The following is a 55,298-nucleotide window of genomic DNA, read 5'->3' on the forward strand; positions in this document are numbered from 1 at the left end:
AGCGCAAAAGCTACTATAATTACTTCCCATGGGATATCTTGTTCAATCTTCACTTATTCCTTATCGCATAAGAAAGTTTACTTTCTGTGCTTTGCTTTACAATATCTCGATAGTTCTCTAACATCTCCTCTATCCCCTTCTCATCTGGAGAATAGTGTTTTTCACGACCATCAAAGGCTTTAGTCTGTTCCTTATGCGCTTTTCTTAATACATCCATCGAACGATCTGATAAATGATAATCTAAGTTTTTTATTAACTTGTTTAACCGATTGTCCTTCTTCTCTATATTCTGGAGAAGACGTAATACCTCTCTCCCCATATCAATTTTTTCTAATTGTTCTACAGCGAAGATAAACTGCACTCGATTGAAATCTTCTCCGAATTGTTGCATTTGATGTAAATCCGCTTCGGTAAAGTAACCTTGCTCGTCTAATATTTTATTCTGTAAATCTCTCATCCCATATACAATATTAGGTATATCTCTCCTAGTTTGAACAACACGATGAACACTTTCAATATAATTATGAACAAGTTCTTTATCAGAAGCCTCCATTAAAAGAGCTTCTTTATAGTCTTCTAAATCACGCAAAAGATCCTCATATGCTGTATAGGATTTCTGCATTTCAGGAATCATCACTGCAATCCCACCATGTACGATTGAATTGTATCGATTAAAAATTTGATAAAACTTTATAGCTTCTTCTTTACTTACCTCCTCTCCCTCACTCGTCAAAATTAACGTGCCATTAATTTTATTTAACCGGATATATTGTACGATAATGTACAATTTTCCGTTATCTTGAAAGGCATAATTCCACATATCTGCTTTTTCCAAGAACTGTTTATGATTTTTGATTTTCTCTGTAACGGTTTTTGAAGCTTCCATTTGTAACATAAAAATCTCCTTTATCGAGTTTTAAAGTATGTAATTGCACTTTCTAAATTAATACACTTCGCTATAAATATGGTTATATATACCACTATTATAAAGCTATAAAACTATTTTTGTTCAGTATTAAAGAATTATTTCACATTTCTATTTAGTACCATTTGTTTTCAATTTGGTCAATTTCACCAATTTTTTGTCGAAGGACAGGAGAAAACTTCCTATACTAAAAAAGAGATCTCTCAATAGTTCGGGAACTATTGAGAAGCCTCAAATAGAAGTCCAGCCTCTAAAACCCTACTTATTAAAGATTTAATGACAATCATCAATTTCTAAAACACTTTGATACAATTCTTTATAACATTATGCTTTCATTTAGAAACCCATTATAAGGACCGTTTGCGACAAACACACACGATAAGTGGACTATCTGCTTGAAAGGAGCTTTTATCAAAATTACCAAATACTTGTTCTAACGTAAACCCATTGTAATAAAGGAAACTTTCTAGCTCTTGTGGGAAAAAATATCGAAGGACAAATGGCTCTTCCACTTCAACTGCATCAGATTCATCTTCTTTCCATAGACGATTAGTAAAAGTATAGTACTCCAAGTGATTTTTGTGATCATACGAACGTTTATATGTACTTTTCACGTTATTACCGTCTTTATCTACATACGTACCAGCATCTTTAACTATTTCATTATCCTCTGCTAACCTAGAAAGAATTGGATTTCTTGTTTCAAATGTAAACACACCGTCATCCTCAAGATGGTTATATACGGTTCGAAGTAAACCCTCTTGTGATTCTCTATCCAAGAAATGTTGAAATGAGTTACCTGTAGTAAATATCATCTTATACCTACGTTGTAGCTCAAGTTGTCTTACATCAGCCTGAATCCACCTTACCGCTACTCCCGCATTTAAAGCTTTCTTTTTTGCCGCTTCTAATGTTTCTGGAATGATATCAACACCTGTCATTTCATATCCCTGTTTAGCCAGCGGAATCGTTAGCCTACCTGTTCCACATGCAATATCTAAAATAGGCCCACCAGACCGTTGAGCAAGGTCTACGAAAAATCTCTCTTCTATTTCTTTTAGCTTGTTTAGAGAATCATATGCAACCGTATCCCGATACCCCTCTAAATTATCAAAATCTATCATATTACACCTCCATGAGTAGAAAACTAATCGTTCTAGATTTTAAGCTTCTGGAGCAGCCTTCCAAACAGGCGAAACAAGCTTATTAATTTCAGTATATATGCCACAAAAATTAAAGACAATGAAGCAACTGTATTTTTTCTTAATTTTCAATCAATAGTTATTGAGCCTGTTCTTCGAAATAATTTCCATGTTTAGAAAATTATTAAAACAAACCTATTTCTTCATTATATAGAAACATGCAATCATATTGCTCCTATTATACATACGATACAGAAGTACAATTTTCGGGCTATAGGAGGGTGTCACAGTGACCAAACATCAACATTTGCCAGATCATTCTAAGAGTAAAAATAAAAGACCAAATTTCCTCGTTATCCTTGTTGATGAGGAACGATTTCCAGTAGTTTATGAAAACGAAAATCTAAAAGAATGGCGTAAAAATCATTTGAAGACACAGCAGCTTCTACAAGAAAAGGGGATGACATTCTTAAATCATTATATTGGAAGTACAGCTTGTTCACCTAGTAGAACAACACTTTACACAGGACAGTATCCGTCTCTCCACGGGGTTACTCAGACAACAGGGGCAGCGAAAGGATCGTTTGATCCAGATGTATACTGGCTTGATCCGAATACAGTCCCTACATTAGGTGACTATTTTCGGTGTGCAGGTTATCGAACTTTTTGGAAAGGGAAATGGCATGCTTCTGATGCAGATCTGATTGTCCCTGGAAGTCATAATGCAATGTTGAGCTTTAACCCAGCAACTGGAGTCCCTGATCCTAAAAAGCAACGACTTTATTTAAATGCCAACCGGCTAGATTCCTATGGCTTTGATGGCTGGGTTGGTCCTGAACCACATGGATCAAACCCGCGAAATTCAGCATCATCTGCGGCGATTGGGGTAAATGGCCGTGATGTAGTTTATTCTGAAGAGGTTGTTCGATTAATTCACTCCCTAGAAGACGAAGTTCATACAAATAATCACAAGCCCTGGCTCATTGTCTCATCCTTTGTAAACCCGCACGATATTACCCTATTTGGGCTATTCACACAACTACTGCCAACATTTAATTTTTCTGTAGATCCTTCTGTTCCTTTTATACCACCAGCCCCTACAGCAAATGAAAACCTTCTAACGAAGCCCTCAGCCCAAATTAGTTATAGGGACGTTTATCAAAGGGCATTACAACCTACATTAGATACACTTTTTTACAGGCAACTATACTATTCTCTTCATAAGCAGGTTGATAATGAAATGTATAAGGTATTTACCGCTCTTAAGCAGTCTATTTTCTCTGAAGATACAATTGTGGTATTTACTGCAGACCATGGTAGTCTAGTTGGGGCCCATGGAGGGTTGTTTCAAAAATGGCATAATGCCTATGAGGAAGCACTTCATGTTCCTCTCATTATACACAGTCCTAATTTCCTCACTGACTGTAAAGAAACGGATATGCTAACAAGTCATGTGGACATTGTTCCCACCTTATTAGGACTTGCAGACATTGATGTTCAAGAAGTCCAAGAGAAACTGAAAAAAGATCATACAGAGGTCCATCCCCTCGTAGGTCGTGACCTATCATCGTTAATAAACGGAAATCCTGAATTTACTCGAGGTGATGAGGCTCTATATTTTATGACAGATGATGAATTTTCAAAAGGCTTAAATCAAAACACTTTAACTGGGCAACCATATGAAGCGGTTAAACAGCCTAATCATTTGGAAACCGTAATCGTCAAACTCCCAACAGGTGATGCTAATTCAAAGGAAATTTGGAAGTTCACTCGTTATTTCGATAACCCACAATTTTGGAGTGATCCAGGTATTGAAGACGTTGAAATGATCCAGAAAAAAGCCACCGATGTTTCAGAGGATCTTCAGGCCGCTATTTGTATCACAACCACCAAAACTCAGCCAGTCCCAGATCAATTCGAGTTATATAATATAACCAAAGATCCAATAGAAGAAATAAACCTTGCACACCCTACACATGAAACACCTGAATCAAAAGTGATTCAGAACCTTTTAACAAGAATTCTTCAAGAACAACGGAGACAAAAAAGACTTACTCCTTCAAGTGGGGGATAACATAGAAATGAAAAAGGCTCCTCAGCAGTTTTGTTAACTACTTGAGAAGCCTTTTCTCCATTTGTAAATCCGCCTCATTCAAACGACATCATTTTTTAGCCTCTGTCCAAGCTTGAGGATTCTTTTTATTCGGCATTACTATTTCCTCCCTTATAGCTGTTACGTCAGTTCATAAAAAAACACCTACACTCTCATGTAGATGTAAATTATTTTATCGGAATTATTATTTATTTTTCCAATAAGCATTTTCCCGCTTATGTTTTATACCGTCAACCCAAACGGTAGATTTCTCTTCATCAACTTCAAATACTAGCATAACTTGATAAAGTCCTAGCCTGACCCAATATCCTTCCAACACTCCATTAGGTATTTTCTTTGCTGTAAGAGTTGGTGCATAGGATAATCGACTAAACGAATCCAAATAAATTCTTTCTTTTACATCCGAAGGGTAGGCAAGAATATTGCTCAATTCGTTTAGCGCAGTTTTCGACCAAAAAACACTATATTCCTTGTCCATGCTTAAACGTCCTCAAAACTTTTCCGAAGATACTCAAGCCCCTGTTCTTTGCTGTATATACGTTCATTCTTGCGGTCCTCACGACTTTTTTGAACCTGACGAATAAGGTCCTCATCTTCTGCAAGATATTCAACTTCCATCTCATTTAATGTTTCTTTTTCCCGCTTTATGTTTAAAAATCCAATAAAATCATATACCTCAAGAGCATCTTGTTCAGAGATTTGGTCAATTATTCGCTTCAATTCTTCACGATTTACACTCAAAACAGCTCACCACCTTATGGTATTACTTCTTCCGATTATATCATATCAGTTACATAACCTAACAATCATACATATGCCCAATATGATACACTAACACACTCAAAATGGGGTAGGGTTAATCACAATACGTACTAGTTTAATGTGCTTCAGCTAATGATAAAATCATCTGGTAAAAGGAAAATGTTGACCTTTGAGTTATATGGAAAGGCGAGACACTTTGAAGAAATTACAACAAGGAACATCTATCGTCAAATCACTGAATATGAAGATATTAAAAAAGAGCCTTCTCAAAAGTTTGGAAAACTAATGAGAAGGCTCTAATTTTTCGTTTTGTATGGGCTTAGGCACCTTTTCGGCACCTAAAATGATGATTTAATCTCTAAACCCTTGATAGACAAGAGGTTTAAGGGCTAAATTACATCATGCCGCCCATAATCTATTAATCTGTAATATCTTTTACTAAGGTTCATATAATCGCGGTAAATCAAGGTTTCCACCAGGCTCACTTGTAACATCTTTAACGTAAATTTATGTTTTTTCCTTGCTTGCGTTACCCTTCCGTTACCCCTAAGCATTACCTTTGCACTCTAACTCTCCATCTAAGTTTGTGTTAGAAAATAATATTCCTCAACCAATAAAAAAAGACCCCATGATTATAGGGCTTTTAGTTTAGTTGAGATTGCAAATTTTCATTAGCCATTTCACTTTGCATTTCCTTTGTCTTCTTCATTTCTTCACTAACTTTAACTATAATTTGTTCACCTACATAGTCAATAAACTGTAACTTTATTTGACTGTTCCAGTCCTTATCTTTTTCAGCTTTTTCAAAGCTCTTAATAATACCAGGGATAATTTGTTTATATAAAATTAGTGTTAACAAGATTTTCTCTTTATGAATTTCCTCGAAGGAGATCTCCCCCTCATATTCAATCAAACGAACGTTCCCTTGATGAGCTAGCTCAAACAAAAAGTTTTCATTTTCATTAAATTTAATACTTAATCGTAAAGATTTTAGAGTATCGTCTCCAAAAATAAATGCTAAGGTTCCCAATAATGCGTGAATACGTTCACCTTCTCCAGACATTGAGTGCTCATTATCTTTATGCCCACCACTATATCCGGTAAAAGATTTAATTTCCATATTCGGATTCTCAGATAGAATTTTATCACCTGTTAAAAACTTGCTTAACAACCAATAGTATGTGCTATCTGTGATATGAAACACAGGAGGAAGTAAGGTAGTGGTTCCCCAAATATCTTCTCTTAGTAAATCCTTTAATATAAACTTTAATTTGTATTGACTTTTAGTCATATTCATATAGACAGCGATATAAACGTTATTGTCATGTTCAAAGAACAAAACATCCGATTCAGCTTTGTTAATTCTATCTGATCTATCTAACCATTGATCGTTTGGACTTTTGACAGTTGTTTTTGCTCTTTCTACATAGGCAGTTAAATAAATATATTTGAAGTTAATTTCTTCATTGTATTTTATTGTATTGACACCGATAGTTTCTTCTCTGCTACCTGGTTGCCACCGTTTACGTAGAGTCTCCCCTGAAGGCCATTCTCCTCTTTCAGGTCTTGCATCAAGATTCGAGTTTTCAAATACCTTTTTAGATGCTTCTTCAATGGTAGTAATGCTATCTAACCTTACCAAAATAACAGGAAACTCCATTTCTTAACTTCCTTTCTGTAACATTATTCTGCAATGTTTTAATTCCGATTTAACTAATAAAGGAATAATCCAGTTAAAGCAGCCTCGAATTAATTTATACCTGGAGTTAACGCCTAATTTAAGACCAATAGATCCATTTCGTTTGAAATTAGAATTAGCCATAACAGAAAGTTTCCCATCAATTGAAGTACTCGGATCACTTTCAGGTAACATGTCCAAAAAATTAAAATCAATTCCACCAGGTCTTAGTTTTAGTAGCTCTGATCCGCCCTTTATTTGAGGCTCTATAGAGAGCCAGTTAGGATCCCAAATAACACTTACCCTTACACCTATAAATTCAAAAAACCATTTCCCATATATGATTTCAATTTCCCCTTTAAGGTTTATATGAGTAGGGCTTTGCATTCCAGCCATTTCTTCATTAAATGGGATTGCGATAAATTGTTGACTGCTCATACGGTCACTAACTTCAATTTTAATTTGAGCCGGTTTCTTGAAGAATTTAGAACAAATAATCATTAGAAGGTTGTATAGAAAAGTAAGAAGAGCCACATCAATGGCCCCATATATGGCAGGTGGAATATTTTTATCTGCTACTTTCGCTGCGAGGTCAACAGTCAGTATCTCATCTAATTTAGCAAACACACTAGAAAATGGTCTAAAATCAAAAAACCATACCAATACTAATATTGCCGGGACAGAAATTGCTTTTATGATCCATATAATGAAATTGATAACACTACTCAAATATATCAGCCCGCTTCAATAACTTAACACCTCTCCAGCTACTTCAAATGAATCTTCGTCTGCAAATACAATCCCATTATTTTTAAATTTAATCCTTTTGTTTTGGACCGTAAAACTGACCGATTCTATTTCAGCACCAAACTCATCTTCGAGTCGTATAATTTCATCATAAATCAATTCTTTATACAACTTTTTATCTGTTTGGGCCTTTGAGATTCTAAATATATATTCGTTTAACTGTTTTATCTCATCATCCGGGAGCTCCATATTTAAATCAATGTTGGACCTAAAACCTTTAGAGCCAATCTTCTCAATCATATCTACAAAATGTTGGGAAGTAATAATAAGTTGTTGTGTAAGTGTAAATGGGACTTTTTGCATAATATATTTTAACTGATTATTTTCATAATCATACTTAATGCCAACGATGTTAGTTTTGTCAAATCCGACTATATTGTTTGGGCCAAAGATGTTATTAAGCGACATTAAGCTTTCTGTGTTAAATATCTTAAACATTTTAAGTTGTTGCCCCATCATACTTATCACCTCTCTTCCCAAATTTCAAGGATTTTTCATTATTATTTTAACCTATTTTCTTATTTATATTATCACTTAATATTTTTATCCACAATTATTTTTAACAAACATGGGTATTATATAAATTATGATTAATGTACAAATTGACGAGGAAGAAGTAAAAAGACTTTATTTGGAAAAACTTGATGAAAAAATGAAGGAGGTCGACAAAGAATTAGTTTTTGGGATTCAAAGGAATTAACAAGAAGAACATGTATGAGTTGGAATACAATACAGAAAACATTTTTCTACGACCCCCGTTTTCCCAAGTACAAAGTAGGTGGTAAATGGTACTTTCCAGCTGACAAAGCTAGAATGTTTTTACTTGAATGGTTAAGTGAACAATGGTGACCTTCTAAATAACAGTTATGTAAAAAGTTTCCCTACTGATCCATTGTGTCATAATAGTAAAACCCCCTGCTTTTAATACAACAGAGGGTTAATATTCTAATTTAAATACTGCACTATTTCCTTTAGTACATTCTTTCTTCTTCCCCTAACATACTCCAATAAGAAATCTAAGTAAACAACCTGGATTAACTTTTCAACATTCCATTCATGCTTAGGGAAGAAGTAAGACAAATCCTCCAGTAAAACTTCTGCTCTTAATGCCTCTTCCTTATCTAATTCCACCGTTACAACAGTTGTGCTTCTAACTGGTACAATTGGATGATTATTAATGAAAGGTAACTCTTGTTTTCGAACTGTGATCCGATTATAAATGGACCCGACATTCGAATCATTTCTTCTTACTTCATCGAGAAAATCGAAATATATATGTTCAATTAAATCGCTTTGTTTGAATTGAATGTCGTGGTCACTGAGATGAACAATGTCATCACACAAGACGTCTGCTCGGACATACATATCGTTCGGCACAGGAATATCAAATCGGTATCTTTCTCCACTTAGGAAGTTGAAGATTTTCAGCAATACACTTCTTTTTTCTGGTAAATCATATTCTTTGTTTAGTAAATCATATTTACTGTATTTAACCGCCGGCATTATGACCCCTCCTTATAATCCTAATTCGTTTAGCAATATTCTGTGTGCTGCTCGCTTCACACTCCTGAGACCCCATTCAACTTTTAGCTTTAATAATTCTTCGTGGACGGCTTTAGGCACTTTTGTGGATACATAGATTCCTGTATCTGAATACTCTTTTGGTGTAGCGTGAATGATAAAATCTCTATCTACAGATTTGGTAAAGACATCTGCTAGATAACTATGAATCTCTCCTCTATGACCTTCAGAAAAACTTAGTTTAGCAATCTCCAGTTTTTGCTCAGACGTCACAGGTACTTTAACCTGGTTCTTTTTATCCGATCGAATTGTTCGCTTATTAGAATCTTCAACCTTAATTGTTTTGTATTTATTAAACATTGGAGTTAACAAACTCACTCTTCCCCCTCCTCTTTCATGTTTTTAGTATCTTGTTATCCTAGTGACAGAATTCCAAAATTCCAGAATTCCACTTTAAAAGTTGGGGAAGGAGACCTTAATTCCGCCTTCATTTTTAATTTTAAAATTAGACTTAATCCCTTGATACTCTAAGGTGGATGGAGGGACGTCTATTTCTATTACAGGCATCTTTTGCCCCTCGAATTTCATTTCAGTACTCTCTTCCTCTTTCAATGGTTTGTATAGATCAGGTAAAGGTATTTCTAGAAATAAATCTGCATCATGCAAAGAACTTTCTTTTCTACTTCGATTCATATTCTCGGTGACGTCAACCTCTCCGTACTTTGCATTTGTATCTAACCAGTAACGATGATCCTCCTCCTTCCATTCCCAATTTGGGCTAGGTAGTTCTTTCCCTTGTTTTAAATGCGGAGAGATCAATTCTCTGAACTCAGAAGTAAACGCAGCTGAATATAATGCAGCTCTTATAATTTGACCGCGATCTAATGCAGAGACGTCAAAAACATCTTCCACATAATCTTTAAAGTGTCTGTGGTACCTTACAGTCGGTCGATACGTCACTTGACGTCACCTCCTCGATTAACACTCTTAATAACTGCTCACCTTCAGACGTCAAATATACGTCTTTACGGTTTAATAAGTCGTTCGCTAACTCTTTAGTCATGGTTTTCATGTAAAAGCCCCCTTGATTGTTTTTAACGTCTGATGACGTCTTTAATTAAGCTTATTGGACAAGGCTTGTCCTTTATTCCCACTTTTTTTATATTCAATTGAATTTTTTTGGGATTGTTGGTCAAGAATGATACTACGAAAAAAATTTAAGAGGTGATAAATTATGTGGGGAATCGGTAAACGTCGGAGTGCTTTAGGGAAATGGCTTGATAAGAATGGCCTGGAACAACAAGAGTTAGCCAAGACAGCTAAAGTTAGTAAAAACACCGTATCTAAAGCCTGTAGTGAAGTTGATTACGTACCAAGTCCAGGTGTGATGAAAAAGATACTGAAGGCTATTAGACAGGTCGATCCTAACGCTAAGATGAATGATTTTTGGGATATGTAATTTTGGAGAAAAGGTTGGAGAAAAATACGGACAATTAATGGATAATTATTATCCGACTATAATCCATGTTTTTCTCCATTTTCATGTTGTTAAAAGTTCTGTTACATCAAGGGGTTTTCTTATATTGTCACTTACTTTTTTATGTGGCCACTTTTTTGTTATTAATTTGTATGTCATAACATCCTTAAAGTAGCTCCTCAGAATGGATGCACTTTCACGAGTGCCCATTTACACACCGCCTGGTGGGATTGGTTGTTTTACGTTGCTGAAGCAATAGCCTGAAGGATCACCATAATCTAACCCACCACTTCCACCGAAAAGATCTACTCATTCTTTTATAAAAGTAATTCATGCTCATGCACCAACTCCGTGTAAACCTCCAGAAACTTTATAAATCTAGCGGCCAAAAACTCTCCTAGAATCCATTTATCGGTTCGTCCCCCCATTTTCTCCCTGGTTTATTTAAGTTTAGATTTGGTTTACAATGGATACAGAAACATATAATAAAAAACAGTAAACGTGTGCAAGACGTTTACTGTTCATAGGGTTATCCCTTTTTAGTAGGTCTGGAGAACATGTAGGCTAATGTAAGGATTGCGCAAGTAGCCAAGACAGTTGTTGGATCCATTGTTCTTCACCTCCTAGGCACCTGTTGTGAGCAGGTGCTTTTTTAATTATACCAAGAAACTCCCTCATAAAAGTACCAACAAAACGACACGTTATTTTGTAGAGGTATTTTGTTATTAAGGGATGGTTTGGTTACAATGAACCATTTTTTAATAACATGAAGATCCTTCAAGTGGGATGAAACACATTATAATACATAGTTAGAAAAAGTTTCAGTACACCTACAAACTATTTAGGGTCTTTTCGTATAAATAAGTTCCACTTTTTTTGTTTTTTGGTATTTTTTAGTATGGTTTTATACGATTTTTTTAAAAGCCAGAAAGCTCCCTTGGTTCCTGTTTAGAAATGTGTTCTGGTTTAGAACGAAACAAAAATGTTCCTATTTGGAATGTTTTGTTAATATATTCAAATATTAAGTCATCATGACAATAGAGCTTATAAGGTAAATATTAAAATCGAGGATTTCCCATACTGAATGACCTTAACAAAATTTTCTATGTGAAAACGTCTTTATTGACATTTTGGAGGCGATATATTCTAAAGAGGACAGTTTTTTCCATAGCGTCTCATTGTTATGGATCATAAACGATACTAAATGGAATTTCATCTGTTAATTTTTTTCGAATTAAAGGTTCTGGCATGTAGATTTTCCCCACGATGACCACCTTTCTATTAGCTGCTTGAAAAATTTTACTTATACTTATCTTTTCTTAATATAGCCCCTTTTTCCCCCTTTTAAATCAGTTCCCTGATAAAGTAAATACGACTTTCCTCAGCTTAAAACTTTAAAATAATCATGAAAGCAATAAGGCAAATTGATCCTAATGCGGAAGTAGACGATTTTTTCGATATGTAGATAATAATTGACCGTAATAAAAAAATATCCTATATTAATTATTAAGAGTACTAACTCAACAAGCTATAAAAAAGAAAATATTAAGGGAAAAACCCCTCTTGAAACAGGAAGAACCTGTGCATTTATTACATGCAACAGGTCCGCCTATTTTGAGAGGGTTTTTTTGTTTAAGGAGGAACGAGAATTATGAAAAATTCAGAAAAGAAAATGGAGCTGATTTATGTGTATTACAAATTATTTGAGGTTGTATATTTATTGCAGGAAGAAGAAATGTACAAGAAGGAAGAAGCGATCAAGGATATTTTAAAAGTACTTGCTCATATAGAAGCTCTAGACAAGATCTCATTTAATTCCCTTCTAGCAGAGTATAAAAATATCAAACACTAATCATACACACTTCCCGTACATAGGTGATGTATCGGACATAAACCACCTATTTTTGTTGAAATACAAGATCTTGAAAGCTCCTCTATGTATGAACGTATTAACGCGACTAATTAGCTTTAATTACAATAATAAAATGAAGGGAATTCTTCTATCGTGATACTTTGGAAAAACAATCAAACCTCAGATAAACAAAAGCAAGTAATGCTCTTAATCTATAAGTATCGTGGCTTATTCAACGAACACTTAAGGCAACTTATATTTGGCCATCTTAACTCTGATCAAGCTGGTCAGAAAGCGAATATTTCTTGATATACTTCTGGATTGCGAAAAATGAAACTTATTGAATTCTTTTAGAGGATTAAATATACCTATCCCCCAAAAAAAGAACCGAGTGTTCATTGATATAGATAAGAAGGAGAATCAAAAGAAGCAAGAAGAACTAGAATTAAGAAAAAGAAAAGAAGCTGAGAGAGAAATACTACTCCAGAAGCAAGAGCATGAAAAGAAAGCACAACAACAAAGGATTCAATTAGAAGAGGAACTTAGGGTGAGGGAAGCTGAGCAATTAAGGAAAAACAATGTTTATTTTGGATAGATAAGACCAATACAGCGCCTGTAGATTCGAGACCTTCGTTAATTACAGGCGCTTAAAATCAGCTAATTCATTTCCAATTAATCACTGTGAACTGTCTACATTTTACACAGTCCAAATTTTCTTTTGACTGTAATACCTTTTGCTTTTTATTGCATGTGGGGCATGAAATCATTTGATACCCTTGAACACTTAGTATCAATCCCATTGAAGCAATCATCAATGGTAGACCAAATAAAATACCGATAATAGTAATGCATAGAATAGCACCAATAAGGATACCCGTCCCACCAACAATTAATCCTAAAAATTTACCTACAGAACCTAAAGCACTTTTCTTTTTTTCAACATCAAGCGATACATATTTTTCTCGTGCTTCATTCATACAAATCCCCCCTAGTTAAATATATTCACCTATTTAGTACTTTTTCCCTTTTTTTGAGGGGATTTAATATTACCTGTTTCCTACAATAACCATGCCGGATTCAACAAAACAAAATTGACACTCTACCAACATTATTTGTTCCAACGATAAGTGATTGCTCTTACATCATGTAATAATCAATCCTTTAACTTTTGATAGAGTCACCCTAAAAATTAATTAATATCAACGGAATAAGTTTCTCCTGTGCTTTCTAAACTCTAATTCTTCTTCTGTATATACAATGGTCTGTCTAACAAGTTCTCTGCCATCTAAAGGAATTGAAATATTAAATTCGTATATTCCTCCTTTATTTGCATTCAGTGCTCCAGTAATACCTTGTGCTTTCTCTCTGGAAGATAGAGGCGTTACTTTAACAGAAGAACCTGACTTTTCTAGCAACTCAGGTCCCGCTTCCCCTACAATCGCTTTTCCTTTACCAGTTACATTACCGCCCTTTGCAAGCATAGGGATAGTAGGAATGTTAATACCCTTACCACCAAGTCCTGGTACCCAGTCAGGGAAACTTAGTTTATTTAAACCCTTAATCAATCCATTTACCATAGAGATAACTGCATTTATAGGAGCCTTTGCAGCTAATATTATTCCGTTAAAAATACCTTTAAAAATATCAACTAACCCTTGCCAAGCTTTACTCCAGTTACCAGTAAATACTCCATTAATAAAAGAGATGATTCCATTTAGTACGGGCTTAAGTACTTTTTCCCAAACTTGCCCCATCCCTCTAAAAGCATCTGAAAGCACACTTCCCAACGCGGTAAAAATAACCTTCCAAGCCGGTAGTAATATATTTTGAATGTACCAAACAATAAGTTTAAATAAAGGTTCCAAAATTTCATGATAAACTCGTTTCATAATTCCAAAAGAATCACTCACAATTTTTGAAAGCATCTTAAAAGCTTGGTCAAAAGAAGGCTTTAGAGATTGTACAACTATGCTAATCATTTGATCTATTATTGGTTTGAAGTGTTTGTTCCAAAATGCTTTTATTTCATCACCAAAAAGCACAAACGCCGCTACTATTCCTATTATTGCTGCAACCGCCAGAGCAATTGGAGCAACCAAGGCAATGAAACTAATACCCAGCACTGTGAGTGCTGCCGTGATTTGTCCGAATAATACTATACCTATTCCTAGGGCTAAGAGTATCGGCCCTATCGCAGCTAGTAAAGCAGCTATAACAACAATAATTATTTTTGTACTTTCATCGAGTGCCGCAAATTTACCCACTAGATTCGTAATAGATTCAGCAAACGCTCTTAACGGACCGGTCATAATGTCGGAAAATTGGATAGCTAAACCTTCCAATGCGGATTTAAGCATAACCAACGCTCCTGCGAAATTGTCTAACATAGTGTTAGCCATATTCTCTGCAGTCCCATCAGCATTCTTTAGTTTATCCGTATAATCTTGTAAGGTTTCTGATCCGGATTCTAATAAGATAGCCCAATGTTTGTATGCTTGAGCTCCAAATAAAGTAGATAAAGTTGAGGATTTTTGTTGCTTAGTCATACCTTCAGTGCCTTTTTCTATCTCGGCCATGACTTCAGGTAGGCTTTTCATATTACCTTTAGCGTCAAAAAACTCCATACCTAATCGTTTCATTTCTTTATTCATTGCTTTCGTGGGTTTTGCTAAACGTCCTAATGAAGTGGCGAACGCTTGTCCAGCCATAGATCCTTTAACACCACTGTCTGCTAATTTCATGACCGCCGCTGCAGATTCTTCAAATTGCCAACCCAAAGCATTTGCAACGGGAGCAAGATATGTCATTGCTTCTCCCATTTGTGAGACATTTGTGTTAGCGTTTGCCTGTGCATAAGCAAATACATCGGCTGCATGTCCAGCTTTATCGGCAGAGATACCAAACGCACTCATAACGTCTGATGTAATATCTGCTGCGGTACCAAGATCTAGTGCACCAGCTGCAGCTAGATTTAACATACCTGGCATAGCTGATAAAATGTCGTTTGTTTTCCATCCAGCGAGTGCTAAGTATTCCATACCCTCTGCCGCTTGCGTTGCAGTAAAAGCAGTAGTAGCTCCCAAATCTTGTGCTTGCTTTCGAAGACTATCGAAATTATCTCCAGTCGCACCAGATATCGCCTGCACTTTGGACATTTGTTTGTCGAAATCCATACCTACCTTAACCGCAACACCACCAAGCGCAACTAGAGGGAGTGTTAATCCTGTAGTTAAGTTTTTTCCGGCACTTTTTAATTTATCTCCTACTCGATTTACATCCCCTGTTAGTTTCTTCATCTGTTTATCGTAATCTTTAAGGTTTGCGCCTATTTTTACTATAAGAGCCATTTAAGTACCTCCCTTTGAGGTAAAAAAAAGAGCTGTTAAGCGAAGGTATTTTCGCCGAACAACTCTTCTCGTTCTCCTAATATTTCTATATTTGTTTTATCATTTTTCTCATCAAACAACGGGATGACTTTTGAGTTTTTCTTGCGATTAGCATTAATGATTGCGTTAAATATTACATTTCTCTGCATTTCGTAATTGTTTCTTAAATGCGAATTATATACTTCCATCATCGCACTATATTCTCTATAGGTTAAATTCCCTACTTCCATAGGGGATAGGCCGAAACATATAACTCCCTCAGCTATAATTTCTTCATAAATTAAATCTTTTTTTTATTATGCTGTTGATTAAAATTTTGAGAGGTTTGTTGGACTAACCCCTTACTAATTGCTGCGCCAATCTGTTCCGAGAAATATTCCATCCCTTTATCCTGTATAATTTCCTCCATTATATCCCCTGCTTTTTCCATGGGAACTTGATTACCTCCATGTTTCAATCCCACAAATAACAGTGTTCTAAAAGTAGACATACCTGCACGTTCACCTAGCTGAGTGATAGGAACCCCGAGTATTTCTTCTGCTTCACAATGTGCATTTATTGAAAATCTCAGATTGTACATGTTTTTGTTAGTTTTAATGATCGTTTGACTCATTTAACATTTCATCTCCAGTCATTTTCATAATATAGGCAGTACAAATGACATCCCCTCCTCGTTAAAAGGGGGTGTGTTAGGGTGTTTTAACCAATGGTCCATCACCAGTTAAAGATAAAGAATAAGTAACTAAGTCATCGTAAGGCATATCAATAGGAAAATCGGTTAATATTGCTCTCCCTTGATATTTGGTCCCACTAGGCATAGTAATTCTGACATCTATTTTTTCAGAATTTAACCATTTTTCTTCAAGATCTTCATATACTTCATCAGAAGCAACTAAAACTCCATCCGCATCCATCGACCATTCCTTTAGACCAACTTCATTCTCTTTCCACTCAGAATCCTTTGAAGTTGAATCCATTGTTTCCACTGAACGATTTAAAGTTGCACTTCTTTGACCCGCAAGTATTTTTGAAGTATCATTCGAATCTACAATTTCCAACTTACATTTAATTCCCTTCATTTTCGACATATCATAATCCCTCCAAGTCTACTAATATTTCGTACATGAGCGTTCCGTGGAACAGACCATTTTCTTGCTCTAATACTTCACGGTCTTTTACCTCTTGCGAAATCAAAAAAGCACCCTCTACAGATAACTCCTCTGTCAAAGATGCTTCAACTAAATTCATAATATCGATAGTTTCTTCTTTTCCTTGATAAGTACTCCAAATATCTAAGGTAATCTCAAGTTTCTCACCTTCAGTGGTTTTCGTTTTATTGGCCATAGAATAGATGCGCCCCAGAACAATAAAAGGAAACCCTGTCGATTCAGGTACATAATCAAAAATCCCTGTTACGCGTTTTTGTAAATCTTCATTTTCTTCCAAGCGTTGAAAAATTGCTTCCTGTGCTTTATATAGTGCGGTCACGATCTACCAAACTCCTTACCTTTTGATTATATCTGGATTCATTAGATTTCTCCGCTGGATCCATGAAAGGATTACTAGGCATTTTCCCCCTGTTCGCACCTTTCTTATTACTCCGCCTAACCGTCCCATACTCAACAAGGTGCCTATGAGCTCCTTTCGGCCTACGCGGAGCAACCGTTGCTGATAAACCTTGCTCAAAGTACTTAGGACGGATAGAACGTTTAAGGTCTCCGCTTTTCCCTACCTTTTTGGGCTTGTTTGATACTGGAGCTCTTGCTTTTGCATCTTTTGAGACCGCTTGTGCTGTCTCTTTAACTGTTGCAATTAAATCTTTCTTTAATTGCATATCGAACATATTAATAGCCCTTATTGTAGCTCCTACACCTTCGAAAGTTACAGTAATATTTTTGGACAATTTATCACACCCGTTCTAGACAATATAATTCTAAGAATCTATTACCTTCATCGCGATTAAAGACATACTGAATCTCAAATTTTCTCTCTTGATAAAAAACCATTTGAGACCTTTTTATCCCGCTCCTAAAACGAATGGTTACTTTGTGTGAAACCTCAGCTTCCATCTGCTGAGCTTGCCAAAACTCGCGACCAGAAAGTGTATTAATGTTTGCCCAGGTACTTAAAATAACTTCTTCCTCTGATGGCTTAAATCCACCACCACGGTTACGGATTTGATTATTTTCTTTGATTGTAATTCTCTTGTTTAATTTCCCGCTATTCATTAGCTGTCACCATAACAAAACTCTATTTGAAGGAGAATAGATTCTATCGATTGCGAAATTTTATTAACGGGTCTATCAGAAACAATCCCTCTATTTTCATAGAAATGACTTACTAGTAAACTAACAGCTAGCTTTTCCAACTCTTTCTTATACACAACTTTATAACCTGTTGCATTGAAAATGTATTCTTCAGCTAGAAGGATCAAGGAAGAGATCAAACGATCATCTTCTTCAAAATCCACTCGAATAAAACCTTTTACGTAGTTAAGTAACTCTGATTTATCCAAGTTTTATCATCCTTTTTATTCTTGTTTAGGAAGCTTAGCGAGCACTATTTTAGCTGCATCTTTATCAACTAATCTGCCGTCAAATCGGAAAACACCCTTTACTTCTGTTTTGTCGTGTCTCCAAGCCTCTCCACCAATTTTAGTAGATTCCACACTTAGCTGCTTTCTATCAAACATTGTATACAGAAGTTTCAAATCACCAATAATAAATGGGGTTTTTTCTTCATCTCCATCAGTTACATTTGCTAGGAATTTAGTTGGTACTTTAATCAGTTCCTTATCGAAAAGAGAATAGCCTGACTCTTTGGTTTTATCCTTCTGCAAGAATGGGGTACCGTCCTCTGGATATCGAAGTTTGTCGAAAAAGTCAAATCCAAAAGCATTCGTAAAAATCGCGATATTGTCACTATCTAAATCTTCCAAGTCGACGTTAAGTACTGTTTTAAATTGTTGAGTTTTTTCAAACCAATCTGAGGTGAAATCCATCTCCATTTTCGAATCTTCTAATTCTGGTGATTTCATAATTCCTTGTGCAGATTTAGTCCCCGTTCCGTTAAACACTTGATAGTTGTATGTGTTGAGCTCATTCTTAGCCATCCATTTGATGATGAATCCTAGAATATTCTCTGGTGTATCTTCTAACAATTCATTTGTTAAAGGGATAAATCCAGCATACTTACGAATTACATACTCTAGCTCATCGAATTCTGGTTCGTGTAGCGCTTGTATTGCTGCTCCTTCATCTACAGAAGCAAATCCAACAGCTTTAGGTTGATTAGCTTCAATCGGACGAGATCCTTTATGCGTGCCTACTGTTTCCAAGTTAATGTATTTACGGATATCAAAAGATTTTCTTTGCAGTTCAATAATTCGAGTTTGAACATCTTTTGGTACAATTAAGCCACCTTTTTCAGGAGTTCCTTCTTCCATCAAGTTTTTGAACTCTTCTTCTGAAGCAACACCAACGATAGCTCTTGCAAATACTAACGATAAATCAGAAGCAGCCTTCTTAGCAGCCGGTTCATTAGGTACCGCATTTTTCGTATCTTCATAGATTACTGAAGCTAAATCGAGTTCTTTTTGGAGATTATTAATTTCATCCACAAGCGCTTGTGCCTCATCTATCTTTTTCTCATCAAGCAACTTTTTCGCTTGAACCTTTTTAGTCTTAATCTTGTTTAACAAATCGCGTAATTCTTTTGGCATATTCATTTTCCTCCTAATTTGGCCACAAAAAAAGAAACTAGATAATTGCTAGTTCCAATTCAAGGGCTTTTATTTTATTTATTGTCGCATCACTCTGTATTTTTTCTTTTGGTGTTTTGCTTGATTTAAAATTGATTGGCGTATTCTTATATTCTTTAAAATAGTCAGATGCACAAGCAACTGCTTTATTTTCTTCGCCAACTTCAACCCTAAAGTATTGAGCAGCCTCTGTTCCATTGAGCCATGTTTCTTTTTGTACCAGCTGCCTGACGGTCTCTATATCCACACCATCAATTAAGTTAGCTTCATAGACTTTCATAATTCCTTCCTCGATAGCATCCAAATCATCTGCCATTTTACGCAGATCAAAAGCATTTCCCGCTAATCCTGCCCATGGCTTATGCACCATAAGAAATGCATTAGAAGGAATAATTACTTTATCTGCCGCGAAAGGTATTACGGACGAGATAGAAGCTCCCACTCCGTCGATATAGGCTGTTTTATAGCCATCGTGTCTTTTCAACATATTATAGATAGCAAGTCCAGCAAAAACGCTTCCCCCACCACTATTAATGTAAATGTTAAGGTCCATTCCTTTTACTCCATCAAGAAAATTCCTTATAGACTCAGGGTATTGATCAGTATCATCCCATGCTCCCCACCACGAAGAAACTATGTCTCCGTAAAAGTAAAGATCCGCCGAGTTCTCGGTTTGATTCTTAATCTTCAGCCACTTCATCTTCATTCTCACCACCTTTCGAGTTTGTTTTCACACCGTATTGTTTCCCAACATCCTTAAGTTTGATAAAAGTTCCATTAACTATAAGTTCATCTCCCCCTTCTTTTTGAGGTAAACCAAGCATCCGTCGCGACTCGTTCGGTGATTTGAGACCACTTCCAACAGCTTTCGCCAATCCTTCCATTTGTGTTTTAAAGTCCGCTCGAAGAATAACGTTTGTGTTGTAATTAAGCCGATGTCCTGATTCGATTTCTTCTTCGGATATTAACTTGAAACTTGTCTCTTCCTCATATGGCTTGATGATAGCTAATAAGGTATTGATATAGAAATCATGCTGTTGCATCTCGACATTGGCATAATTACCTTTGTCGTAGTTATTAATCATAGAAGGTTTGATACCGAATGCTCCTGCGATTTGCAATGCTGTGTACTTGCTAATTTCTAAGAACTGCGCATCGGCCATACTGATATTTAGTGGTTGTAGTGAAAACCCGAATGGAAGAGGAATGATTTTTCCAGCATTTTTTGTACCGCTAGCAAAATCCTCTATTCTAGCAGCCATTTTCCTACCTGCTTTTAAATCAAGATCCCCGGTATAATGAACAACCGCTTTACCCATTAATCCGTTTTTATAGTAATTGTTCAGATAAGAACCATTGTGTTGTGCATTTTCAATCGACACTTTTAATATATCTTTGATTGCAAGACCCATAATCCCATCTAAACTTACAGAAGTTTTGAAATGCATAATTTCATCATGTCGAAACTTATACATCTTACTAGATTTAGCATCCGTATATATATACCAGATTGCGTTTTTTGTTTTAAATATACCAGCATTGTCTATCCATACCTGGACTTGCTCTGTTGGTAATATCCAAAGGTCTTTGACTCCATTCAAATCGGAGTTTATATACACATAACTATTACCGTAATGATTTCTATTAATTTCAACCGTTCCCCAGAAAGTACTAGGTGTCATATAAGGATTGGGCCTTATTTTTAACAATTTAATCAACGGATGATTATGCACTTGTCTTGTTCCCATTTCAGTATCTTGATACATTTTAAGTGGTAGTTTAGATACACTTTCAGAAAGTAATCTTAGACAAGTGAAATAAGTTACCTCACTAAGTTTATTGCTTGGAATTTTCGAATCGATTCCCAACAACCTGAGAAATTCAGTTGAATCTAGTGAAACGCTACTTTTAGGACTAAACTTGTTAAAAAAATCTCGTATTTTCAATTTTCCACCTCCTTTATCACCATCCTAATTTCTCCAAATACTCATCCGTAACATATTGGTTAACATCTAACTCTTCTTGTATGGCCATTTTCCACGCATCTATAATTGCATCGACTGGATCAATTCTTTTTTGTTTCAGATCCTTGTCGAGTTTGATTTCTCCAAAAGAATTTGATACTGTTTTTGCATTCGCAACCGACCAAGTTAACAACTCATTCTTTTCATCATATTCAACGTTCCCAGCTTCCACTTCTAATCTGAAATCTACTGTAGCGTCATTTAAGTTGCGCGCTGATTGTACAATCGAAAGTGTATCGCACCCTATGTCTTCGAGGTCATATAAAAAAGCCGAGGCGTTATGAGGGTCATAACATATCAGCTGCAGGTCTAAATCATATTCTTCAATTATTTGTTTTAAGTATGAAATAATGTACTTATAATCGGTCTTAATGCCACCAAGGGTTTCCGTTACTGTTAAAAGTTTTTCTCGTATCCATATGTTATACGGGGCATCATCTGTTTTCATGTGTTCCACTACTCTGTTTTTAGGAATGAATGAGTGCGAGTGTACAAAGTACTTCCTAACTCCATCCACTACATAGGGAAATACCAACGCTAAACTTGTTAAATCTCCCCCGCTTGATAAATCGAGACCAGCATAGCAAATTCTCCCTCTCATATCTTCAAGAGTTCTCTTTGACTTACAAGCCTTCCAATGCTCCATATTCATATATTGATTCTCTGAAAATTGAACCCATATATTTAGACGTTTAGTCATGAAGTCTAGTAGTTCTTCGCCGCCCATTTCCTTAGCTTTTCGAGCAATATCTTCCATCGCTCTTATACCTTCAGGAGTCTTACATGTCAGAGGATTTGCTTTTATCCAGTTAGCAGGATCCCATATATCATCCTCTTTATCTAATTGTGCTATAAATACAAACTGGGTTTCATTCTGAATTACACCTTCTAGCACCTTTATACAGTACTCATATAACTGGCAACACGGACTATTCAAATCAAAGCCTGCTGTTGTAATTACAGAAATCAATGACTCTTTTAATTTCCCTGTACCACCCTCAAGTTGTTTATACATCTGATTAGTTTTATGGGCATGATACTCATCTACAATTCCAAGCAATGGTCGAAAACCATCAATCGATTTACTATCTCGACCTAAAGCCATAATTATGGAATTAGTTATTAAACATTCTATAGTACTGTTGTACTCTTTTATCTTAAATAGCTCGTCCAGGTCCGGATCAGCTCGAATAAACTTAATCATTTCTTTTAAGACTATTTTTGCTTGTTCTTGTTTTGTAGCAGTACAATAAATTTGACCATAATTATAGCCATCGAAATTACCATAGAAAGTTCCTAAGATACCGTTCTTCAATGACTTACCATTCTGACGACCTAATTGAATATAACTATTTCTAAATCGACGATAACCCGTTTCTTTATGGACCCATCCGTGTAAAGAACCCAAAACAAAAGCCTGGAATGGCTCCAGGGCTAATTGTTCTTTCTCATCACCTTCAACTAATTCTAGTGTTTCAGCATAATCAATAATGATATCTGCTTTTTCTTCATCAAACCTATAAACATATGGGGCTACTTTAGAACGTTCTATATCATCAAGGTGACGTTGTGCAGATAATCTTTCGTATTTACCAACTGTTATTCTTCCCTCTACGACATCTAAGGCATATTGGGTTACTCTATGCATGCGCTACTCACCTAGCAAACTTACTAAATTTATTCTTAGGCTTATCATCTTCCTTTTTCGGTATAACTAACTTTAATCGAGAGGTAATTGTCAGCCCAAGATCACTAGCAGCTGCTCGACACTCAGTAAAAAGTAGATTCTTAGACTTCATAAGTTTAGGATAATCTTCGTTAGCAACTACTTTTTTCGCCCCATCTTCAAAAGTCGCGATTTCTGTAGCTTTAATCTTCTTCAAGTCTTTAACAAGACGAATGTACATATCTCTCGAGTCAATGTAACGCGCAAGAGCGTCTACATCTAGATTACTAAATATCTCTAAACGGATTAATTCAGAAGATATTTCTTCAAAGTCTTTTTTTTGTTTAGCAGTTAAGTATGAAGGCGGAACTATCTTGTCTGTAAAACCCTTTACCTTTTCTTCGTGCTCTTGTCTTCTTTTAATTTCTTCCTTGGTTAGATGGTTTGACTTGCCTTTCCCTTGAATGACTGCTAGTGGTTCTTTATTTCTCCCGGCCAACTATAACACCCCCTTCAAAAAAATTTCAAAAACGGATTTTTTGCGCAAAAGACTGGGACAAGCGGTTTGGTGAATTGTGTCAAAAGTTCACACAACTCCCCCCTCCTGTCAGGATGCGACATTTTTCAACAATGCCTGTAGTTCCCTTTCCATCTCCTTCTTATTGCTCGGTCCTTTGTCGTACTCTTTATGAATGAACTTATGACAGTTTGCACACACAGAGATCAAGTTAGTATCTATTAATCCAAGTTTAGGATAGTCCTTTAATTCTTTGATATGGTGTACTATCTGCATAGGTTTGAACTTCTTCTTGCTTAAGCATAGTCTACAAAGACGGTGATCTCTTCCTCTTATTCTTTCACGAACAACTGACCACGCTTTGCTATTGTAGAAAGAAGAGGAGTCCTTATCACGTCTATACTTGTCATATAGCTTGTGACGCTCACCCTTCTTCTCTTCGCACTTTTCACACCTTGCAATACCCATAGAAATCCTTTTGCCACACCTACAAAGTTTTAATAAGGCCATACTTATTTACTTCTCTTGTGAGCAAAATGAGCGATACACAGAATAGGCAGCGTAACAAATAAAGTTAAAAACAATCCTACTTCAATCATAATTGATTTCCTTTACCTTCATCGGCCATTCAGATACTCTGTTAAACGCGTCTGCCATAGCGTAACTTAGCTCTTTAATTTCTTCTCCTTGCTCCGTAGCGATCTTCTTAAGCATTTGTATATCTTCTTCACTTAGATTCTTTTGAACCATCGCTCTCCATCTCCCCCTCGTTAATAACTTCTTCTTTTAAGGTGCGTATTCTGTTTCTGATTTCTTCTCTAAATACCTTTAGCTCTTTCCAAGTAGCATCGTACTCGTCTATACTTCTGGTTGTTCCGATGACTCCTAAGGATTCAAACATCCTCTTTGCTCTTTGTTGCATGGTTCTTATCTTTTCATCAGTAACAAAAGAAGTGTAGTGATGATTGCAATGAGGGCAAACGAAGTAGGTCTCAACGACACCTTTTTTGTGCTGCTTTTCCAAGGGAAATATCTCAAACTCTTCTTCACAATAATCGCAACGGACCATTTGCTTAATCAAACTGATTCCCTTCTGTCACTTTGAAAGTCATCGCCTAACAACAGTACCGCTTCCACTTGCTCAGGAGTTAAATCAAAACAGTATTTTTTGTTTTCTTTGATTATTCTTTCGCGAACATACCAAGCTCTTTCGCTAGGGTTGTGATTGATTGGTTTAAACCGCTTAGGTATCACAGGACCTTCACACCTCGAACACCTTACTCCATCTAATTCAGGTTGTTTATTAAAGACTGTCACTGTTCTGCAATTGTCATCGGTGCATTCATACATTAATTTCAATTTCTTTTCCTCCTTACAAGGATAGTTGTAAACCACATTACGGTAAAAATATGAAAGAACAACCATGTCTTTGAGTTGGTATTTAGAGTATTAACAATTGCTATTATTAAAAGAAAAGTGGGAAGTGATATTTTTAAAGATGAACAAACAATCTCTTTCATTTCTTGTTTCAAATCAATAGGTTTATATTCCATATTCCTTCACTCCCATAAGAAAAAGACACCCCTTAAGAGATGTCTTTTAGTCTTTAATATAGATTTAAACTTTCCTCGATTTCCGCGATTGGAAAATAGCTGCCGACCTCATTTGTTTCCTTTTCAGATATGTCTATACTAATTTCTCCGATTCCCTCAAACTCAACCGTTAATGTTTCCCAACCTTCCAGCGTCAATAAATAATCGGATACCGAACTATATCTAGTTACCGCGAAATCTTTTGGAGCAAATAGATCTTGGTCTTCCAACTTAATAACGGCATTAATTTCACCGTTTTCAAAAGTTAAGTCTTTTAATTCGTCGTCTTCCCCTAAACCTTCAAATGAAATTCCTTCTTTTATCTCTTCGATAGTTAGATCTTCAATATATGATGAATCACTTTCTTCAGCATTATCTTCAGGTTCAGCTTCTTCTTCACCTGGTGCGTTTGTTTCGGGTACTTCTGTTACTTCAATAGCTTCTACCTCTATCTTTTCGTCTTGATCCACGTCGGTATTGCATGCTGCTAAACCTATCACTGTGATTAATGATAAAAACATTAAATAATATTTTTTCATAATTCCATTCCCCCATTTTATGTATACATGTTTGTTATGATTTGCAACCGAAAAGGTTTCAAAGTAAAAATACCCCCGAAAGGATATTTGAATTAACTATTAATCTTCAAAAAGTACGCTTCCTGCATATTCGGAAGTCCGTTAGTCACAAAAAAATATAAGCCTATAAAAGCTGTTGATATTATTATTAGTTGCAGAGCTTTCCATTTTAACTTGAAAATAAAACCACCAATTATCAGCATAAGCAACACAGGTAACCCTATATACATGAAAACAGTTTGAAAAACTGTGAGTGCCATAGCATTCATCATGTTGGAAATATCATTCATAATCTCTTCTGGCATAAAAACAACTCCCTTCTACCCAATTATGAGCAAAAGGAACTACTTACACAACATCTTATCGTTCGTCAATTTATGACAACAATATAATCCTAATCATCGTCTTCTAACAGCTCCGTTTACTCTTTTGTAGGTGTCTCGATTCGTTCCCATAAGCTCTTTAATTTCCCATTCCTTTAACTTAGGCTTCTTAACTTGTTTTTTTATGTTATCTATTTGCTTTGGGGCAAGATGGTCCATTATTTTCATAACATCACCTTCTACGCGCAACAGAAAGAGGTATCTGGACAATTCCAGATACCTCTTTTCTATGCAAGATTTTTATTATCTTTTTTATAAACTATTACCTTACCAGGAAGCCTTTCTGGGTATTTCATTTTATAGTACTTCACTACTCTATTTTGAATCGACCCATCAAATGTAGCTTTCAAATAAGCTGCTGTAGGGTGATCTAAAAGTTGTTGTATCATATATGAACTAGTATTCGATAACCTTGCTATATCATTTTTTGTTAGGTCAGGAAAATATTTAACAATATACTTTATTATCCCATAGTCATCTGGTCCTAATGCTCTGTGATTTATAACTTTTTTTTCTTTTCTCTCCTCTTCACTTGGAAAAGAGAGATAGTCCAAGATAATGGAATTGTTATACAAATATCTTTTTATAAGAAGATTTCCCTGTTTTTGAATTTTTCTAGCACCCATCATAGAAATTTGATGTTCTTTCGCTATTTCTTCGAGGCTCTTTTCGGTCAAGAGGTAGTCAGTTACCATATTTATTTTGTTGGATGGCCACTCAAATAAAGACTCTCTGATCCATTTTTGGATATCACATTCGTTAAGATGCATAGCGTTACCTTGAATAACATCTTCTAAAGTACCGCCATCGTTATCACCATAAATTGTTAGTGGACTCTGTAGACTGATTTCTGAATTCGCCTTGTTCTTTTTTACGTATTGATGAAGAATAGCCTTTCTTATATACGAATAGGCTATAGATTCTATTTCGATGTTTGGGTTAGTCTCGAAATAAACAATTGCTTTTGCTAACCCAAGAAAACCACCGCCTTGTATATTATCAAAATCTTTATCCAAGAAGTGGTATCTATGCGCTACTCTTTTGACCATATCCCTATACTTCAATACAAGATTGGTTTTTTCATCTTCACTTAATCTCTGGGCTTCATTCATTTTAACCCACCATTTTTTCCTCGTTTAAAATTCTTATAGCCATCTGCTGCTTTATTTTTCCGTTCTTGATTTAAGTATTCTCCCTTTTTTAGTATCGGAGTAGTTGCTGCTTCTTTAGGAGACCAGCCCATTCGAATTCTACCCTTATAAGTAGTTGGTTTGATTCCGTTTTGAATAGCTAAATCAAACCACACTTTGTCCTCTCCTCTATAACCACTTGAATCGACTAGTTCCGCTGTAGCAGCTTCTATTAGAGACCAACCTCTTTTCGCTCGATGTCTGTATGTGCAGGTAGATATTCCGTTCTCTTTTGCGATTTTAAGATAATAAAAATAATCCTCTGACCTTTCAAACGACGAACCTTTTGTCGGTACGGTAATCGCTTCTTGGACAGACCATCCATAATTGTAAACGCGCGCTCTTACTGTTCGCTCCTTAATTCCGTTTTTTAAAGCTTCCTCTATATGAAGAAGAGTAAGCTTAAACATATTTGAAGGATCCTTATAGATGCGTTTATTTGTAATCTCTCTGTATTCAGATTGAGCTTTGTTACCTAAGTCAGATACTTCTTTTCTTGACATTATGGGAGTAATGGCAGCTTCTTCTGGAGACCAAAATAAATTATCTACCCTATCATAAAACACAGAATTACTTACTCCATTTTTATTAGCTACCTTTCGCCAATCATTATCATGCCGCTTTTGAAATGGTTGTTTAGTTGCAGCTTTCCTCGGGCCCCAGCCATATCTTAGTCTACTTTTAAATGTTCTCACGTTTATTTTGTTCTTTTTAGCCATCTCCAAGTATTTTTCCACTAAGACCACCCCTCTTTTAAACAAAAAAGCACTTATCGGACTCTATTACGAGTCAATAAGTGCTTGCATTTTTATTTTTTGTAAGACCTTTTGAGGATTCGAACCTCATTGAGAAAATTCCACAATGCAACCATACAAGGTCATAAAATCAGTTTTTCTACTCATTAGCATACCAACTAAACTAGCGGAAAAGACGTCAAAAGCACTCCACAGAATGGTCGGAAATCTTAAAAATCACGGCGGTTGGAAATTCCGTTTGTTAAAGTTGGTACACATAATGAGAAAGAAAATCCAGTCCTCCTAACCCTTCGGTTGGACAGGGTGTTTGGCATGGCACTTTGTGGAGCGCCTTCCAGCGTTTTAACAATAAGGTTCAACCACAAATCACCTTATGGGTTTTATACTCTCTAATCTGTTTCCTTAACACTTGCTCCCTGTAAGGAACAGGTGGCGAAAGGCATAATAGCCCGCCCCTATAAGCAAGTGAACATTTCGAAAGTATTGTATGCACCTCTCGCCAGCCTCTTCGTGCACTTGACGTCTCCTGTATTCAGACGCACCCCCAGTATGTATATGCGAGTAAGGATTTGCACCTTACATAAGCAAGGCAGTATTAAGACAGGCTTACCTTACTCTTGTGCCCCTTTCCTTACATCAGACATTAGCGTCTACCTATTCCGCCACCGCATGATCTAGCAAAAGCAGCTCGATTTTTTCGTTACTGCTTAGGTTTTGTTCTTACATTTTGTTACGTTATAAACGACGGCACCGCTTTTACGTAGGGATTAGTGTATGGGTGACACGTCCGAGATAACCTCGAACCCTATGCTAGGATTATACAACTTCCCTTTAACAACCTTCAAAATCTGTCATTAGTGTCCATTTTGTCAGAAGTGTCAACCAAATTTATTTACCACCGTACGATAATCGTTACCTTTCAAAAATCCAACAAGTTCAATTATATTTGATGGTGAGGAATTTAAATGGTGTAAGTAATCTTCCGCAAAACTAATTTTATCCGATCCGTAATCCATCTCATGCACGAAAGCCCCAACCATTAAAGTGTTGTTATACTTCTCTAGTTGAGTTAATTGGTGCAACTTCTCAATGTCTTTATGAATTTGTTTTATAAAGGAAAAATCATTTATAACGTTCAATCTTTCAATCCTTGCCTGAATATATTTAAATTCCACCATTACTATAACCTTATTACTCCAATATTTTAAAGGTAAAAAATCAGTCTGTTGCGGATCAACAACCGTCAAATCTATTCTGTTATGCTTGTCTCCATTCTTAATATCAAAATTCGATAGCGGTAACTCAGTAACAATCCTTAAGTTATTTTCCAATAAAAATTCATCTGATAATCTTTCCCTCAAATGTTTATAAAAAGCACATTTAAGGGTATCTTCATTTGAAATCATTCGTTTATCCAAATCATCTTTTATGTTGTTATTCCAGATGTACTCTATCGCTTCTTGAATCAATTTCCTTAGAACCATATGAGCTCCTCCTTTAGTGGTTTCGCATCATTAATTTATATCGTCGCCATATAATTCCCATGCTATCTTTTTAACTAGAAGTCTTTTAATCTCGTTTAATCTTTGTCTAGAAACACCTACATGACTTGCAATCATATTCATTCTTTCGCCATCTAATATGCACTCTAATACTGTAGATTCTTTTTGATCTGTTAACTTAGCAGCCGCTATATCAATCTTTTTGATCTTTTCTTGAAGAGCTTTTAATCGCTTGTACTGTCTATCATATTTCTCTTCACTTACAGACATTGTAGATGGTTTAGTGCCTTGGGCCTTGGGCAAGGTTGCTTCAACGCCATATTGAGCCACCAAGGAACTCTGCGGAATAAAACCTTTAAGAGCCTTGTCTAACTCCTTTTGTAACCTATCAATCTCACGCATCATCCAATGATAACTGCGTAGATCTTCTTCAGTCTTTTGAACAACTTCAATTGCGGGTTCTAAAACAGTGAAGGCTAGTTGACCTTCCTGATTTATAAAACTAGCTTCCGCTTCGGAAGTGCTGCGACGATTCCATTCCTTACATGTATTTATCTCACCTATGCTTCTGTTATGGATTCTGCAGATACTTTTTGTCCCCCATAAGCTACCTGGACAATTACCACATACATTTTCTATTAGTATGTCTCTTGGAATCTCATTCATATGAGATTCATCTCTTTAAACTTTGATTGAGTGTTTTTATTTACTAACCGTATTTTTATTTCCTTTTCTCCTGTTAAATTATGTGAAACCCACTCTTCTTTTGGTATACCTACGGTTTTGGCGGAAACTGAAACCTCTAATACATCTACATCATTATTAGGCAATACTTTGACAATCTCACTAATCATTTTATTTTTAGCAACCATTTACTCCACCACCTTAAATTTAATAATTTATAAAAAAATAATAGGCATAATTTCGCATGCTTTGGCAAATACTATTAATATCCGACAATATCGGATATATAAAACTATAAAACTACAAATGGGGATGATCTAGATGACAAAAATCATTGCTGCAAGAGTCAGAGAACAAGGTGTTAGTTTTGCTGTTGTTAGAGTAGAAAGCTGGGTTATTAACAGTCAACTTGAATCTAACAAACTTATTTCACAATGTAGGCCATTATTTGATGGAGTGCCTGTTGTATTACTAGGTAAAGACTCATTTGGAAGATTTAAGTATTATGGGAGAAACGATATAGTAAGGTTTCTATCAAATATTGATCCCTCTCGACTTCCGTTTCGAGAATACTTTATCAACTAGTACGGAGTAGAATTAGGCGGCTTTTAAAGTCGCCTAATTCTATTATTCATTAACTACTTCCGCATCTACACCATCAACGACTAAGAAGTCTGCTAAGATTTCAAAATCATTGCTCGCTACAACCATGTCCCAAGCTAGGCCTTCATATCCATAATCTTCTTCAAGAACCTTTACTGCTCTGTCGAAATTTGTGAATTCATATTCACCGAAATTTATAACTAAAGTTTGTATCAAATCAATAACCCCCAATTTCATTGTTTCTTCGAAATGTGCAGTTACATTTGTCTATCAAATGAATAATTTCTAAATCCACCATCTTCTAAATAGATAGTTATACTTGTAGTTTCAACACCTTTGGTATCGTCAACATACACATCAACTTCGACTTTTTCTATATCTTCATGGAGATAAGTAACTTGGTCGACTAATTCACTCATATTATTTCTCCTTTTCCTCCTTAGGCATTTTTGCTTTCGCTTCTTTGCACTCATTACATAAAGCTGTATATATAGCGTGAAAATAGAACCTTTTACAATTGTTGCAGGATTTGAATATTGCCATATTTGACCTCCTGTGTTCAATAAAATCTTTCGTGTTTTTCTCCTGTAATTTTCTCTAATTCATTAAATGCAAATTCTTTGTGTGTAAATCCTAATCTTCTTGCAGACCAGAGGTTTAAGCTTATTAATTCATTTCTTTCACCGACTACTTTTGTGTACATATCCAAGTATGATTGGTGGAGTGCCTGAAAGTGTTTTACTTCCTTTCTCAGCTCTTCAATTATTTTGTTTTTAATTCTCAATTGGTCTACCGCGTGATCAAAATCATCTTTCAACAATTGATATTTAGTTGATTTCATTTACTAACTCCCCCTGCTCGAACCATCTTCTATGCTAATCTTAATTTTATATTTCAACGCGTTAATCTCTTCTTTCGTGCTCTCGAAAGCGTTCGTCCAGCGCTTCATATTCCCGTACGATTCTGCTTCCTCTTCGCGTAAGTCAATGATTGCTAATTCTGCTTCGGCTGCTTTATTTTTAGCAGCTCGTATATACGCTTCCGCATACACTCGTTTTCTGCTTGCATACACTCTCTTATAACGTTCCGAAAACTCGGCAGACAATTTCCCAATGAATACGAGCATTTTCGATAAGATTTCGATACGAGCCATTTCCATATCGTCTGGAGGAAGAACTTCTAATTGCTTTTGATACTTGATGATTTCGAGTAAGTGAATATCCGTCCAATCCTTCTTCAAACTACTTACCTAACTTTCTCTTGTGCTTTTGCCATTTCTTCCTTTGACTCTTTTTCTTACGAAAGAATTTCTGCCTAGCAATCTTCTTACTAGCTTTTAATTCCTTATCTATTAATACAGAGTTATGATATAAAGGTTTTATGTTATTCCAAATTGCACATACTCTGTCTCTTATAGAGTAAAATAGCTTAAAAAATTCACCTGCTACAAAGGAAAATCTATCTTCTAAATCAGCAAGGCTTTTTTGGAGTCCGCCACTAGCAGCAAAAAGTTCGTAATCAATCGCTTGCTCTGCAGTCATAACAGATACTTCAATCCTGTTAATCACTCTTTTCTCAAATTCATCTAACGAAATCACTGGAAGCCCTTCTGATTCACGATATATATTTAATTCCTTGTGTGCCTGATGGATCTTGTTCCAAACGCTAATTGTACGTTGCTGCATCTTATCTAGTTTAAACACTTAATATGACCACCTTCCCTATGAAATTGGCTTTTTGATTCTCCAGTAAGCAATTAAAGGAAACAATTTAAATTCAATAACCATTCCTAATAGATCACTGTCGTGGACTTCAAATCCTATACTACAATTTCCCCATCTTAATCCGTAAACAAAGTTCTTCTTTGCGATCCTCAATTGTGTTCACTCCTCTACAGACTTTCTTTGCTTTTCATACTCTTCAACTGTTATCCCTATAGCACGAGCCATAGCTTTTGATTTGCGGTAGTTTCCCGCTCTGTTATAGATACACTCCATATTTCCGATAATGCGCCACCATGTGCGTCCCTTGTCGTCTAGCTTGTATGCAATTGCATCACTTTGGAATTCCTCTGGAGTAATATTAGAGGTAGCCCATATCGGTTTGTCTGCTCGTTCTCGACCGTTAAAGATTTGAAAAATCCAATCTTTCTCTTCGTCCGTCAATCGTTGGCTACTCATGAAGTCATCCCATACAAGAAGATCCGCTCTTAAGCAAGCATCCATAATCTCGTGAAAGGATTCTTCATTTCTAAAATTCTTGGTAGCTGCTAATCTACTAAGCAAGTCTTTTTCCGTTAGAAAAATAACGGAGTAACCTTTAACGATCAGCTCATTTCCTCCAGCTGCTGTTAAGTGACTCTTTCCGTTTCCTGTCTCTCCAAAGATGAACACTCCTAATCTTCCTCTTTCCTCGAAGTTCTCTATCGCTTTTTTTATTTCTTTGTAGGAGTTTTCAGCACCGTCACGTAGGATGTAGTTGGAAAAAGTCATGTTTCTTATGTCCTCTAAAGCGCTGCTTAGTTTTAAAGCCTTCTCGATTTTATGTTGCTTTAATCTTCTCTCTTGCTCTTTGTTAAAGTCCTCTCTTTCTTTTATGACACAGGGACAAGCAACAGGTACCCACCTTGTACCTTTTCCGAAGGGATGCTGTATTTGGATTCGCTCTATTTCGTTTCCGCATTTTTCACAATGAACTGGCTCTAGTTTATTTGAAGAGTTGGACATTCCCATCCCCTTCATCACGCTTTCTAACGCTTCCTTCATTCTTTGGATCCTCCTTTGGATAAATTGGTTTTTTCGGTAATTGCTTCCGTTTCGCTTGTATTTGGATCACCAATTGATCGAACTTCTCCCTAAGCTTTGAAACTGATAAAATATTGGCCTTCCAGAAAGAATCTTTTTGGCACCAATCAATCACATAAATTATTTGTTCTTCCGTACGTTTATCTCTCTCCATCGTTAACCGGATATCATCAGCCCATTTTTGTAAATCTGGTTTTTTATGGTTAGGGTTATTTTTTAATATCTGGTTATATAATCGTTCTGCTAATTTAAAGTGGGTGGAGGTAGCGTCGTAAATCTTTTTACGACTATTCTTTTCTTTTATTTTCTTTACTTTACTTTCCTTTACTTTACTTTGGGGATTAATGTTAGCATTTTCCCCCTCTTTAGCAGAGTTAATGTCTACATTAATTCCTTCTAAGAACAAGTTTTTGTATTCCATAACCTGAGTTTCCGATAACAATAAATACTCGTTTTTTATCTTCGTTTCTTGCCTTCTAGAGGTAGCTTCCAAATACCTAATTTGAATGCCTTTCGATGTAAGGATATTATATTTTTCGTAAATATCCTTAGAAAACAAATCCCATTTTATGCAATCATTAACTACATCATTAATTACATTAATGTCTACATTAACTACCTTTGAAAAGAGTAGGCGTTCCCTCTCTGTCCATGAATAATAGTAGCTGTTTTTATAAATTTTCATCATGAGCTTAACAACTATACCGAAACCCTCTAGACCGTGTTGGGCTTCAATTAGCGCTACTTTATCATCTTGATCTATATCTACATCCAAAGGGAAATAGTCTAACCCTTCTTTTTGTGGTCTGGCCATATCACCCACCTCCACCTTTACATTCCATTCTCGTAATGTTTATCTTTGATTCTAGGAGTTTTCATTGGTTAAAAAAGCTTATAAGAGTGCCAGGAAAGAAGAGCGCTAAAAACAGCATTCAAAGAACCTAGAAGGATAATAAGCTTGTCCGATTGCATAATTCCATGTTAAAATCTTTCTAATACAAATCAATTCTCTATCTGCAGTTATGTGTTGGCGCACTTCAGCTGCTTTTTTCTATTTTTGGACCAAAATATCTTTGATACTGCCTCCGTTGAAAATCTATAGCGAGAGCAAGTTGCAAACAATATTGTTGATCTAGAGTCCTACCTGCGACTTCTAATTGACCTATCCTATACCCTAAAGCTTCTACAAAGCAGAGCATTTCTCCACCGTCTACAAATGGTGTGTTGTTGCTCAAAAGCTTGTTATAAGCTAGCTTAATATAAGGAATTTTTCCTTCCTGTAAAACTTCAAGCGCTTGAAGATATCTTCTTAAAACATCAACAATGATCCCACGTTGACCAACAGTGATATTTAATTTATGCATGTCTCCCATACCCCTCTTTCTTGTAATGGTCTTAAAATCTTATATCTTGTCTTATCAGCAACTGTTCTCTCTGTGGTAAGAGATTTGGTTTTTAATGATGTTTCATGACACCTTTTAAGACTACTCATATTCGTAGTAAAGTTAACAAGGAAGAGTGTGATATCCCAATTAACGTACTCCCGTAGGAATCCCGCGACATTATCACCAATAACCTCGTGCTCTCCGATACCTTTTATATATTTTTTTGTGTGGTAATAATCTTTAATTCCAAAACGATCGCCGTCATATTCTTTGGTGATTGGAAAAATGGTCTGGAATTCAGCTGGTGTGAGCTTGCTTATTACACGCTCTATATTCTTTATCAGTTTCAACCTTGTAACTAAAGAACGGTACTCCTTAACCTCGATTCTCTCTGCATTAATCATCTTTATTCCTGTAAAAACTACACGTTTTAAACTATCAATATCGTAACTATCATTTACTTCAACATGCTGAATCGCTTGGTGAATTGAATGTATAAACAGTCTGCTATATATAGCTAAAAGTTGTTCTTCATCCTCTTTTAATATTGGCTTAATTTGCTTCACTGTGTTTCACCTCTTTCTCTCTATCTACAACCGCTAGAATATTACGTTTTTGAAGGGTTTCATGAATAAACAACCTTCCTTTTTGAGTCCACTTTGTGTTTAAACGCGCTTCTCCAGAGTCATCAATAAATGTTTCAGATTTTGTATAGCCTTTATCATGAAACTGACTATAAAGAAACCACTGCTTACTTTGTTTATATTGAATACCTTCCTTGTGTAAAATTTTATTTAACCCTTGTGCGGACATCCCATAATCCTTTGCAATTTGTGTGACGGTTAATAGTTTTTTAGACTTTAAGATAGTATCGAAATAAGTTAACTTCGGCTGTGCTTCTGCTACTTGTTGCTCGAGCATTTTATTTTGGATTGAAAGGCGATTCTTTTCAACTTTCTCTGCTTTTAATTTTTCTAACAAACCAATAGTGAAGTCAGGATTTGCTATTGCTAGTTCTAGTACACTATCAGTTAGATATGCGCCATGCTTTTGAACAGATGGCATAACATCATCAAATATCCATTTTTCATATTGTTTAGCCTTTGTTTGAATTTCCGTATTTTTACTTTGTTTGGATGCTGCAACAATCAACCTTGTGACATTTCCTATAGAAATGAATTTTTTTAATTGCCTGCGTCCTAAAGTATCGATGACTGTATAACTTATACACCCATCTTCATCACAATGATTTTTCACAGCATGCTCAGGTTGTTTATACTCCAAAGCGCTTGCAACATCTGTTGCTCCAAAAAATTCCTTACCATTCTCGATTACTACTGGAAGTTCACCGAACATCTTGTGGTTAAATGTTTTTATTCCACTCGTTCCTCCCACTCCTGTTTGAACCCCTACTCCGTGGACCGCGCTACTCATTTTCCAGCTCCTCACCTAACATTTGGTTAAGACTTGCTGCAAGTGCTTTAATTTCTTCTATTGCAAGATAAACTTCAACAACATTTTTCCCTTTCTGTACTTCTTCACCGGCTTCATTCCTATCGATAATAAATTCAGTTACTCTTACCAATGCACCAGATCCGATATTATCTGTTTCTATTGCTACCGAAACATTTTCAAAATTAAGTTCAGTGTTCTTAAAAATCATCATCCCTATTCCCCTCCATTTTTAGTTCTTAAATTCTATAATCTGATTTAATCTAGCGTTAGCAATCTCATGCATTTTCACAAAGCTAGGATCGTCAGATAAATGGAACTCCTCGCTAATCATAAATGTCACTAATCTTTTTAAGCCCTTTCTAGTCATGGTATTTATACATTCTGCGAACAACTCAATGTAGGATTTGTCTGGAGTCATTACAATTCCTCGTTTTTCAAATGAATCACCCATAATCATAATAAGCGCCTCGGAGCTCCAGTCTGCACTAGGACTCTCTGCTATAACTAAACTCATAGTCTACCATTCCTCCTTTTTCCCAATTGTTGCTTCTAACTTTCATCACTGCTAACCTATTAGCTAATTTTGTTATATCAGAAGCGTTCATGCTCAATTCCCTTACTATTCGACAACATTTACGGCCTATTAACACATGAAATTACTAACCTCTTTTTATTCCGACGGCATTTCCTTTTTTATGAGTTTATTCCCCAGCCGGGTTCGACATCATAGACCAAAAAAAAGTTGAGGTTTTCACCTCACGTTACTGATTGATATTAATAGTTTCTTCTGTAATTTGATTGAGTTTATCCGTATGCTTATGTTCACAACCCCTGTTGCAAAAATAGCTGTGTGGATAAATCTCTTTACCGCAATTCAAACAGGTTATTCTTTCGATCACGAACTATAACCTTCAGCTGCAATCCATTCATGTAGTTCCTGCTTTAATGACATGATTTGAATATGCTGATCTTCGTTACAGCCCCACGAATTTGACACTACTGATGTGTAACCAGCAATCGCCTCCGGAAGAGTTTTAAAAGAATCTATACCTGGAACTTTTAATTGATTTCCTTCTAACTTAAGAATTTCTAAGAATTTTTCTTTTTCTTCTCGGAAAGCTTCTACATACTTCACTTTTAATTTAGCTACGTCACCTTTATATGGGCGGAACTTAAATGATCCTCTACCTGTTTCAGTGTTAAAATCACAAGTTTTTGATATCACGACTATATTGCCTTTAGGAGTTGAGTAGACCGTGCTCCCAGTGGAGGAATGGCCAAGAAATTCAACTTCACTAGCCTTACATTTATAAAATTTAGATAGAAGCTCCCACTCAAAATAGAATCCTTTTTTAACGATGTTTGTGTCATATGACATTATTGAAGCTCTCATCGTCTCTTAGCTGCTCCTTCCGTGACATCAAGGCCTAATTTCTCGAAATCACCTTTATATATCGTATAAACGCTGAAATAGTTATCTTTATCGTGATAGGCTGTAGTGACGCAATAATTCTCCTTCCGAAACCCTTCGGAATAGAAGCGGAAGAAAAAACAGGAATCATTTTCTTCGATGATAAATTTTCTAATGTAACAGGATCCGCGACTTGTCTCGTACTTAATCCTTCCTGCGAATTTTTCAGCTGCTAATTCAGCTAAGGCTGTAAAATTAAAATCTCTACCAATGTGACTATATTTACTTTCAGTAAAGAATTGACTTTCTTCTGTATAGGCAAATGTTTGTATGATTTTTTTATCCATATCTTCACCCTCCTAACGACTAAGAAATAGATCTTGCTTTTTCTTCTTTACGAGACTGGATCCACTTTTTAAAATCTTCCTTATCCACTCTCTTCGTGTTACCGATGTTGAAACTAGGAATGCCACCAGCAAATTCTGTCATATTAAAGAGTTCATAGACTCTTCTTCTAGAAATCCCTAAAAAATCAGATATGTGTTGCGCTGTTAACGTATCAGGTAATGACTCCCATGTTGAATTTGGCATTTCATTTCACCTCTCTTAATATTTGATTCCATCCCACTAAATTCTTTATCGAGCACGATACAAGGTAACAAGATTGAAATTCGGAATATAAAATCCTATTTTTAATGAATATAGGGGAAAATAATTAAGCTGAGTTTGATGCTTGCTTTAATTTTTCTAAAACATCTTGTGGCAATTTTTCACGATATGCCGCGGCCCTTAATTCTAAATGGTCTATTTTTAAAACTTCTGACAATATAAGGTTTACTTTATCGCTCGCAGGAGGCTTTTTTCCATTCTGCAGTTTACTTAAATATCCTTTATTCAAATTAAAGCCGTATTGATTTATTTTGGTGCATATCTTTGAGAGGGATAAATCTGTATTTGAGATTGCAGTTTTCAGCATTTCAGAATATGTCAATTTTATTTTCACCTCCACTTAAATACCAAGTAGTCAACAGAGCACTTTTCGGTCAACTAAACCCGTTGACTAGATAGTATCACTTGAGAGACCAATAAGTCAACGCTTTTTAGACACTTTTTAGTGCGCTTTGTTGAATTAAAAGTCAACAGGGGCTAAAATAAGACATAAGGAGAGGAAGGTGTGTCTTTAGTGAATTACCACGAATTACTTACTCAATACATAGAACAAAGTGGATTAAGTTTAGGGGAACTCTCTTTAAGGTTGAAAAACGTTGGAATAGAAATAAGCAAATCTTATATAAGTAAACTGAAAAATGGCGCTAAACCACCAGCATCGGATGAAATAAATAAAGCTATCGCAGAAGTAACCGGAGGAGATCCAAATGCTTTAATTTGGTGTGCATATATAGAAAAAGCACCCGAAACAGTAAAGCGAATGATAGATTTGCTTAGTCCTGTCTTAGAAGCATACAATTCAGTAGATAAGGAAAATCCGAACATAGAATATTCTCCGGAAGATCCGCGATATGAAAGTTATCATAGAGCTATAAATGAGTTCATTCACGAAAAAAAACACAAAGAATTATACAGTAGTTTTCTTGAGGAAAAACCAGATGAATTCTCAGACACGATGCACCAACTTTATCTTCAAAAAGCACGAAGAATAATTTTCGAAACACCTCCTGGAGAATTAGATCAACTCGCAGTCATTAATGCAATAACGAACTCATATTCTTCTTTAGAATTTAGACTAAATCAAATTCTTTACTTGTTGTTAAAACCAGATAATAAAGATGCTAATGCAAGAATTGAATATCTCGAAGAATTCACATTGAAAGATAAATTAAGAAATCTTCTACCAAAATATTTGGATTACGATATTACACAAGAAGATTTTTATCTTGATTTGCTTGAAGTGATTAACCTAAGGAATAAAATCGCTCATCATTCAATAAATACTTTAATCAAAAGAGACGAAGCACAAAAATATGTACTGACCGTTGGAACAGCAATTGAATCAATTAATAGTTACGCCAAAAGAAAAGGTATTGAATAAATACCTTTTTTATTTTTTGCTCGAGTAGGCAATTATAAGCAAGAGCAAAGCGAATTATATAAATATGATAAATATAGAGTGAATTTTATACCTTAATAACTTAAGAAGGATACCAGGGAGGAGGCATCAGATGAAAGGACATTTTTATAGACCAAAATGTAAATGTGAAAATAAAAAGAGATGTAAATGTGGTGCTAGTTGGGCATACATTCTAGACGTTGGAACTGATCCGAAGACAGGAAAGCGAAAACAGAAAAAGAAAAGTGGATTTAAAACAAAACAAGAAGCGCAAAATGCGGCAGCAGAACTTATATACGAGTTACAAAAAGGGACATATGTTAAAGAGGATCCAAGCTTAACCTTCGAAGAGTTTGCTTATGAGTGGCTTTCCATGTATGAGCGTACTGGGAAAGTAAAGGAGAGTACAGTTCGAGTGAGGAGGCATGAAATTGCTCGTCTATTAGATTATTTTGCGAAACTTAAACTTAAAGATATAGCGCGGAAAAGATACCAGGATGCTATAAACAGTTTAGCTGAACGAGGATTCGCACAAAATACCATAGAAGGTGCTCATCGGACCGGCAGGATGATCTTTAAAAAGGCCGTCGAAATGGAAGTACTGAAGAAGGATCCTACAGAATTTACTCACGTACCAAAAAAACAAAAAACAGTAGAAGAATTAGAAGGGCGAAAGGATATTCCGAATTACCTAGAACGTAAAGAGTTGCAGACCTTCCTGTCTATTACCCAAGAAGTGGGTTTAGAGTTAGATTATCTAATCTTTTTAACTCTTTCCTATACCGGCCTGAGAGCTGGAGAACTATGTGCGTTAAAATGGCGTGATATTGATTTCCAAGAACAAACGATTAGTATTACTAAAACATATTATAATCCAAGAAATAATAAAAAAATGTACAAACTTTTGCCACCTAAAACGGCAACTTCTATTCGGGTAATTGATGTTGATGAAATAGTGCTTAATGAGTTAAAACTCCGCCAAATTTCTCAAGAAAAAAAGAAGACCCGCCTTAAAGAAGCATACCACGATGAGGATTTTATATTTACCGATGAGTATGGTTACCCCATCTATTTAAAAAAAATTGAAAATAGAATGAGTCGTCTGTTAAAGTTAGCAGAATTAAATACGGAGCTTACACCTCATTCACTTAGACATACACATACCTCACTCTTAGCTCAAGCTCGTGTTAGTCTTCCTGAAATTATGGAGCGTCTAGGGCATAAAGACGAGGACACTACAAAAAACATTTACTTACATGTAACTAAAGACATGAAAAAAGAGGCTTCCAGAAAGTTTAAGATCTTAATGGAAGAACAATAATGAATATGTATATAAAATAAAAGCACCTGACAAATGAATGTCAGGTGCTAACACGATAAACTTATGCGAAGTAGACTCCGCCATTACAAACCGGGCGAACCGATTTTTTCCTTAAAATGAATGTTACACTAACTAAGTTATAAAGTCAACTAATTTAGCGAAGTATTTATAAACTGCTATCAAGCCGTCTTGTTTCTCATATGCATTAACTTCTCTTTTTGTTCGGTCTAACAGTAGTTTAAGGTCACCATATCTCGCCTTCTTTATACCTTCACTGTCGATAAATGTGTAATGGACATAAATCAATGCAGTTAAGTCATGCACTTTGCGATTCGACAATCGCTTTTTCCTAGCTGAAGGTGATAACCCGGGTACTTGTTTTGTAAATTCAGTAATGGGTTTTACTATTTTATTCTTTCCAATTTGATTTATGCTAGCTATGTCCATTAATATCGGACTATTATGGGCTGCTGTATTTCTAATATTTTTCACATATTTTAATACTTTTTGAATTTCATAATAGGAAGCGGGTCTACTTTTCCTTTTATAATAATACTCCACGAATTTAACAAAGTTTCCAAATGTCATAACCTCAAACAGTACCCAAATAGGGGGCTTCGCATGATGTTTAACATAAAGTCCATAATTATAATGACTCTCTTTTTTTAATGCATGCATGTAATCATCAATCGAGCTACCATCATGAGCCAAAAAATCTGAAACAACACTATAACCATCTTCACTGGGATCGTTTGTTATATCTGTAAGAAGCTTCGTTTTTATTGCATGTTCTATATCTAAACTCATATGCAATACCAAATATCGCAGTCGCATATCTATAGTTGCCAAGTCTTGCAATAGTTTAAAGTCTAGTTTTACATACTGATCACGATTATTTTTTTCGAAGTTCTTTCTATACGCTGTAATTTTATAAAAGTAATTGGAGGTTTGAAGTGTGTTCTTAGCATTTTCTTTTGAGATCAGATCAAACCTTACATTTTTATCCTCTAAATGTTTGATCATTTCATCGAACCCTAGTTTCCTTTTCGCTGCCTTACTTGTAGCCACAGTTGTCATACTCACACCCCCAATCCTTTTTCATCTATCCTTAATCTTAAATAATTAAAATAAAAATTGGAAGTGTATTTACATGGAAATACTTTGTTACATCCTTCCTTACTTTCATTTTATTAAAAAAAGAGGCTCCCAAAAAAGTTTATGGGAACCTCTAAATGTTACTCTTTCAGGACCAACGTTACCCTAATGTTACCCTCGAGTAATTACCAGAAAACAAAAATCCTTATAACCATTGATGCGCAAAGGTTTTATGATGTTAATTACATCATGCCGCCCATTCCACCCATTCCGCCCATGTCAGGCATTCCGCCGCCAGCACCAGCTGGTTCAGGGATGTCTGCTACTACTGCTTCAGTAGTTAAGAACATTGCAGATACGCTTGCTGCGTTTTGAAGTGCAGAACGTGTTACTTTCGTAGGATCTACGATACCAGCGTCGAGCATGTTAACCCACTGGCCAGTTGCTGCGTTGAAGCCAATTCCTACTGCTTCTTTTTTCAGACGATCTACGATTACGGAGCCTTCTAATCCAGCGTTGTGTGCGATTTGACGTACTGGCTCTTCCATTGCACGTAGTACGATGTTTACACCAGTTGCTTCGTCGCCTTCAGCTTGGATTTGTGATACTTTGTTGTAGATGTTTACAAATGCAGTACCACCACCGGCTACGATTCCTTCTTCAACCGCAGCACGAGTAGAGTTAAGTGCATCTTCAATGCGAAGTTTACGCTCTTTTAATTCTGTTTCTGTTGCCGCTCCAACTTTGATTACAGCTACGCCACCAGCAATTTTCGCTAAGCGTTCTTGTAATTTTTCACGGTCAAACTCAGAAGTTGTATCTTCTAATTGTGCACGGATTTGGCCAACACGAGCTTTGATATCTTCTGTGTTACCATGTCCATTTACAACTGTAGTGTTTTCTTTTGTTACAACGATTTTGTCAGCGCGACCTAATTGGCTGATGTTCGCAGATTTAAGGTCTAAACCTAATTCTTCTGTGATCACTTCTCCACCAGTTAGAACAGCGATGTCTTGAAGCATAGCTTTACGACGGTCACCAAATCCAGGTGCTTTAACAGCTACTGCATTGAATGTTCCACGTAATTTGTTCACTACTAATGTAGCTAACGCTTCACCTTCTACGTCTTCAGCAATTAGTAATAGAGGCTTGCCTTGTTGTACTACTTGCTCAAGAACTGGAAGGATTTCTTGAATGTTTGTGATTTTTTTGTCAGTGATTAGAACGTATGGATTATCTAGAACAGCTTCCATTTTATCAGAATCTGTTACCATGTATGGAGATGCATATCCACGGTCAAATTGCATACCTTCTACTACTTCAAGTTCCGTTGTGAATCCTTTAGATTCCTCTAAAGTGATTACTCCGTCGTTACCAACGCGCTCCATTGCTTCCGCAATAAGCTGGCCTACTTCTTCGTCAGCTGCAGAAATTGCTGCAACTTGAGCGATAGAAGCTTTGCCTTCGATTGGCTTGGAAATGTTTTTTAACTCTTCGATTGCTACTGCAACAGCTTTTTCGATTCCTTTGCGCACGCCCATTGGGTTTGCACCTGCTGTTACGTTCTTTAAGCCTTCGCGGATCATTGCTTGAGCAAGAACAGTTGCAGTTGTTGTACCGTCACCAGCAACATCGTTTGTTTTGCTAGCAACTTCTGCTACTAATTTAGCACCCATGTTTTCGAATGCATCTTCTAATTCGATTTCTTTTGCAATTGTAACACCGTCATTCGTGATTAGAGGTGAACCGAATTTCTTCTCTAATACTACGTTACGTCCCTTTGGTCCTAATGTTACTTTCACTGCATCAGCTAATTTGTCTACACCGCGTAACATTGAACGGCGAGCTTCTTCACTGAACTTAATCTCTTTTGCCATGATTGATAGACCTCCTCAGTAAAGTTAAAGTTTATAATATCTATATTTTGCGTAGTTACCTGTTGATTTCCGCTCTAGGCGTTCGTTCCAATCAACCGTAAGTTCAATACAACTTTTATTTATTTGGCTCTGTTAAACACCGCTGTTGATTTCCGCACGAGGCTTCGCTTTCCGCGGGGCGCTTGTGGAGCCTCCTCGGCTTCGCCTGTGGGGTCTCCACAAAACGCTACCTCCCGCAGGAGTCTTCACCTCGTGCTCCAATCACCAGCTAGGTATCTAATAATCAACACTGTACTTTAACAGAGCCATTTATTTATTAATTTACTTGCCTACTACAGCAAGTACGTCTGTTTCTTTTAAGATTAAATATTCTTTGCCTTCGTACTTTAATTCTGTACCAGCATATTTTGAAAAGATGACGCTGTCGCCTTCTGAAACTTCTGGTGCAACACGCTCTCCGCTGTCTAATACTCGACCTGTACCAACTGCTACTACTTTTCCTTCTTGAGGTTTTTCTTTAGCAGAGTCAGGTAAAACGATACCACTTGCCGTTTTTTCCTCTGACTGAACAAGCTCAATTACAATGCGATCACCTAATGGCTTTAACATGAAAACAACCTCCTCAATTCATATGTAATGTTAGTTTTAATTATTAGCACTCTTCATCTCCGAGTGCTAACACAATTATTATAATAATGAATCTTATCCCTTTTTGCAAGTATCTTTACTTAAAAATTTTTATACGCTTTCAACCTTTTCCATTATCTCACAACTCTCCCTATCTAAACGTAAATGGAAGATTATTTTTCGTAAGGACCACAAGTAATGGGAACCTTATCATTATAAACGACGGCTTGTTGTATGGTACAATACGAAAAGCATATAAAGACAAATAGAGGAGTTTGCTATGACGAAAAAGTATTGGTATGTCATCTTAACCTATGTATTAATGCAGCTATCTGGAGTCATTGGATTCCCAATTCTTTTAGGACTAGGCGTTGAAAGAGAACACGTTATCGGGTATTGGACATTCATTAGCTTCACTATTGGGTTACTCATTGTATGTTGGATATTAAGGAAAGAATGGAAAGAAGGAGATTTTCGTGGGCCAGTCGCATCGGTTCCCAAAATAATCCTTTGGTCTTTCCTCGGTTTTTTTATGGCATTATTCGGGCAAGCCATTGCTGCACAAATTGAACTTCATTTATTCGGAATTGATCCGGGATCAGAAAACACCCAGCAAATTATGGGGTTTGTAACAGCTACTCCTATTATGATTTTTGCTATAACAATAGCAGGTCCGATTTTAGAGGAAGTTATTTTTCGAAAGATTATTTTTGGTTCTTTGTATAAACGATTTAATTTTGCAGTTGGATTAATTGTTAGTTCGCTTCTTTTTGCGGTTGTGCATCAAGATTTTAGTCATTTACTCATATACTTTGTAATGGGAGCCATTTTCGCCTTTCTCTATGTCAAAACAAACCGTATCATTGTACCGATTATCGCTCATGTGGCCATGAATTCTTTTGTAGTGGTTGTACAATATGTGTTTAGAGAAGATATTGAGGAATTATTGAAGCAAATGGAAGAAATGCAAAATAATTTACCTAATTTCATCACTTTCTTTTAACAACGCCTTAATTGGGTTGATTACAGCTGGAGGACTAGCACGATGAAAATAACACCAATTAATATGGTCTTTTTCTATTCACTTATGGGGTTTCTTTTTATGTACTTAGCAATCTTGTCAGTCAAAGAAAGTATCTGGGAATGGCATACGATGCTACTTATGCTTATTGCCACCTTTGACTTTGGAGTTGCCATACGCGCGTACTCACTTCATAAAAAAATCAAAAGCATGAAAAAATAGGCTCCTACCTAAATGGTAAGAGCCTATTTTCTATTTAATTCTTCTTCTAACCTTGCTTCTGCTTGCTTTACCTTCTTATATCCAAAGCGTGAAATGATAATGCTGATTTCATATAGAACAAGAAGAGGAAAAGTGACCATTAGATGCGAAAGCAATTCTGGTGGCGTAATCAAAGCCCCGATAACCAAAAGAACAAAATACGCAAATTTACGCACTTTCACGAGAAAAGCCGGCGTGATAATCCCAAGTCTTGTTAAGAACATCACAACGACTGGCATTTGAAATAAAAGACCAAATGGTAAGGTTAATTGAAATAAAAATTGAAAATATTCATTGACCCCTATTACTTGGTTTATTTCCAAGCGTACTGCCAATCGGTTCATAAAATTCACGACAAACGGGAATAAAATAAAGTATGAAAAAGCTAGTCCACTTAAAAATAGAAGTAAAGAAATAGGTATATAACTTAACGTTACTCTCCGTTCCCGCTCATACAACCCTGGACTAATAAATGCCCATAATTGATAGAGCGTAACCGGAAACGTAATAACAAATGCAATGATAAAAGAAAACTGCATAAAAATCTTTATTGGATCAGTTAAGCGAAACGCATTCATGGTTAAGTCTTGCGCTTCCCTAGTTTGCTGTAAATAGACAATAATCGGTTCCGCTAAGAAAAAGCCACCGATCGCTGAAATGAAAAAGAATGATGCGATAATTATGACTCTTTTTCGAAGCTCGCCTATATGGTCATACACCGACATATCTCTATCTAGCATTTATGTTCATCCTTACATTACTTTGTTTCTTCTTTTTTCTCCGTTTTCTCATCATCATCTGCTAATCCTTTTGTTGCGTTTTTAAATTCACGCAATGTGTTACCTGCTGCTCTTCCTAACTGTGGTAATTTACTCGGACCGAAGATTAATAGTGCTACAAAAACAATTAATAAGAGGCTACCCATTCCTATTGGACCCATTCTTGCCACCTCCTTAAAGAGGATGTTCAAAAAGTCCGGTAAAAATAGCTTCGAATTTCTTCGTCAGCTTGTCTCTCCGCTCCTCACGTATACCATCCATACGCTGTGGTGCTCGATCCTTCGCTTCCTCGAACTTCTTTGCTCTTTTTATCCTCCTTTTTGAACACCAACTTAAAATATACTTATTCTACTACTTTTTTATTCTGTTGGATAGTGCTTGAGAAAATATACCAATGACTGTAATTCTACTGCTAAATCAATATGATGAATTCGGATGGTTTCCGGTACATTAATACGTGCAGGTGTAAAGTTTAGTATACCCTTTACGCCTTTTTCTACTAACCTGTCAGCTATTGGTTGCGCAACAGGTGCTGGAACGGTCAAAATAGCTACCGTAACATCTTCTGGTAGATGCTTTTCAATATCATCAAGGTGAAAAACGGGAACGCCACCAATATCCGTTCCAATTTTGTCCTTATCAATATCAAAAGCCATAACAATTTTTGTGTTATTATTCTTCATGAAATTGTAATGTAGGAACGCTGTGCCTAAATTACCTACACCTATTAGAGTAACATAAGTCAATTCATCTTGGTCGAGCGTTTTACGGAAAAAAGTTAACAAATATTGAACATTATAGCCATAACCTTTTTTGCCTAGTGCTCCAAAATAACTAAAATCTCTTCGAATGGTAGCAGAATCCACTTTTACCGCTTCACTCAGCTCTGCAGAAGACACTCTTTGTTTACCAGATGTATTTAAGTTTTTCAAGAAACGATAGTATAAAGGCAATCGTTTCGCCGTTGCTTGTGGTATTTTTATTGGTTCGTTATTCATCTTACTCCCCCATTTGTCCAACCAAGTTTGCGTTTCTTTTTCTATCTATTCAGAGGAGGGGCTGAACGAGCCGACTCCGCTTTTCTAACGTAAACGATTTCATTTTACCCTATTTTCCTCTTTTTTGTAAGTAGTTGCGGGTCCTATTCTTGATGTAAGACAAGAAGAAGGATACACTTATTATAGAATTGCATGAGGTGAAGATAATGATTATTTTACAAATAAATCAGTTAACGAAATTTTTTGGTGCTGACCTTATTCTATCGAATATAAAACTAGAAGTACAATCCAAAGACCGCATTGCACTTGTCGGTCGAAATGGTGCTGGTAAATCAACCTTATTAAAAATCATATCCAATCAGCTTTCCTTTGATTCAGGGGACATCATTAAGCCTAAAGATGTGACCATTGGCTATTTGGCTCAGGATACCGGATTACAAACAGAGCGTTCAATTTGGAATGAAATGCTTACGGTATTTTCCGGCTTGAAAGACCTAGAGGTACAGATGCGATCGTTAGAGGAAAAAATGGGGGCCCCCTCTTGCTTCGAGAATGAGACACTGTATGCACGTGTTTTAAAAGAATATGATGAAATTCAAGAAACGTTTAAGCAACAGGGTGGGTTTCAATACGAGGCAGATATACGTTCTGTACTCCATGGGTTGCGATTCTCCGAGTTTGATTATGAGACGCCAATTGAGACGCTTAGCGGGGGACAAAGAACACGCCTTGCGCTTGCAAAACTTCTATTAACTAAACCCGATTTATTGATTCTCGATGAGCCGACCAACCACTTGGACATTGATACGCTTTCTTGGCTTGAAAGCTATTTACAGGGATATCCCGGCGCATTACTTATTGTCTCCCATGATCGTTACTTCCTTGATAAAGTGGTGACGACTGTCTATGAAATTTCTCGAAAACAATCAACGAAATTTCATGGAAACTATAGCTCCTATCTCTCACAAAAAGCGGAACAATATGAACGCGATATGAAAATGTTTGAAAAACAGCAAGATGAAATCTCTAAGCTACAGGACTTTGTTCAACGCAATCTAGCTAGGGCATCAACTACAAAGCGAGCACAGAGCAGGAGAAAGCAGCTAGACAAAATGCAAGTAATGGACAGACCACAAGGCGATGAAAAATCTGCTTCTATCATGTTCGATATTGACAGACAAAGTGGCAATGATGTTCTAAAAGTTAAGGATTTAGCCGTTTCCTATGACCAAACCGCTATTTTCCAACATGCGGACCTTTCCTTGTCAAGAGGAGATAGTGTCGCTCTTGTTGGTCCGAACGGTATCGGCAAATCTACCTTATTAAAAACATTAGTCAATCAATTAAAACCTTTAGCTGGTAGCTTTTCCTTTGGAGCTAATGTCTCCATAAGTTATTACGATCAACAGCAAGCTGACTTAACGTCCAATAAAACTGTCTTGTATGAGCTATGGGACGACTATTCACATAAAACGGAGAAGGAAATCCGAACTATTCTTGGTAACTTCCTCTTCTCAGGGGATGACGTACTTAAACCTGTATCTACACTAAGTGGTGGCGAAAAAGCACGATTAGCACTTTCCAAACTTATGCTACAACGATCCAATGTACTGATACTGGACGAGCCTACTAACCATCTGGACTTAGATAGTAAGGAAATCTTGGAGAATGCTTTAATCGATTACCCTGGAACCATTTTATTCGTATCTCATGACCGATACTTCATCAATCGTTTAGCTACGAAGGTTTATGAGTTAAGTAGAACTGGTGCAACGGAATTTTTAGGGGACTATGATTACTATATCGAGAAAAAAGAAGAGGCTCTAGAGCTACAAAGGTTAGAAGGCACAGCGATTTCTTCCTCCTCAACTGCTGTAAAAGAAAAAGAAAAACTTGGCTATGAACAGGAAAAAGAGGCAAAACGATTAGAGCGTCAAAAAAAGCGTAGACTAGAAGAAATTGAAAAAGAAATTGAGGAAATTGAGATCCAACTCGAAGAAAACGAAAATCAATTATGTCTTCCTGAAGTGTACCAAGATCACGAAAAAGTACTTAAACTTAATACTCAAAATGAAACCTATCAAGAGAAACTAATGGCTTTAATGGAAGAATGGGAACAACTTGTTTAATAAGGCATCTATAGATTATGGATGCCACTAAAAAACTACTCTCCTAAAACAAAAGGAGCGTAGTTTTTTTAGGCTTTGTTAAACCTATTCTTAATCTTTGACTATTCGAAGCTTGCGATTAGTTCAAAAGTTGTAGGCTCCATACTCACGAAAGCGAACGCTTGCGACCCTACACAACTTAAATAATTATCCTGTGTATAACATTTTAATGATTTTTACTTATTTTTGTAAAAAAATTGCTTATATGTATTTTGTCGATAGATGACAGCGATTTCACGAAGTTTGTCGATTTATGAGACTTACCCACAGACTTACTCACATATCCACCCTTATTTATAAAGTTATCAAGAGGTTTATGCACACTATCCACATTCCAACCAAAAGTTATCCACAATTTTTATTCACATTAGCATTGTTATTTTCAAAGGAAAACAAGATCGTTATCCACAATTAATCCACAGGGATGTGTATAACAAAAATTAAGCTTTTCGTTAACCCTGGATAGGAAGCACTCACACTTAAACAAACTCCACTTGTCCCTAAAGGGTAAAAAGCCCTTCAACCGAGAATCAGTTAAAAGGCTTTTCAATATCTAATCCTGGATTTCCATTTAAACTTAGACCTGATCGCTTTCCTAGGCGGTACAGGACACTACCCACAGTCGCAATCATCGCTGCATTATCTGTACAAAGCGACAGTGGCGGAATCACCAATTCTTTCCCCACATTATCCACAGCAGTTTGTAAGCTACGTCTTAAACCTTTATTCGCTGCTACTCCACCAGCTAATAAGACTTGATCAACTTGGTAATGGCTCATTGCCTTCAATGTCTTTGTTACTAAAACCTCGATGACACTCTCTTGAAAGCTTGCTGCTAAATCTTCTGGAATAATTTCTTCTCCTTTTTGGCGTGCATTGTGGAGAGTGTTGATAACTGCTGATTTTAATCCCGAAAAGCTAAAATCATAGGAATCCTCTTCTAGCCACGCTCTTGGAAGTTTAATTGTAGGCTGGCCCTGTTCAGCTAGGCGGTCAATATGAGGTCCTCCTGGATAAGGAAGCTGCAATGTTCTTGCTACTTTGTCGTAAGCCTCTCCCACCGCATCGTCGCGAGTTTCACCGATTACCTCAAAGGAGCCATGCTCTTTCATATAGACAAGCTCCGTGTGGCCTCCAGACACAACTAATGCCAATAACGGGAACTTTAAATCAGAAACAAGTTGGTTGGCATAAATATGACCTGCAATATGATGGACACCGATTAACGGCTTCTGGTTCGCAAACGCTACTGCCTTTGCTGCATTAACCCCAATTAAAAGTGCACCTACTAAGCCTGGCCCTTCTGTTACTGCTATAGCATCCATATCTTTCATGGTTAAACCACTTTGGCTCATTGTTTCTTCTAGGACTACTGTAATTTGCTCCACATGATGTCTAGAAGCAATCTCAGGAACCACTCCCCCAAAACGCTGATGACTTTCAATTTGTGAGGAAACGACATTAGCCACAATTTCTTTTCCATTTTTAATAATGGCTGCTGCGGTTTCGTCACAACTTGTTTCTATTCCTAATATATATTCATCTTTTTGTTCTACGTTAATCATAGATTCACCCACATCACTAATGCGTCTTCATTATTATCCACATAATATTTTTTTCGAATACCACCGTTTTGGAAACCATGCTTACGATATAGATTTTGTGCTACCGTGTTTGAAACTCTTACTTCTAAAGAAAGTATAGTAGCTCCTATTACTTTACAGTATTCTATTGCATTTCCTAAAAGTAAGTCTCCTAATTTCCTACCACGACAAGAAGGATGGATGGCGATATTCGTTATTTGTGCTTCTCCCATGACAATCCAAATTCCACAGTACCCAACTACTTTCTCTTCTTCCTTCATGACAAAGTAATGGGCATACGGATTATTGGTAATTTCATAGTAAAATGCATCTTTACTCCAAGGAGTTGCAAACGATGCTAATTCTACAGCATGAACACCATCAATATCATATACCGTCATTTTTTCTATATCAATCATTGATTCCATCTTGTTCACCTATTTTTCCTTACTTTCTAGCCATTTTGTTTCTGCTTCAGCTAATCTTGTATAGTTCGGAACGAAAGAATGTACATCCTCTGCTTCCCTTTTCAAACCAATGAGAGCAAGTTCACTCGGGCGTGGATTATTTTCACTTGTTTGAGCAAAATGTGCTAGCTCTCCAAGGTACTCTATGATGGTTTCCTTATGTAGGTGCACATCATTTCCGATAAATAACACATCCTCATTCTTCTCTTTTAACATACTTAACCAATCTACCAACTGAATATTGACATCTTCAATTAGCGTTTCCACACATGAACGGTTCCAACTATATAAACCTGTATAGACTTGGCCACGTCTCGCATCCATTATTGGAGAAATAACTCCATGAAAATATCGTCCGCTTGCAGCTAACAACTCCAAGCTAGAAACTCCAACAAGTGGAATATTTAAGGACCATGCTAATGTCTTTGCTAACGTAACCCCAATCCGGACCCCGGTATAAGAACCAGGACCTTTTCCAACGACAATTCGGCCAATATCACTAATCTTTACGTCACAGTCATTCAATAACTGATCAATAGCTGGCATCGCTCTGACAGAGTGATTTTTATTAATGTTTGTCACAACTTCACCTATAACTTTGTCTTCCTCTACAATCGCCACACCTAACACATAGGTTGATGTCTCAATAGCTAATACCTTAGTCATTCCATTAGCTCCTTACAAATCTCTTCATATCTTTCTCCCTTTGGAGTAAACACAATTTTTCTCTCATCGTCACCATGATGATATATATATATTTCTAAACGCTCTTCAGGTAAATAGTCTTCTATTAAATGCGCCCACTCTACTACTGTGACACCTTTGCTCATAAAATAATCATCAAACCCTAAATCCTCTTCACTATCTGCTAAACGATACACATCCATATGATAAAGAGGTAATCTGCCCTCATATTCTTTTATGATGGTAAAAGTAGGGCTATTTACATTACGAGTAATATCTAGCCCCTTCGCCAACCCCTTCGTAAAGGTCGTTTTCCCAGCACCTAAATCACCCTCAAGTAATAGAACCTCTCCTCCATGCAATAACTTACCTAAGGCTTGCGATAGATTCATCGTTTCACCTGAAGAATGAGTCATTAACTCCACTTGCAACATATCAACAATCTCCTACTCTTTTTGAAAATGATTAAATCCATCCTTTTTCAACAGCACTTCTCCGCCTTCGCCAAACATAAAAACTTGCCCAGTTCCAATAGTTACCTCACCGATTTGAGAAATTTCTATATCAGCGTTTTGACACTGCTGTTTTAATAGTGGCCACTCATTAAGAGCTATCGTCCCTACAAGCTCAAAGTCCTCTCCACCTGTAAGCGCCCAGTTAAGAGCTTTGCTACCATTATAGTTTAGCAAAATAGAACTTAATGGTATTGTATCCTTCTTTATCCTCATATCTACATCACTTGCTTCGGCTATTTCCATTAGTTCACTAGCTAACCCATCGCTAACATCATTTAACGCAATCCGGTCAAATTGAGTCAATATCCGTCCAAGACTAACTTGAGGTGTAGGATTTTGATGCTTTCTAATCAATTCTCTCCATGTATCCTTCTTACTATCACCTAACAATAGATCTAATCCAGCTGCTGAATCACCTAAAGATCCTGATACAAAAACCACATCTCCTGGCTTTGCATTGGATCGTAATAGACGCTTCCCCTTCTCAACCTTACCAATAACAAAGACACTCAAAACTAATGATTTTCCAGAGGTCGTATCTCCACCTAACAAATCCATCTCATATTTGTCTCCAAGAGTTTTCATTCCATCATAAATCGCTATAAGATCCTCTTCCGACCATCCTTTGGGGATCGTAATTGCTACCAAATAGTAAAGTGGAATTCCGCCCATAGCCGCTACATCACTAATGTTCGCAGCAAGTGCTTTATGCCCGATATCAAATGGATCCATCGTTCGACTTGAAAAATGAATCTCCTCCACCATCGTATCTACACAAACTATCTTTTCAAACCCAGGCTCTCCTCCAATAATCGCCGCATCATCGCCGATACCTACGACCTTATCTTTATGAAACAAGGTAGGAGGCTGAATGTTTTTAATAAACTCAAACTCGTCAGAAACGGACAAAAAACTACACTCCTCTGCATCAATATGCTATCCACTATTATAGCGAAAGTAACCGGAGAAAGAAAATAAATCCTTCTATAATTAGGTTGGCCAGATTGGAGAAATTGATTGGTCTCTTTTGCCTAGAGTACCTACTAAGCAAAAGGGTAGAAAAATGCAATTCCCATACAGTCCTTTTCTCAACCCAATAAAAAATCGGGGCTTTTCACACTTGAAAACCCTTCCAAAAATATATATTAGGAAAGATAAAGGATTTCGTAGTATTTTGTAGAATATTAAACCTCAATCATAAATAAATATTATTTGTGGCCAATATTATATTTAGGAGGGAAATTAATGCAATTGAAAGGTTTTATCTTTTTTTTCATTATCATCTTGGCATTAACAGGTTGTAGCAAAGGAGAAAGCGTTGGGTCAGAAAGTATAGAAGATGGACTCTCCGTTACATTTGAGAATCCAGATAACGAACAAAAATTTGAAATTATCCACGCCTACCAACTTTTTAACCCTTTTTACGAAGAATCTAAAAACATCCCAAAAGATGAACACTTAGATTTATATAAATCGAGTATCATTGACCCCGTCTACGATAAGTGCTTTAAAGATGGTGAATACGAGTTTCTAGCGGAATCCATACTAAACGAGGAACCGAAGAATCGCATAGCCATACAAGATGTAATCAAAAAAATCAATTTTACTTCTACAAACGATGCCATTAAAGATGCACTTATAAAATCTTCAAATCTACTCCCATCTGAGAAAGAAACCACCGTATGTGTATTTCCTACTAACGATAATTCGACATTAATGTTTACAGCTGGTTCCGGCAAAATAATTGTTTTATACAATAGAAATTACTCCAGCGACATCATCAAAGCTGGAATAGCTCACGAATACCACCACAGTGTATGGACTGAGAAACACCATACAAATGATTCCTTTACCGTTTTAGA

General features: G+C 36.3%; 76 protein-coding genes and 1 pseudogene (1 of these 77 cut by a window edge). 12 read left to right on the forward strand and 65 right to left on the reverse strand.

Features of this window, described 5'->3' with window-relative positions; translation table 11 throughout:
* Nucleotides 1-49: 49 nt before the first annotated feature.
* Together BK580_RS21520 and BK580_RS21525 are read right to left on the reverse strand one after the other, a co-directional pair.
* A complete protein-coding gene (locus BK580_RS21520) occupies nt 50-895 on the reverse strand; it encodes a hypothetical protein (protein WP_078382316.1) in 846 nt (281 codons plus the stop codon).
* A gap of 377 nt (nt 896-1,272) precedes the next feature.
* The gene (locus BK580_RS21525) at nt 1,273-2,049 is read right to left on the reverse strand and encodes a class I SAM-dependent methyltransferase (RefSeq protein WP_078382317.1); all 777 of its coding nucleotides are present in this window, start codon (nt 2,047-2,049) and stop codon (nt 1,273-1,275) included.
* Nucleotides 2,050-2,356: 307 nt separating this feature from the next.
* On the opposite strand from BK580_RS21525, the gene BK580_RS21530 reads away from it, so the two are divergent.
* Complete coding sequence (locus BK580_RS21530) at nt 2,357-4,141, forward strand: sulfatase family protein (protein ID WP_235864090.1); 1,785 nt, start codon at nt 2,357-2,359, stop codon at nt 4,139-4,141.
* A 223-nt stretch (nt 4,142-4,364) separates the two neighbouring features.
* On the opposite strand, the gene BK580_RS21535 is transcribed toward BK580_RS21530, so the two are convergent.
* From BK580_RS21535 to BK580_RS21560, 5 genes are all read right to left on the reverse strand, one after another.
* Entirely contained in the window at nt 4,365-4,658 is a 294-nt protein-coding gene (locus tag BK580_RS21535; protein WP_078382318.1) for a type II toxin-antitoxin system RelE family toxin, read from the reverse strand.
* Nucleotides 4,659-4,660: 2 nt separating this feature from the next.
* Nucleotides 4,661-4,921 (reverse strand): hypothetical protein, encoded by a 261-nt coding sequence (locus BK580_RS21540; protein ID WP_078382319.1) that lies wholly within the window; start codon nt 4,919-4,921, stop codon nt 4,661-4,663.
* A 664-nt stretch (nt 4,922-5,585) separates the two neighbouring features.
* A complete protein-coding gene (locus BK580_RS21550) occupies nt 5,586-6,602 on the reverse strand; it encodes a hypothetical protein (protein WP_078382321.1) in 1,017 nt (338 codons plus the stop codon).
* A 3-nt stretch (nt 6,603-6,605) separates the two neighbouring features.
* Nucleotides 6,606-7,349, reverse strand: a complete 744-nt coding sequence (locus BK580_RS21555) for a hypothetical protein (protein ID WP_078382322.1) — start codon at nt 7,347-7,349, stop codon at nt 6,606-6,608.
* 15 nt (nt 7,350-7,364) lie between these two features.
* Nucleotides 7,365-7,883: a hypothetical protein gene (locus BK580_RS21560; RefSeq protein ID WP_169865205.1), complete on the reverse strand. Its 519-nt coding sequence runs from the start codon at nt 7,881-7,883 to the stop codon at nt 7,365-7,367.
* Nucleotides 7,884-8,013: 130 nt separating this feature from the next.
* On the opposite strand from BK580_RS21560, the pseudogene BK580_RS21565 reads away from it, so the two are divergent.
* A pseudogene (locus tag BK580_RS21565) lies at nt 8,014-8,276 on the forward strand (group-specific protein).
* 96 nt (nt 8,277-8,372) lie between these two features.
* Here the strand turns inward: BK580_RS21565 and BK580_RS21570 are convergent.
* The 4 genes from BK580_RS21570 to BK580_RS23785 all read right to left on the reverse strand — a co-directional run bounded on the left by BK580_RS21570 (nt 8,373) and on the right by BK580_RS23785 (nt 10,020).
* Nucleotides 8,373-8,930: a hypothetical protein gene (locus tag BK580_RS21570; protein WP_078382324.1), complete on the reverse strand. Its 558-nt coding sequence runs from the start codon at nt 8,928-8,930 to the stop codon at nt 8,373-8,375.
* A 12-nt stretch (nt 8,931-8,942) separates the two neighbouring features.
* A complete protein-coding gene (locus BK580_RS21575; protein WP_078382325.1) occupies nt 8,943-9,326 on the reverse strand; it encodes a hypothetical protein in 384 nt (127 codons plus the stop codon).
* 75 nt (nt 9,327-9,401) lie between these two features.
* Nucleotides 9,402-9,908: a hypothetical protein gene (locus tag BK580_RS21580; protein ID WP_078382326.1), complete on the reverse strand. Its 507-nt coding sequence runs from the start codon at nt 9,906-9,908 to the stop codon at nt 9,402-9,404.
* Entirely contained in the window at nt 9,868-10,020 is a 153-nt protein-coding gene (locus BK580_RS23785; protein ID WP_169864715.1) for a hypothetical protein, read from the reverse strand. Before BK580_RS23785 ends, BK580_RS21580 begins: the two co-directional genes overlap by 41 nt.
* 162 nt (nt 10,021-10,182) lie before the next feature.
* Between BK580_RS23785 and BK580_RS21585 the strand changes: the two genes are divergently transcribed.
* From BK580_RS21585 to BK580_RS21595, 3 genes are all read left to right on the forward strand, one after another.
* Nucleotides 10,183-10,407 carry a helix-turn-helix domain-containing protein gene (locus BK580_RS21585; RefSeq protein WP_078382327.1) on the forward strand — a complete coding sequence of 75 codons (225 nt, stop codon included), beginning with the start codon at nt 10,183-10,185 and terminating at the stop codon, nt 10,405-10,407.
* A 1,669-nt stretch (nt 10,408-12,076) separates the two neighbouring features.
* Nucleotides 12,077-12,277: a hypothetical protein gene (locus tag BK580_RS21590; protein ID WP_078382328.1), complete on the forward strand. Its 201-nt coding sequence runs from the start codon at nt 12,077-12,079 to the stop codon at nt 12,275-12,277.
* A 340-nt stretch (nt 12,278-12,617) separates the two neighbouring features.
* Nucleotides 12,618-12,872, forward strand: a complete 255-nt coding sequence (locus tag BK580_RS21595) for a hypothetical protein (RefSeq protein WP_139364948.1) — start codon at nt 12,618-12,620, stop codon at nt 12,870-12,872.
* A gap of 67 nt (nt 12,873-12,939) precedes the next feature.
* On the opposite strand, the gene BK580_RS21600 is transcribed toward BK580_RS21595, so the two are convergent.
* The 26 genes from BK580_RS21600 to BK580_RS21725 form a co-directional block, all read right to left on the reverse strand.
* Complete coding sequence (locus tag BK580_RS21600; protein WP_078382330.1) at nt 12,940-13,254, reverse strand: DUF5362 family protein; 315 nt, start codon at nt 13,252-13,254, stop codon at nt 12,940-12,942.
* Between the two features lie 222 nt (nt 13,255-13,476).
* Nucleotides 13,477-15,624 carry a phage tail tape measure protein gene (locus BK580_RS21605; protein WP_078382331.1) on the reverse strand — a complete coding sequence of 716 codons (2,148 nt, stop codon included), beginning with the start codon at nt 15,622-15,624 and terminating at the stop codon, nt 13,477-13,479.
* A 35-nt stretch (nt 15,625-15,659) separates the two neighbouring features.
* On the reverse strand, nt 15,660-15,854 hold the full coding sequence (locus tag BK580_RS21610; RefSeq protein WP_139364949.1) for a hypothetical protein: 195 nt from the start codon (nt 15,852-15,854) through the stop codon (nt 15,660-15,662).
* 89 nt (nt 15,855-15,943) lie between these two features.
* Entirely contained in the window at nt 15,944-16,276 is a 333-nt protein-coding gene (locus BK580_RS21615) for a hypothetical protein (RefSeq protein WP_078382333.1), read from the reverse strand.
* A 76-nt stretch (nt 16,277-16,352) separates the two neighbouring features.
* Complete coding sequence (locus BK580_RS21620) at nt 16,353-16,751, reverse strand: phage tail tube protein (RefSeq protein WP_078382334.1); 399 nt, start codon at nt 16,749-16,751, stop codon at nt 16,353-16,355.
* A 1-nt stretch (nt 16,752) separates the two neighbouring features.
* The gene (locus BK580_RS21625; protein ID WP_169865207.1) at nt 16,753-17,151 is read right to left on the reverse strand and encodes a DUF3168 domain-containing protein; all 399 of its coding nucleotides are present in this window, start codon (nt 17,149-17,151) and stop codon (nt 16,753-16,755) included.
* Entirely contained in the window at nt 17,135-17,566 is a 432-nt protein-coding gene (locus BK580_RS21630; protein WP_078382336.1) for an HK97-gp10 family putative phage morphogenesis protein, read from the reverse strand. The genes BK580_RS21625 and BK580_RS21630 overlap by 17 nt, the downstream gene beginning before the upstream one ends.
* A gap of 4 nt (nt 17,567-17,570) precedes the next feature.
* A complete protein-coding gene (locus BK580_RS21635) occupies nt 17,571-17,891 on the reverse strand; it encodes a phage head closure protein (RefSeq protein WP_078382337.1) in 321 nt (106 codons plus the stop codon).
* Nucleotides 17,891-18,178: a head-tail connector protein gene (locus BK580_RS21640; protein WP_078382338.1), complete on the reverse strand. Its 288-nt coding sequence runs from the start codon at nt 18,176-18,178 to the stop codon at nt 17,891-17,893. The genes BK580_RS21635 and BK580_RS21640 overlap by 1 nt, the downstream gene beginning before the upstream one ends.
* Nucleotides 18,179-18,193: 15 nt before the next feature.
* Nucleotides 18,194-19,384 carry a phage major capsid protein gene (locus BK580_RS21645; RefSeq protein ID WP_078382339.1) on the reverse strand — a complete coding sequence of 397 codons (1,191 nt, stop codon included), beginning with the start codon at nt 19,382-19,384 and terminating at the stop codon, nt 18,194-18,196.
* Between the two features lie 37 nt (nt 19,385-19,421).
* Nucleotides 19,422-20,123, reverse strand: a complete 702-nt coding sequence (locus BK580_RS21650; protein WP_078382868.1) for a head maturation protease, ClpP-related — start codon at nt 20,121-20,123, stop codon at nt 19,422-19,424.
* The gene (locus BK580_RS21655) at nt 20,104-21,363 is read right to left on the reverse strand and encodes a phage portal protein (protein WP_078382867.1); all 1,260 of its coding nucleotides are present in this window, start codon (nt 21,361-21,363) and stop codon (nt 20,104-20,106) included. Before BK580_RS21655 ends, BK580_RS21650 begins: the two co-directional genes overlap by 20 nt.
* Nucleotides 21,364-21,385: 22 nt before the next feature.
* Nucleotides 21,386-23,095, reverse strand: coding sequence for a terminase large subunit (locus BK580_RS21660; protein ID WP_078382340.1), 1,710 nt, complete (start codon nt 23,093-23,095; stop codon nt 21,386-21,388).
* A 7-nt stretch (nt 23,096-23,102) separates the two neighbouring features.
* Complete coding sequence (locus BK580_RS21665) at nt 23,103-23,612, reverse strand: phage terminase small subunit P27 family (protein ID WP_078382341.1); 510 nt, start codon at nt 23,610-23,612, stop codon at nt 23,103-23,105.
* A gap of 108 nt (nt 23,613-23,720) precedes the next feature.
* The gene (locus tag BK580_RS24080) at nt 23,721-24,140 is read right to left on the reverse strand and encodes an HNH endonuclease (RefSeq protein ID WP_078382342.1); all 420 of its coding nucleotides are present in this window, start codon (nt 24,138-24,140) and stop codon (nt 23,721-23,723) included.
* An 81-nt stretch (nt 24,141-24,221) separates the two neighbouring features.
* Entirely contained in the window at nt 24,222-24,380 is a 159-nt protein-coding gene (locus BK580_RS23795; protein WP_169865212.1) for a hypothetical protein, read from the reverse strand.
* Nucleotides 24,358-24,711, reverse strand: a complete 354-nt coding sequence (locus tag BK580_RS21675; protein WP_078382343.1) for a hypothetical protein — start codon at nt 24,709-24,711, stop codon at nt 24,358-24,360. Before BK580_RS21675 ends, BK580_RS23795 begins: the two co-directional genes overlap by 23 nt.
* Complete coding sequence (locus BK580_RS21680) at nt 24,708-24,989, reverse strand: hypothetical protein (protein WP_078382344.1); 282 nt, start codon at nt 24,987-24,989, stop codon at nt 24,708-24,710. The genes BK580_RS21675 and BK580_RS21680 overlap by 4 nt, the downstream gene beginning before the upstream one ends.
* Before the next feature lie 247 nt (nt 24,990-25,236).
* The gene (locus BK580_RS21690; RefSeq protein ID WP_078382346.1) at nt 25,237-25,761 is read right to left on the reverse strand and encodes a hypothetical protein; all 525 of its coding nucleotides are present in this window, start codon (nt 25,759-25,761) and stop codon (nt 25,237-25,239) included.
* A gap of 92 nt (nt 25,762-25,853) precedes the next feature.
* Nucleotides 25,854-26,105 (reverse strand): hypothetical protein, encoded by a 252-nt coding sequence (locus BK580_RS21695; RefSeq protein WP_078382347.1) that lies wholly within the window; start codon nt 26,103-26,105, stop codon nt 25,854-25,856.
* A 93-nt stretch (nt 26,106-26,198) separates the two neighbouring features.
* Nucleotides 26,199-26,351 (reverse strand): hypothetical protein, encoded by a 153-nt coding sequence (locus BK580_RS23800; protein ID WP_169865215.1) that lies wholly within the window; start codon nt 26,349-26,351, stop codon nt 26,199-26,201.
* Nucleotides 26,352-26,410: 59 nt separating this feature from the next.
* Nucleotides 26,411-27,295, reverse strand: coding sequence for a hypothetical protein (locus tag BK580_RS21705; RefSeq protein ID WP_078382349.1), 885 nt, complete (start codon nt 27,293-27,295; stop codon nt 26,411-26,413).
* On the reverse strand, nt 27,292-28,110 hold the full coding sequence (locus tag BK580_RS21710; RefSeq protein ID WP_078382350.1) for a hypothetical protein: 819 nt from the start codon (nt 28,108-28,110) through the stop codon (nt 27,292-27,294). The genes BK580_RS21705 and BK580_RS21710 overlap by 4 nt, the downstream gene beginning before the upstream one ends.
* Nucleotides 28,111-29,006: 896 nt before the next feature.
* On the reverse strand, nt 29,007-29,612 hold the full coding sequence (locus tag BK580_RS21715; protein WP_078382351.1) for a hypothetical protein: 606 nt from the start codon (nt 29,610-29,612) through the stop codon (nt 29,007-29,009).
* 30 nt (nt 29,613-29,642) lie between these two features.
* The gene (locus BK580_RS21720; RefSeq protein WP_078382352.1) at nt 29,643-30,296 is read right to left on the reverse strand and encodes a hypothetical protein; all 654 of its coding nucleotides are present in this window, start codon (nt 30,294-30,296) and stop codon (nt 29,643-29,645) included.
* Nucleotides 30,293-30,502, reverse strand: coding sequence for a hypothetical protein (locus BK580_RS21725; protein WP_078382353.1), 210 nt, complete (start codon nt 30,500-30,502; stop codon nt 30,293-30,295). Before BK580_RS21725 ends, BK580_RS21720 begins: the two co-directional genes overlap by 4 nt.
* Nucleotides 30,503-30,635: 133 nt before the next feature.
* On the opposite strand from BK580_RS21725, the gene BK580_RS21730 reads away from it, so the two are divergent.
* Nucleotides 30,636-30,899 (forward strand): hypothetical protein, encoded by a 264-nt coding sequence (locus tag BK580_RS21730; protein ID WP_078382354.1) that lies wholly within the window; start codon nt 30,636-30,638, stop codon nt 30,897-30,899.
* Between the two features lie 42 nt (nt 30,900-30,941).
* Here the strand turns inward: BK580_RS21730 and BK580_RS21735 are convergent, their stop codons facing one another.
* From BK580_RS21735 to BK580_RS21805, 17 genes are all read right to left on the reverse strand, one after another.
* Nucleotides 30,942-31,133, reverse strand: a complete 192-nt coding sequence (locus tag BK580_RS21735; RefSeq protein ID WP_235864091.1) for a hypothetical protein — start codon at nt 31,131-31,133, stop codon at nt 30,942-30,944.
* 41 nt (nt 31,134-31,174) lie between these two features.
* A complete protein-coding gene (locus tag BK580_RS23805) occupies nt 31,175-31,336 on the reverse strand; it encodes a hypothetical protein (protein WP_169865219.1) in 162 nt (53 codons plus the stop codon).
* A 140-nt stretch (nt 31,337-31,476) separates the two neighbouring features.
* Nucleotides 31,477-31,758: a hypothetical protein gene (locus tag BK580_RS21740; protein WP_078382355.1), complete on the reverse strand. Its 282-nt coding sequence runs from the start codon at nt 31,756-31,758 to the stop codon at nt 31,477-31,479.
* Nucleotides 31,759-31,761: 3 nt separating this feature from the next.
* Nucleotides 31,762-32,157, reverse strand: coding sequence for a hypothetical protein (locus tag BK580_RS21745; protein WP_078382356.1), 396 nt, complete (start codon nt 32,155-32,157; stop codon nt 31,762-31,764).
* Nucleotide 32,158: 1 nt separating this feature from the next.
* Complete coding sequence (locus tag BK580_RS21750) at nt 32,159-32,620, reverse strand: hypothetical protein (RefSeq protein ID WP_078382357.1); 462 nt, start codon at nt 32,618-32,620, stop codon at nt 32,159-32,161.
* Between the two features lie 18 nt (nt 32,621-32,638).
* Nucleotides 32,639-32,794, reverse strand: a complete 156-nt coding sequence (locus BK580_RS23810) for a hypothetical protein (RefSeq protein WP_169865222.1) — start codon at nt 32,792-32,794, stop codon at nt 32,639-32,641.
* A gap of 6 nt (nt 32,795-32,800) precedes the next feature.
* Entirely contained in the window at nt 32,801-33,682 is an 882-nt protein-coding gene (locus tag BK580_RS21755) for an ATP-binding protein (RefSeq protein WP_235864092.1), read from the reverse strand.
* Nucleotides 33,624-34,535 (reverse strand): DUF4373 domain-containing protein, encoded by a 912-nt coding sequence (locus BK580_RS23830; protein ID WP_078382358.1) that lies wholly within the window; start codon nt 34,533-34,535, stop codon nt 33,624-33,626. The genes BK580_RS21755 and BK580_RS23830 overlap by 59 nt, the downstream gene beginning before the upstream one ends.
* 223 nt (nt 34,536-34,758) lie before the next feature.
* A complete protein-coding gene (locus tag BK580_RS21765) occupies nt 34,759-35,085 on the reverse strand; it encodes a hypothetical protein (protein WP_078382359.1) in 327 nt (108 codons plus the stop codon).
* Nucleotides 35,073-35,672 carry a hypothetical protein gene (locus tag BK580_RS21770; protein WP_078382360.1) on the reverse strand — a complete coding sequence of 200 codons (600 nt, stop codon included), beginning with the start codon at nt 35,670-35,672 and terminating at the stop codon, nt 35,073-35,075. Before BK580_RS21770 ends, BK580_RS21765 begins: the two co-directional genes overlap by 13 nt.
* The gene (locus BK580_RS21775; protein WP_078382361.1) at nt 35,659-36,540 is read right to left on the reverse strand and encodes a phage antirepressor; all 882 of its coding nucleotides are present in this window, start codon (nt 36,538-36,540) and stop codon (nt 35,659-35,661) included. The genes BK580_RS21770 and BK580_RS21775 overlap by 14 nt, the downstream gene beginning before the upstream one ends.
* Entirely contained in the window at nt 36,533-36,772 is a 240-nt protein-coding gene (locus BK580_RS21780; RefSeq protein WP_078382362.1) for a hypothetical protein, read from the reverse strand. The genes BK580_RS21775 and BK580_RS21780 overlap by 8 nt, the downstream gene beginning before the upstream one ends.
* Before the next feature lie 18 nt (nt 36,773-36,790).
* Complete coding sequence (locus tag BK580_RS21785) at nt 36,791-37,075, reverse strand: hypothetical protein (protein ID WP_078382363.1); 285 nt, start codon at nt 37,073-37,075, stop codon at nt 36,791-36,793.
* 381 nt (nt 37,076-37,456) lie between these two features.
* Nucleotides 37,457-37,954, reverse strand: coding sequence for a hypothetical protein (locus tag BK580_RS21790; protein WP_078382364.1), 498 nt, complete (start codon nt 37,952-37,954; stop codon nt 37,457-37,459).
* Complete coding sequence (locus BK580_RS21795; RefSeq protein ID WP_078382365.1) at nt 37,951-38,319, reverse strand: hypothetical protein; 369 nt, start codon at nt 38,317-38,319, stop codon at nt 37,951-37,953. Before BK580_RS21795 ends, BK580_RS21790 begins: the two co-directional genes overlap by 4 nt.
* Before the next feature lie 19 nt (nt 38,320-38,338).
* Nucleotides 38,339-38,563: a helix-turn-helix domain-containing protein gene (locus tag BK580_RS21800; protein ID WP_078382366.1), complete on the reverse strand. Its 225-nt coding sequence runs from the start codon at nt 38,561-38,563 to the stop codon at nt 38,339-38,341.
* 124 nt (nt 38,564-38,687) lie between these two features.
* The gene (locus BK580_RS21805; protein WP_078382367.1) at nt 38,688-38,963 is read right to left on the reverse strand and encodes a transcriptional regulator; all 276 of its coding nucleotides are present in this window, start codon (nt 38,961-38,963) and stop codon (nt 38,688-38,690) included.
* 183 nt (nt 38,964-39,146) lie between these two features.
* On the opposite strand from BK580_RS21805, the gene BK580_RS21810 reads away from it, so the two are divergent.
* Complete coding sequence (locus BK580_RS21810) at nt 39,147-40,022, forward strand: helix-turn-helix domain-containing protein (protein WP_078382368.1); 876 nt, start codon at nt 39,147-39,149, stop codon at nt 40,020-40,022.
* Between the two features lie 130 nt (nt 40,023-40,152).
* On the forward strand, nt 40,153-41,361 hold the full coding sequence (locus tag BK580_RS21815) for a tyrosine-type recombinase/integrase (RefSeq protein ID WP_078382369.1): 1,209 nt from the start codon (nt 40,153-40,155) through the stop codon (nt 41,359-41,361).
* Between the two features lie 132 nt (nt 41,362-41,493).
* Here BK580_RS21815 and BK580_RS21820 read toward each other — a convergent pair whose 3' ends face one another.
* From BK580_RS21820 to groES, 3 genes are all read right to left on the reverse strand, one after another.
* Nucleotides 41,494-42,438 (reverse strand): Abi family protein, encoded by a 945-nt coding sequence (locus BK580_RS21820; RefSeq protein ID WP_078382370.1) that lies wholly within the window; start codon nt 42,436-42,438, stop codon nt 41,494-41,496.
* Nucleotides 42,439-42,698: 260 nt separating this feature from the next.
* Entirely contained in the window at nt 42,699-44,333 is a 1,635-nt protein-coding gene (groL, locus tag BK580_RS21825) for a chaperonin GroEL (protein ID WP_078382371.1), read from the reverse strand.
* Nucleotides 44,334-44,654: 321 nt separating this feature from the next.
* Nucleotides 44,655-44,942 (reverse strand): co-chaperone GroES, encoded by a 288-nt coding sequence (gene groES / locus BK580_RS21830; protein ID WP_078382372.1) that lies wholly within the window; start codon nt 44,940-44,942, stop codon nt 44,655-44,657.
* A 298-nt stretch (nt 44,943-45,240) separates the two neighbouring features.
* Here groES and BK580_RS21835 point away from each other — a divergent pair, with 298 nt between their 5' ends.
* Together BK580_RS21835 and BK580_RS21840 are read left to right on the forward strand one after the other, a co-directional pair.
* Entirely contained in the window at nt 45,241-45,963 is a 723-nt protein-coding gene (locus tag BK580_RS21835; RefSeq protein ID WP_078382373.1) for a CPBP family intramembrane glutamic endopeptidase, read from the forward strand.
* A gap of 42 nt (nt 45,964-46,005) precedes the next feature.
* Nucleotides 46,006-46,203, forward strand: coding sequence for a YdiK family protein (locus tag BK580_RS21840; RefSeq protein ID WP_078382374.1), 198 nt, complete (start codon nt 46,006-46,008; stop codon nt 46,201-46,203).
* Nucleotides 46,204-46,226: 23 nt separating this feature from the next.
* Here the strand turns inward: BK580_RS21840 and tatC are convergent, their stop codons facing one another.
* The 3 genes from tatC to BK580_RS21855 form a co-directional block, all read right to left on the reverse strand.
* Nucleotides 46,227-46,982: a twin-arginine translocase subunit TatC gene (gene tatC / locus BK580_RS21845; RefSeq protein ID WP_078382375.1), complete on the reverse strand. Its 756-nt coding sequence runs from the start codon at nt 46,980-46,982 to the stop codon at nt 46,227-46,229.
* A gap of 17 nt (nt 46,983-46,999) precedes the next feature.
* On the reverse strand, nt 47,000-47,182 hold the full coding sequence (locus BK580_RS21850; protein WP_078382376.1) for a twin-arginine translocase TatA/TatE family subunit: 183 nt from the start codon (nt 47,180-47,182) through the stop codon (nt 47,000-47,002).
* Nucleotides 47,183-47,380: 198 nt separating this feature from the next.
* On the reverse strand, nt 47,381-48,019 hold the full coding sequence (locus tag BK580_RS21855; protein WP_078382377.1) for a redox-sensing transcriptional repressor Rex: 639 nt from the start codon (nt 48,017-48,019) through the stop codon (nt 47,381-47,383).
* Nucleotides 48,020-48,225: 206 nt separating this feature from the next.
* On the opposite strand from BK580_RS21855, the gene BK580_RS21860 reads away from it, so the two are divergent.
* On the forward strand, nt 48,226-50,148 hold the full coding sequence (locus BK580_RS21860) for an ABC transporter ATP-binding protein (protein WP_078382378.1): 1,923 nt from the start codon (nt 48,226-48,228) through the stop codon (nt 50,146-50,148).
* 569 nt (nt 50,149-50,717) lie between these two features.
* Here the strand turns inward: BK580_RS21860 and tsaD are convergent.
* From tsaD to thiL, 5 genes are read right to left on the reverse strand one after another with little or no spacing between them, the layout of a single operon-like run.
* Nucleotides 50,718-51,752 (reverse strand): tRNA (adenosine(37)-N6)-threonylcarbamoyltransferase complex transferase subunit TsaD, encoded by a 1,035-nt coding sequence (gene tsaD, locus BK580_RS21865; RefSeq protein ID WP_078382379.1) that lies wholly within the window; start codon nt 51,750-51,752, stop codon nt 50,718-50,720.
* Complete coding sequence (gene rimI / locus BK580_RS21870) at nt 51,749-52,198, reverse strand: ribosomal protein S18-alanine N-acetyltransferase (protein WP_078382380.1); 450 nt, start codon at nt 52,196-52,198, stop codon at nt 51,749-51,751. The genes tsaD and rimI overlap by 4 nt, the downstream gene beginning before the upstream one ends.
* 9 nt (nt 52,199-52,207) lie before the next feature.
* Nucleotides 52,208-52,903, reverse strand: a complete 696-nt coding sequence (tsaB, locus tag BK580_RS21875; RefSeq protein ID WP_078382381.1) for a tRNA (adenosine(37)-N6)-threonylcarbamoyltransferase complex dimerization subunit type 1 TsaB — start codon at nt 52,901-52,903, stop codon at nt 52,208-52,210.
* Nucleotides 52,900-53,355 carry a tRNA (adenosine(37)-N6)-threonylcarbamoyltransferase complex ATPase subunit type 1 TsaE gene (gene tsaE, locus BK580_RS21880; RefSeq protein WP_078382382.1) on the reverse strand — a complete coding sequence of 152 codons (456 nt, stop codon included), beginning with the start codon at nt 53,353-53,355 and terminating at the stop codon, nt 52,900-52,902. The genes tsaB and tsaE overlap by 4 nt, the downstream gene beginning before the upstream one ends.
* A 12-nt stretch (nt 53,356-53,367) precedes the next feature.
* Complete coding sequence (gene thiL, locus BK580_RS21885; RefSeq protein ID WP_078382383.1) at nt 53,368-54,345, reverse strand: thiamine-phosphate kinase; 978 nt, start codon at nt 54,343-54,345, stop codon at nt 53,368-53,370.
* Nucleotides 54,346-54,681: 336 nt separating this feature from the next.
* Between thiL and BK580_RS21890 the strand changes: the two genes are divergently transcribed.
* A protein-coding gene (locus BK580_RS21890; RefSeq protein WP_078382384.1) for a DUF2268 domain-containing putative Zn-dependent protease crosses the window boundary here: on the forward strand, nt 54,682-55,298 show its 5' portion. 322 nt of this gene lie beyond the right edge of the window; the window shows 617 of its 939 coding nt (coding positions 1-617); the start codon lies at nt 54,682-54,684; its stop codon lies off the right edge, out of view.

Origin of the sequence: Sutcliffiella halmapala, from assembly GCF_002019665.1 — a bacterium.
Taxonomy (GTDB): domain Bacteria; phylum Bacillota; class Bacilli; order Bacillales; family Bacillaceae_I; genus Sutcliffiella_A; species Sutcliffiella_A halmapala.

Excerpts from the sequence above, each read along its gene's own strand:
- BK580_RS23785 (WP_169864715.1), bottom strand. The coding sequence starts at position 10,020 with ATGAAAACCATGACTAAAGAGTTAGCGAACGACTTATTAAACCGTAAA.
- BK580_RS21820 (WP_078382370.1), bottom strand. The coding sequence starts at position 42,438 with ATGACAACTGTGGCTACAAGTAAGGCAGCGAAAAGGAAACTAGGGTTC.
- groES (WP_078382372.1), bottom strand. The coding sequence starts at position 44,942 with ATGTTAAAGCCATTAGGTGATCGCATTGTAATTGAGCTTGTTCAGTCA.
- BK580_RS23795 (WP_169865212.1), bottom strand. The coding sequence starts at position 24,380 with ATGGTTCAAAAGAATCTAAGTGAAGAAGATATACAAATGCTTAAGAAG.
- tatC (WP_078382375.1), bottom strand. The coding sequence starts at position 46,982 with ATGCTAGATAGAGATATGTCGGTGTATGACCATATAGGCGAGCTTCGA.
- BK580_RS21755 (WP_235864092.1), bottom strand. The coding sequence starts at position 33,682 with ATGAAGGAAGCGTTAGAAAGCGTGATGAAGGGGATGGGAATGTCCAAC.
- BK580_RS21835 (WP_078382373.1), top strand. The coding sequence starts at position 45,241 with ATGACGAAAAAGTATTGGTATGTCATCTTAACCTATGTATTAATGCAG.
- BK580_RS21590 (WP_078382328.1), top strand. The coding sequence starts at position 12,077 with ATGAAAAATTCAGAAAAGAAAATGGAGCTGATTTATGTGTATTACAAA.
- BK580_RS21800 (WP_078382366.1), bottom strand. The coding sequence starts at position 38,563 with ATGCCAAATTCAACATGGGAGTCATTACCTGATACGTTAACAGCGCAA.
- BK580_RS21785 (WP_078382363.1), bottom strand. The coding sequence starts at position 37,075 with ATGAGTTTAGTTATAGCAGAGAGTCCTAGTGCAGACTGGAGCTCCGAG.
- BK580_RS23800 (WP_169865215.1), bottom strand. The coding sequence starts at position 26,351 with ATGAAAATAATGGACCATCTTGCCCCAAAGCAAATAGATAACATAAAA.
- BK580_RS21520 (WP_078382316.1), bottom strand. The coding sequence starts at position 895 with ATGTTACAAATGGAAGCTTCAAAAACCGTTACAGAGAAAATCAAAAAT.
- BK580_RS21730 (WP_078382354.1), top strand. The coding sequence starts at position 30,636 with ATGACAAAAATCATTGCTGCAAGAGTCAGAGAACAAGGTGTTAGTTTT.
- BK580_RS21570 (WP_078382324.1), bottom strand. The coding sequence starts at position 8,930 with ATGCCGGCGGTTAAATACAGTAAATATGATTTACTAAACAAAGAATAT.
- BK580_RS21860 (WP_078382378.1), top strand. The coding sequence starts at position 48,226 with ATGATTATTTTACAAATAAATCAGTTAACGAAATTTTTTGGTGCTGAC.
- BK580_RS21775 (WP_078382361.1), bottom strand. The coding sequence starts at position 36,540 with ATGAGTAGCGCGGTCCACGGAGTAGGGGTTCAAACAGGAGTGGGAGGA.
- tsaD (WP_078382379.1), bottom strand. The coding sequence starts at position 51,752 with ATGATTAACGTAGAACAAAAAGATGAATATATATTAGGAATAGAAACA.
- BK580_RS21720 (WP_078382352.1), bottom strand. The coding sequence starts at position 30,296 with ATGAATGAGATTCCAAGAGACATACTAATAGAAAATGTATGTGGTAAT.
- BK580_RS23830 (WP_078382358.1), bottom strand. The coding sequence starts at position 34,535 with ATGGCCAGACCACAAAAAGAAGGGTTAGACTATTTCCCTTTGGATGTA.
- BK580_RS21585 (WP_078382327.1), top strand. The coding sequence starts at position 10,183 with ATGTGGGGAATCGGTAAACGTCGGAGTGCTTTAGGGAAATGGCTTGAT.
- BK580_RS21605 (WP_078382331.1), bottom strand. The coding sequence starts at position 15,624 with ATGGCTCTTATAGTAAAAATAGGCGCAAACCTTAAAGATTACGATAAA.
- BK580_RS21790 (WP_078382364.1), bottom strand. The coding sequence starts at position 37,954 with ATGAGAGCTTCAATAATGTCATATGACACAAACATCGTTAAAAAAGGA.
- BK580_RS24080 (WP_078382342.1), bottom strand. The coding sequence starts at position 24,140 with ATGGCCTTATTAAAACTTTGTAGGTGTGGCAAAAGGATTTCTATGGGT.
- BK580_RS21740 (WP_078382355.1), bottom strand. The coding sequence starts at position 31,758 with ATGAAATCAACTAAATATCAATTGTTGAAAGATGATTTTGATCACGCG.
- BK580_RS21560 (WP_169865205.1), bottom strand. The coding sequence starts at position 7,883 with ATGGGGCAACAACTTAAAATGTTTAAGATATTTAACACAGAAAGCTTA.
- BK580_RS21850 (WP_078382376.1), bottom strand. The coding sequence starts at position 47,182 with ATGGGTCCAATAGGAATGGGTAGCCTCTTATTAATTGTTTTTGTAGCA.
- BK580_RS21725 (WP_078382353.1), bottom strand. The coding sequence starts at position 30,502 with ATGGTTGCTAAAAATAAAATGATTAGTGAGATTGTCAAAGTATTGCCT.
- BK580_RS21765 (WP_078382359.1), bottom strand. The coding sequence starts at position 35,085 with ATGCATAAATTAAATATCACTGTTGGTCAACGTGGGATCATTGTTGAT.
- tsaE (WP_078382382.1), bottom strand. The coding sequence starts at position 53,355 with ATGTTGCAAGTGGAGTTAATGACTCATTCTTCAGGTGAAACGATGAAT.
- BK580_RS21780 (WP_078382362.1), bottom strand. The coding sequence starts at position 36,772 with ATGATGATTTTTAAGAACACTGAACTTAATTTTGAAAATGTTTCGGTA.
- BK580_RS21690 (WP_078382346.1), bottom strand. The coding sequence starts at position 25,761 with ATGAAAAAATATTATTTAATGTTTTTATCATTAATCACAGTGATAGGT.
- BK580_RS21550 (WP_078382321.1), bottom strand. The coding sequence starts at position 6,602 with ATGGAGTTTCCTGTTATTTTGGTAAGGTTAGATAGCATTACTACCATT.
- BK580_RS21650 (WP_078382868.1), bottom strand. The coding sequence starts at position 20,123 with ATGAAGTGGCTGAAGATTAAGAATCAAACCGAGAACTCGGCGGATCTT.
- groL (WP_078382371.1), bottom strand. The coding sequence starts at position 44,333 with ATGGCAAAAGAGATTAAGTTCAGTGAAGAAGCTCGCCGTTCAATGTTA.
- BK580_RS21795 (WP_078382365.1), bottom strand. The coding sequence starts at position 38,319 with ATGGATAAAAAAATCATACAAACATTTGCCTATACAGAAGAAAGTCAA.
- BK580_RS21815 (WP_078382369.1), top strand. The coding sequence starts at position 40,153 with ATGAAAGGACATTTTTATAGACCAAAATGTAAATGTGAAAATAAAAAG.
- rimI (WP_078382380.1), bottom strand. The coding sequence starts at position 52,198 with ATGGAATCAATGATTGATATAGAAAAAATGACGGTATATGATATTGAT.
- BK580_RS23805 (WP_169865219.1), bottom strand. The coding sequence starts at position 31,336 with ATGAGTGAATTAGTCGACCAAGTTACTTATCTCCATGAAGATATAGAA.
- BK580_RS21715 (WP_078382351.1), bottom strand. The coding sequence starts at position 29,612 with ATGGTTCTAAGGAAATTGATTCAAGAAGCGATAGAGTACATCTGGAAT.
- BK580_RS21695 (WP_078382347.1), bottom strand. The coding sequence starts at position 26,105 with ATGCCAGAAGAGATTATGAATGATATTTCCAACATGATGAATGCTATG.
- BK580_RS21535 (WP_078382318.1), bottom strand. The coding sequence starts at position 4,658 with ATGGACAAGGAATATAGTGTTTTTTGGTCGAAAACTGCGCTAAACGAA.
- BK580_RS21620 (WP_078382334.1), bottom strand. The coding sequence starts at position 16,751 with ATGTCGAAAATGAAGGGAATTAAATGTAAGTTGGAAATTGTAGATTCG.
- BK580_RS21615 (WP_078382333.1), bottom strand. The coding sequence starts at position 16,276 with ATGAGTCAAACGATCATTAAAACTAACAAAAACATGTACAATCTGAGA.
- BK580_RS21660 (WP_078382340.1), bottom strand. The coding sequence starts at position 23,095 with ATGCATAGAGTAACCCAATATGCCTTAGATGTCGTAGAGGGAAGAATA.
- BK580_RS21635 (WP_078382337.1), bottom strand. The coding sequence starts at position 17,891 with ATGAATAGCGGGAAATTAAACAAGAGAATTACAATCAAAGAAAATAAT.
- tsaB (WP_078382381.1), bottom strand. The coding sequence starts at position 52,903 with ATGACTAAGGTATTAGCTATTGAGACATCAACCTATGTGTTAGGTGTG.
- BK580_RS21600 (WP_078382330.1), bottom strand. The coding sequence starts at position 13,254 with ATGAATGAAGCACGAGAAAAATATGTATCGCTTGATGTTGAAAAAAAG.
- BK580_RS21525 (WP_078382317.1), bottom strand. The coding sequence starts at position 2,049 with ATGATAGATTTTGATAATTTAGAGGGGTATCGGGATACGGTTGCATAT.
- BK580_RS21645 (WP_078382339.1), bottom strand. The coding sequence starts at position 19,384 with ATGCCAAAAGAATTACGCGATTTGTTAAACAAGATTAAGACTAAAAAG.
- BK580_RS21855 (WP_078382377.1), bottom strand. The coding sequence starts at position 48,019 with ATGAATAACGAACCAATAAAAATACCACAAGCAACGGCGAAACGATTG.
- BK580_RS21840 (WP_078382374.1), top strand. The coding sequence starts at position 46,006 with ATGAAAATAACACCAATTAATATGGTCTTTTTCTATTCACTTATGGGG.
- BK580_RS21610 (WP_139364949.1), bottom strand. The coding sequence starts at position 15,854 with ATGATGGAAGTATATAATTCGCATTTAAGAAACAATTACGAAATGCAG.
- BK580_RS21705 (WP_078382349.1), bottom strand. The coding sequence starts at position 27,295 with ATGAATGAAGCCCAGAGATTAAGTGAAGATGAAAAAACCAATCTTGTA.